Raw genomic sequence first — 57,671 nt, forward strand, 5'->3', positions numbered from 1 at the left:
CGTCGATGCCCGGAGCGGGGCGCGGCTAAACTCGCTACGCTGCGCTTCGCTCAAACAGACGCCGCACCTTTTCCCGCTCCGGGCATCGCCGTCACGGCGCAATCAACGGGGTTAAAGGCAACTGCAACTGCATCCTTATCTCAACCTGCCAACCTTATGCAGTCTACCGACGGCCTGAAAAACAATTCGACATCACCTTGAAAGGGCTGGCTTGTCAGCCAAACCTATGCATTACGGTCCCGCGCAATCACGCAAGACGGCACCACCACGCCTTGCCCTGCCATTTTGCATTTCCATTTCCCATCTTGTACGATGTCGCACCGATCCACCGGCCGCGCCCATCATGCATTCGCAGCTGTCGACCATGCGCATTCCCATGCAGGAAAATCTCACCAGGCGATGCCGTATCCCGCTTCCGGTTTTCCGCATGCGCAGCGCCGCCAATCACCGGTGCACCGTCCCCCTCCCATCCGAAAGAAGCACGCATGCGACCTGACATCCTTGTTCTCGGCGCCCTTACCTCTCCGCACATGCTGCAACAACTCGAGGCCGGCTTCACCTGCCATCATGCGTGGCGCCTGCCGGCGGCCGAACAGGAAGCCTTCATCGCATCGGTTGCCGGCAAGGCGCGCGCGGTCGTCACCAATGGCGGACTGGGCATCAGCCGCGAGCTGATCGCGCAATTGCCGGCCATCGAAATCATCGCGGTCAACGGCATCGGCGTCGATGCGGTCCCGTTCGACGCAACACGCGCACGCGGCATCGCGGTGACCAATACGCCCGGCGTGCTGACCGACGATGTGGCCGACCTTGGCGTGCTGCTGTTGATGGCGGCGGCACGGCGCCTGCCATGGCTGGACTCCTACGTGCGGCGCGGCGACTGGGACGCGAAGAAGCCGATTGCACCGGCGTTGTCGCTGCGCGGCAAAGTCGCCGGCATCTTCGGCTTCGGCCGCATCGGCCAGGCAATCAGCCATCGTCTCGCCGCCTTCGGCATGCGCCTGTGCTACTACCAGCCGAACCCGGTGGCCGGCACCGATGTCGAGCGCGTCGGCTCGCTACACGAACTCGCCGAGCGCTGCGATTACCTGGTGGTGGCAGCCCCCGGCGGTGAACGGACCCGGCACAGCATCGATGGGAGCATCCTCGATGCACTCGGCCCGACCGGCACGCTGGTCAACATCGCGCGCGGCTCGGTGGTCGACGAGGCCGCGCTGATCGCTGCGCTGACCGAAGGCAGACTCGGCGCGGCGGCGCTGGACGTGTTCGAGGACGAGCCGCATGTGCCCGAAGCGCTGCGCGCGCTGCCCAACGTGGTGCTCACGCCGCATGTTGCCAGCCTGACGGTGGAGACGCGTCAGGCGATGGGCCAGCTCGTCGTCGACAACCTGCTCGCGCACTTCGCCGGCAAGCCGCTGCCAACGCCGGTTGCCTGATTTCGTCTCGCCGCCTCTCTCATCGATAAAACATGGCCCAAACCCCTACCATGCCGCGCGCGTTGCGCCGGATACTGCGCCTGGAAGATTTCGAGCCGGCCGCACGCGCGTATCTGCCGCGCCCCATCTTTGGCTACGTTGCCGGCGCCGCCGAGGACAATGCCTCTCTGCGCATGAATCGCGCAAGCTTCGATGACTACAGCTTTGTGCACCGGGTCATGGTCAATGTGTCGCAGCGCTCGCAAGCGGTCGAGCTGTTCGGCCGCAGCTACGCCTCGCCGTTCGGCATCGCGCCCATGGGCATGGCGGCGCTGTATGCGTATCGCGGCGACCTCGTCATGGCTGCCGCCGCGCGCGATGCGAACGTACCGATGATCCTGTCCGGCTCCTCGCTGATCCCGATGGAAGAGGTCGTAAAGGAAGCGCCCGATACCTGGTTCCAGGCCTACCTGCCCGGAGAGACCGCGCCGGCGATGGCCCTGATCGACCGCGCTGGCCGCGCCGGCTTCAGGACGCTGGTCATCACGGTCGATGTGTCCGTGATGGCGAATCGCGAAAACAATATCCGCAGCGGCTTTTCCGCGCCGCTGCGGCCGTCGCTACGTCTTGCCTGGGATGGCGTCACCCATCCTTCATGGCTGCTCGGCACGTTCACGCGCACGCTGCTGCGCCATGGCATGCCGCATTTCGAAAACAACTTCGCCGGGCGCGGCGCGCCCATCCTTTCGTCGAATGTACTGCGCGACTACAACGACCGCGGCCACATCACCTGGAAGCATCTCGAAGCGATACGACGTGTCTGGCCCGGGCCGATGGTATTGAAGGGCATCCTGCGGCCGCAGGATGCGGTGACGGCGCGCGAGATCGGCGCGGATGCAATCGTGGTGTCCAACCACGGCGGCCGCCAACTCGACGGCTGCGCGGCGCCGCTGCGGGTGTTGCCCGGCATCGTCGCCGCGGTGCCCGATCTGCCGGTGCTGCTCGACAGCGGCGTGCGGCGCGGCACCGATGTGCTGAAGGCTATCGGTCTCGGCGCGCGCATGGTGCTGGTGGGCCGGCCTTTCGCCTATGCGGCGACCATCGCGGGGCAGGCCGGCGTGGCGCACGGCATCAAGCTGTTGTCCGACGAAGTCTTCCGCAACATGGGCATGCTCGGCATTGCGAACCTGGCCGACATGACGCCAGACTTCCTGCGGCGGGAATATCCGGGCGCGGCATAGCTTAAAGCTCGATGGTCATCAGGTCATGGCCGACGATGACATTGCCGTTGTAGTGCTTGCGCACGCCTTCGGCCCACATCGCGTCGGTGATCGTGGGGTCGTCGCCGGGCACGAAATGGCTGAGCACCACGTTCTTGACTCCTGAGGCAGCGGCAACGCGGCCCACGTCTTCGGTGACGGTATGACTCGCCAGCAGGTGCTCGCGCAGCGTGGCCGCATTCGGCACGCGCTTGGCCATCGCTTCCACGCCCGGAAGATACATCACTTCATGCACCAGGTAATCGGCGCCCTTGGCGAACTCCGCAAGCTTCGGGTTGTAGCCCGTGTCGCCGGAGAACACCACAGTCTTGCCGCCGAATTCGAACTTGAATCCGTAGCAATCCTTCAGCGGCGGATGAATCGCGCTCATCGCGCTGACACGCACTGCATCGTTGCGGAACACGTCGTTCAGGTCATGGATGTCATGCGCTTCGATCAGCTTGCGCAGGTCGGGCTTGCCTTCATCCTTGATGCGGGTGGTGATATCGATCTCGTTCAATGCGAGGAAATCCCGCGTCATCTTTTCCAGCCCTGGCGGCCCATAGGCATCGACGACATGATTCAGTCCGGTGGCCCAGCCGCTGTAGATCAGGTTGCCGTATTCCAGCTCATGATCCGAATGATGATGGGTGATGAAGATATGGCGCAGGTTCTGCAGTGGAATGCCGGCGCGAACCATTTGCATGGCCACGCCGTAGCCGCAGTCGACAACATAGGGCACGCCGCCGATGACGAGCACATTCGACGGATTCATGCGCGACAGGTTGCCCAGCGTCTTGCCCGAACCGCCGACGCGCGGTCCGCCCTTGGTGCCGAGCAGCACCAGCCTGTCTCGGCCTGGTGTGCCGGCATCCTGTGCCCGCGCGCCGAAAGGCAAGGCGGCCAGCGCGCAGGCCATGCCGGCGCCGAGTTTGATGAAGTCACGCCGGTTCGCGTTGAACGCCTGGCTGTTGTTGCGCATTGGTACAGTCTCCTTGGGCCAAGCGCGCAATTCTACGGCCTATTCGTCGGGATGACTGCGTACCGTGCAGAACGCTATGCGTCGATCAACTCCGGGTTCCACGCATGCACGGTCTGCTGCTGCTCCCCCAGCCCGGCAATGCCGAGCCGCATCACGTCGCCCGGCTTCAGGAACACGGGCGCGGGCTTGATGCCCATGCCGACTCCGGGCGGCGTGCCGGTGGTGATGACGTCGCCGGGCATGAGCGTCATGAAGCGGCTGATGTAGCTGACCAGCTGGGCCACGCCGAAGATCATCGTGCGGGTATTGCCAGTCTGGAAGCGCTTGCCATTCACATCCAGCCACATGTCGAGGTTCTGCGGATCCGGCACCTCGTCAGTCGTCACCAGCCACGGGCCGATCGGACCGAAGGTATCGCAGCACTTGCCCTTGTCCCAGGTGCCGCCACGCTCGAGCTGGAATTCCCGCTCGGACACATCGTTGATCACGCAATAGCCGGCAACGTGGCCCAGCGCATCCGCTTCGGACACATAGCGCGCCTTTGATCCGATGACCACGCCAAGCTCGACTTCCCAGTCGCCCTTCTTCGATCCCTGCGGCAGCACCACTGCATCGTTCGGTCCGACGATGCAGCTCTCTACCTTCATGAACAGCACCGGCTCGGCCGGCACCGGCATGCCCGATTCGGCCGCATGGTCGGCATAGTTCAAGCCGACACAGATGAACTTGCCCACGCCGGACCAGGGCGGCGCAATGCGGCCCGGATTATCCACCAGCGGCAGGCTCTGCGCGTCGATCCCGCGCAGGCGCTCCAGTCCCTGCGGCGAGAGCGCGTCGGCGGTGATGTCACCAAGTACGCCAGACAGATCGCGCACCTTGCCCTGTTGATCCAGCAACGCGGGCTTCTCGCTGCCCTTCGCGCCGTAACGCATCAGCTTCATAACTTTCCTTTCTTGATGAGTGGAGTGTGGTGAGTGCGGCTCAGGTCGACCAGCCGCCGTCAATGATATGGATTGCGCCAGTGGTGAAGCCGGACTCATCCGAGCCCAGATACACCGCGAGCGCCGCGATTTCCTCAACGGTGCCGAGCCGGCCCATCGGCTGGCGCGCGCGGAAGGCGGCGGCGACCTCGTCCACGCTCGCACCGCTGGCATCGGCCTGCGCCGCGACGCGCTGCCGCAGCGACGGCGATTCCACCGTGCCGGGGCAGATCGCATTGCAGCGCACGCCGCGGGTGACGAAATCCGCGGCCACCGACTTGGTCATGCCAATCACCGCGGCCTTGGTCGCGCCATAGACGAAGCGCGCGGGCACGCCCTTGACGCTCGAGGCGACCGAAGACATGTTGATGATCGAGCCGCCGCCTTCCAGCATCGCTGGCAGGAAGGCTCGCATCATGCGATACATCGAGCGCACATTCAAGTTGAACGACGCATCCCAGGCGCGCTCGTCGCACTCGAGGATGCTGCCGCTGTCAACGATGCCGGCGCAGTTGAACAGAATGTCGACCCTGCCGAGCTCGGCGGCCAGCGCGCGGATCGCGTCGGCATCGGTGACATCCAGCCTCCGTGTCTCGCAGCCGGCGAGGTCGACAAGGCTTTCGGCATTGACGTCGGTGGCGATCACGCGCGCGCCTTCTCGCGCAAAGGCCAGCGCCGTGGCGCGTCCTATGCCCTGCCCGGCTGCGGTGATCAGCGCGGTCTTGCCACTCAATCTCTGTGTCATGCGACTTTCCCTTCGTAATAATGACGCGGCTCGACTCCGGCATTGCCGCTACGCGCCAGCGCTTGTTGAATTGGTCTGACCAATTTATGATGCCCTATCCTCAATCGCTTCCAAGGAGATTGCACGCCATGCCCGATATCAACAGTGACAGCGCCAGTGCCGGCGCGAGCGGCATCGATGCCGACGCCGAGCGCCTGCATGCCTTCATCGCCACGATGTGGACCCGGCTCGGTAGCCAGCCGCGCGAAGCGCAGCTGCTGGCCGATCACCTGGTGCTGGCCAACCTTTCCGGACACGATTCGCATGGCGTCGGCATGGCGCCGCGCTATCTGCGCTCGCTGCGCGAAGGCACGCTGCACCTCAACCGCCATGCGCGCATCGTGCGCGACGCCGGCGCCCTGCTGACCGTGGATGGCGACATGGGTTTCGGCCAGGTGAGCGCGCATGAAGCGATGGCGCTTGGCATCGAGCGCGCGAAAACGCTCGGCATTTGCGCTGTCGGCCTGCGCAATGCGCACCACATCGGCCGCATCGGCCACTGGGCCGAGCAATGCGCCGACGCCGGCCTGGTGTCCTTTCACTTCGTCAATGTCGCCGGCGATCCGCTGGTCGCGCCCTTTGGCGGCCGCGATGCGCGCATCGGCACGAACCCGTTCTGCGCCGCCTTTCCGCGCGCCGGCAAGCCGCCGCTGGTTTTGGACTTCGCCACCAGCCGCGTCGCCTACGGCAAGGCGCGCGTGGCCTATAACAAGGGCGTGCGTCTGCCGGCCGACAGCGTGATCGATCCCGACGGCATATCGGGCGACGACCCGGGCGTGATGTTCGCCGAGCCGCGCGGCGCGCTGCTGCCCTTCGGCGAGCACAAGGGCTATGGCCTGGCCGCAATCTGTGAAATCTTCGGCGGCGCACTCGCCGGCGGCCGCACGACGCATGCGGCCAGCCTGGTGAGCGGCGGCGTGATCATCAATGGCATGCTGTCGGTCATCATTGATCGCTCCGGCTTCGATGCGCCGGATGCCGACAGCGAAGCCGAGGCCTTTCTCGATTGGCTCAAAGCCGCGCCGAGCGCGCCCGGCGTCGATGTAGTGCAGACGCCCGGCGAACCGGAACAGCGCCTGCGCGCACAGCGGCGCGAGCATGGTATCCCGATCGACCGTGCCACCTGCCTGCAGCTGATCGATTGCGCGCACCAGGCCGGCATGCCGCAGGCGGAGATCGATGCAGTCTTCGGCGCTTCCGCCTAGGAACGCAAGACCGGGCGTCGGCCTCATGCGCCGACCGCCTGGTGGCCGCCGCCGAGATAGGCGGCGCGCACTTCCTCATTGTTCAGCAGCTCCTGGGGCCGGCCCTCCGTGATGAGACGCCCGGTCTCGAGCACATAACCGCGGTCCGCGACCGACAGCGCCATGTTCGCGTTCTGCTCGACCAGCAGGATCGTCATGCCGCGCGCGCGGATGTCGCGGATCACGCCGAACAATTGCTGCACGATGATGGGCGCCAGCCCGAGCGATGGCTCATCGAGCAGCAGCAGGCGCGGCCGCGCCATCAGGCCGCGCGCCACCGCGAGCATTTGCTGCTGGCCACCGGAGAGACTCCAGCCCAGCGCGCGCGACAGCCGCTTCAGGTCCGGGAAGATGGTGAACATTTCCTCGACATCCCGCGCCAGTTCCGCCTTGGACAAGCGGCCGCGGTTCGATGCCCCGAGCTGTATGTTCTCCGTGACCGTCAGGCCGGGAAAAATGCGACGCCCTTCCGGCACATGGGCAATGCCGCGACGGACAATAGCCTCGGGCGAGAGCCGCTGTATCGGCTCGCCACCCAGCAGTATCGTGCCCTCGGCCGGACTCACCAGCCCCGAAATCGTGCGCAGCGTCGTGCTCTTGCCGGCGCCGTTCGCGCCCAACAGCGTGACGACCTCGCCTTCGTCGACGTGCAGCGACACCTGCCGCAATGCCTGCACATTGCCGTAGAAACTGCTCACCGATTGCAATTCAAGCAGCCGCATGCGCGCTCTCCCCGAGATAAGCCTTCACCACTTCCGGATGGCGCAGCACTTCCTGCGGCGCGCCGTCGGCGATCTTGCGGCCGAAGTTGAGCACCGAGATCCGGTCCGACACCTGCTCGATCAGGGCCATGTCATGCTCGATCAGGAAGATCGTCAGGCCATGGCCGCGCAAGCGCTTCAACAGTTGCACCAGTTCGCCCTTTTCGGTGCTGTTCAAACCGGCGGCCGGCTCATCCAGCAGCAGCAGCTTCGGATGGCCGGCGAGCGCGCGCGCGATCTCTACCATGCGCTGATGGCCATAGGGGAGGCTCTTCACCACCACCTGCGCCCGATCAGCCAGGCCGACGAAAGCCAGCGCTGCCAGGGCACGTTCGCGCAGCGCCGCGTCGCCGCCAGGGATGGGATTGTTTTCGCGCTGCGCGCCGACCATGACGTTTTCCAGCGCCGACATTGCCGGGAACAGCCGGATGTTCTGGAAGGTGCGGCCCAGTCCCTGCGCCGCGCGCGCATGCGGAGAGGCATGGCTGATGTCGCGACCATCGAGCAGGATGCTGCCTGCGGTCGGCCGCAGGATGCCGTTGAGCACGTTCAGCGTTGTGGTCTTGCCCGAGCCGTTCGGCCCGATCAGCGCATGCACCGTGCCGCGCGCCACATCGATGTCGATGCCATCCACCGCCTTGACGCCGCCGAAGTGCTTGGACACATTGGACAGCTTCAGCATGGTCGACTCGCCCTGCGCCGGCACATCGAGCACGAGCGGCGGCACGGATGCATAAATCGGTTGAGCGCGTCCGAAAGCGCGGCGCCATGCGGCCGCGGCGATGCCCCAGATGCCTTCCGGCATGAAGACCATGATCAGGATCACCGCGAGGCCGTAGGCGGCGAGGTAAATCTCCTTGAGGAAGCGCAGCCACTCGGGCAGCAGGATCAGCATCATCGTGCCCAGCGCCGAGCCGAATGGCGATTGCGCGCCGCCAAGGAGTGCCATCGTCAGGAAATCAATCGCGACGCGGAAGTTGAAATTGTCCGGGCTGACATAGGCAAACCCCGCCGCGTACAGTGCGCCGCCGACGCCGCCGAGCGCGGCGCACAGCGTGAAGGCGATCACCTTGACCTTGAGCGTGGGCACGCCGGTCACTTCGGCGGCCATCTCGTTCTCGCGCACTGCGCGCATGGCCCGGCCAAGCCGGGTATGCGGCAGGCGCCAGACCAGGAACAGCATCAGGTACAGCACCACGGCGCAGAAGGCAAGATAGGCGCGGTCGTCGCTGAGTTCGTAGCCGAAAAGCGAGGGCCGCTGTATGCCGGCAACGCCATCCGGGCCGCGGGTGACGTCGGCCCAGTTCACCATCACCAGGTCGAAGATCTGCTGGAAGCTGATGGTGATCATCGCCAGGTAATGGCCGCCGAGCCGCAACGTAGTCAGGCCGAGCACGAAGCCGGCCACGCCGGCGATCACGATGCCCAGCAGCAGCGAGACCCAGAAGCTGAGCCCGTAGGCAACCGTGCCCAGCGCGACCGCATACGCGCCGAAGCCAAAGAACGCGCCCTGGGCCAGGTTGATCTGCCCGGTGTAGCCGAGCACCACCGTCATGCCGAGCACGGCCACGCCATAGGTCGCGGCCTGCATCAGGATGTTCAGCACATAGTGGTCGACCTTGGCGACATAGGGCACGATCGGCAGCAGGATGGCGAGCACGAGCACCACAAGCAGGCCAAAGCGAAAGCGCGGCCGGGCCGGCAGCGCCGGATTGGAAATGGCGGCGGGGGGCTGGCTCATGCTTTCTCCGAGATTTTTTCGCCGAAGATGCCCTGCGGCCGGAACAGCAGGAACACGAACAGCAGCAGGAAGGCAAAGGCGTCCTTGTACGGCACCGAGATATGCGCGGCGGCGAAGCTTTCCACTACCCCTAGCAGAAGTCCGCCGACGATGGCCCCGGTGACATCGCCGAAGCCGCCGATGATGGTCGCGGAGAAGGCCTTCAATGCAATGATGGACCCCATGCCGATCGACACGAACAGGACCGGCCCGATCAGGACGCCGGCCAGTCCGCCTAGCGTGGCGCTGTAGATGAAAGTGATGGCAATCATCCACGCGACCGGTATGCCGAGCAGGCGCGCCATGTCCTTGTCCTGCGAAGTTGCCTGCAGCTTCTTGCCGAGCAGTGTGTGCTCGAAGAAGAAGTATTGGAATGCGACAGCGATCGCGGTCACGAACATGATCACCAGGTATTGCGAATCAAGGAACACGCCGCCGATCTGCACGCCGGGTGTATTGAGCAGCTTTTCCAGCGGCTTTGGTTGCGGGCCGAAGACTGCCAGCACTGAGTTCTGCAGAAACACCGAAGCGCCGAGGGTGCTGATGATCACCGGAAGAAAGGAGCGGTTGCGCAGCGGGTAATACACGCCGTAATTGAAGATCACGCCGAATACCGCCATCACCACGAGCGTCAGCAGCAGACCGAGCCAGTACGGAAGATGCAGCGCGCCGAGCATCGTCATCATCGAAAAGGCGCCGAGCATCGCGAAGTCGCCCTGCGCGAAATTGACCACGTTCGTGGCCCGGATGATCAGCACGAAGCCCAGCGCTACCAGCGCATACACCGCGCCGATGGCCAGGCCGGAAAACAGGATCTGCAGATTGATTGCCATCGAACCCATGCAACGTCTCCTTGGCTTGCCGGCCGCTGTCGCGGCCGGCGATGGAAGCAGCTTCTTGCGCGGTTGAGGACCGCTTATTGGGCGACGTCGAAATCGATGTGCTTCACGAACACGATCTTGCCGTTCTCGTTCTTCACGACGTTGTAGCCGTGCAGACCGTCGCCGTTCTTGTCGAAGGTATAGGTGCCTTCGACGCCCTTGTAGCCCTTGATCTCGTGGATGGCCTTGCGGATGTCATCCGGCTTGGTGCTGTTGGCCTTTTTGATGGCCTGCGCCAGCACCTGCACCGCGTCATAGGACCAGGCCGAATACAGGTCGGGCACCAGCTTGTACTTCTCCTGGTAGCGCTTGGCATAGGCTTGCGCTTCGGGACTGGATTCCACCGCGAAATCGGCAATGGAATAAGTGCCGTAAAGCGCGTCGCCGGCCAGCTTCATCGCGGTGTCGGTGGACAGCGAGGGCGAGCCGACCCAGGCGCTGTTGACGCCGAGCTGGCGCAGCTGCTTGGCGAAGATGCCGACATCGGTGGAATTGGTGATGTAGGACGAGACTACGTCCGCGCCGGACTGCTTGATGGCCAGCACCACCGGCGTGAAGTCCTGCGAGTTGCTGGTGAAGCCCTGGACCGTCACTGGCGTGATGCCATGTTCCTTCAGCGCCGCGGTCAGCATGTTCTTGCCACCGTTGCCGAAGGCGTCGGTCGCATGCATGATCGCCCACTTCTTCAGCTTCAACGTATTGACGCCGAAATCGGCGATCACCTTCGCGGAATAACCGTCGTTGGGGCGGGCGCGGAAGATCCACGGATTGTTGGAATGGGTCAGGCCATAGTCCGTGCCACCGACGACCATCGGCAGCGCGGCCTTTTGCACCGTCGGCATCACGGCCTGTATCTGCGTGCTGCGCACCGAGCCGATCAGCGCGACCAGATCGCCGGCGCTGGTGAGCTTCGAGACTGCGAGTACCGAGCCCGGGTTCGAGCTCTGGTTATCCTCGATGCGCAGCTCGAGCTGCCGCCCGAGCACGCCGCCGGCCTTGTTGATTTCCTCGAGCGCCATCTTCGCGCCATTGATCTGGTAGACCCCGGCTTCGGCATTCGCGCCGGTGCTTTCGGCCATCAGGCCAATCTTGATGGGATCGGCGGCATGTGCGCCGAAGGATGTCGCACCTGCAACGATGGCGGCGCACAGCAATGCAAGCTTCGTGGTCTTCATGGTCTCCTCGCGTCTTCTGGTTGAATTTGCGGGCCGCGCTTCCATGGGCTCATGGGCTCACGGCCGTTGGCTGCGTTTCTGCTACGGGATCACAATGTGGCGCGCGCCGGCGTGAAGGCCGTTCGCTTTGCTGCGAAGTGCTGAGATTGAGTACATGGCCGCGGTCTCCTTGTATGCGGAGCGCCAGCCATGGCGGCATGCGGCGGCGCCTGGCGGGTGCCGTTATGCTGCGTGCCCTGACTTGTCGTCTCCGGTTGTCGCGGGCATTTTCGCCCGTCTCTACATTTTGAATTGGCTATTTGGTCTTACCAATGCGGCGATAATTTCAGGGTTGGCATTGACTGTCAAGCATGCGAAGCGGTGAGTGCCAGGACTTGGACGCGACATGCAAGCACGCTTGTTTCGCATCAAACGCTGTTCAAGGCATGCAAAGGATGCGGGAGCAACGAGTCATTACGCTACAAGCGCATCAACATGACTTGGTTTGCCTTTGCCTTTGCAGTTGCCTTTGCAGTTGCCTTTGCAGTTGCCTTTGCAGTTGCCTTTGCAGTTGCCTTTGCGGTTGCAGTTGCCTTTGCGGTTGCAGTTGCCTTTGCGGTTGCAGTTGCCTTTGCGGTTGCAGTTGCCGTTGCTTTTAATCCCGTTGATCGCGCCGTGGCGCCGGGCCCTGAAGCGGATAAGGTGCGGCGTCTGTCTGAGCGAAGCGCAGCGTAGCGAGTTTAGCCGCGCCCCGCTTTAGGGTCCGGCGACACGGGAACCCCGCGCAGCGGGGCGCGATCTCCGGGTCGCCTTTTCTTGGTTACTTCTTTTGGCGAAGCAAAAGAAGTGACCCGGCTGCCGGGCCGGGACCCGGCTTGGTCGCCAAGTGCGATGTTCTTATTGGGTCATCGGGCCTCAAACCTCGACCGGACGGGCCTTTCAATCCAAGCCTCGACCAACGCGACGACGACCAAGACAAGAGCCTGCCCCCTCAACGACATCACTCCGGTGATGCAATACGTTCAGCGCCCCCTCGACCTAGCCGGGTCCCGGCCCGGCAGCCGGCCTACTTCTTTTGCGAAAAGAAGTAGGCAAGAAAAGGCGCCCCCGGAGATTGCGCCCCGCTACGCGGGGTTCCCGTGCCGTCGATGCCCGGAGCGGGGCGCAGCTAAACTCGCTACGCTGCGCTGCGCTCAAACAGACGCCGCACCTTTTCCCGCTCCGGGCATCGCCGTCACGGCGCAATCAACGGGGGTTAAAGGCAACGGCAACTACAACTACAACTACAACTACAACTACAAAGGCAAAGGCACTGCCACTACAACTGCAACTGCAACTGCAACTGCACGAATCACATCAATACTTGCACTGACCACTCGCATCGTCCATTGCATCTCACGAGCGCAATACACTGCGCCACCGCCATACGCATACCACCACCTATGACAACAGCCCCCGTTGCGCCAGATTACGCATCAGCGCACCAGCACCAAAAGTCCATGGCGCAATGCGATCGCTGCGGTTCACGCGGTTCACCAGCGTTCCCAGTCCCGGCGTGCTGATGCGCACGATATCGCCGACCTCATGGGTAAAACCCTGGCCAGGCGCGAATCTGTCCTCGGTCGGCGAAAACATCGTGCCGAGGAAGAGGAGCATGCCGTCCGGGTATTGATGGTTCGGACCCATCGCATGGGTGACCAGGTCGAGCGGATCCCTGCTGATCTGCGACATCGGGCTGCTGCCGGTGAGCACAAAGCCTTCCGGTCCTTCGATGCGCATGTCCAGATTGCAGCGACGCACATGGTCGATCGTGTAGCCCTCGTCAAAAAGGCGAATGAAGGGACCAATCGCGCAGGAAGCATTGTTGTCCTTGGACTTGCCCAGCAACAGCGCGCTGCGGCCTTCGAAGTCGCGCAGGTTCACGTCATTGCCCAGCGTAGCGCCGACCGTTTCACCCCGGCTGTTTACCGCAAGCACGATTTCGGGCTCGGGATTGTTCCAGTCGGACTTCGGATGCAAGCCAATCTCGCTGCCCAAGCCAACGGCAGACATCGGCTGCGCCTTCGTGAAAATTTCGGCATCCGGCCCGATGCCCACTTCGAGATACTGCGACCAGGCGCCGCGCTCGATCAGCACTTCCTTCAGGCGAGCCGCGTCTTCCGAACCCGGAACGACACGCGACAGATCATCGCCAATGACCGCAGCAATCGCGCGCCGGACCTCTTCCGCGCGCGAAGCGTCGCCGCGCGCCTGCTCTTCGATGACCCGCTCGAGCATGCTCGACACAAAGGTCACGCCGCTGGCCTTGATCGCCTGCAGGTCGCAGGGCGCGAGCAACCAGGGCAGCGCCGTGTCGCGCGCCGCTTCTTCCGAGTTGCGCAGCAGTGCATCGAGCGGTGCGATGCGACGCAGCGCCTTCGCATTGCGCACTGCGGCCGCCGGCTGCGGCAAATCGAGCAACGCGCTGCAGGTGGCCGCGAGCGGCGTCAGGTCATACGCGCCGTCCGGCCGGATCTGGGCCAGTGTCGGGCCGATCCCGGGTTCCCAGACGCGCCCGATCAACAACGCGGATTCGGCGTCCTGCGGCATGCAGGCCTCGCTACGGTATCGCTCGTCCATCCTGTCTCCTCGCTTGTTATCGGTATGACGCCAGCCGTCGTGCCGTGGCACGACGCTTCATGCGCTCTTTCTTGCGGGCGCGATGGTGGCGCGTCGACTGCGCGAACTGGCATCGCTGGTCTTGCGCTTCTTCGGCGCACTCATCAGGCTCGACGTCAATCTCTTGTAGCCGATGTCCATGTGGCGCCGCATTGCAGCTCGGGCCGCTTCAGGGTCTTTGGAACGCAGCGCTTCCAACACCACCCGGTGCTCGGCCACGGCTTGCGCCCACACGCGCGGCGTCTCGAAGTGACTGTGCAATTGATCGAAGAGCGGGCCGGTGCGGGCGTCGAACAGCCTGCGTACGACACCAACGAGCACGCTGTTGCCAGTCGCTTCGGCAATGCGTATGTGGAACAGGCGATCCGCGTCCAGCGGCTTGACGCCCGCGGCGGCGTCGGCCTCCATCGCGTCGATGGCCTTTTCCACCGCATCGAAATGCCGCTTGCGACCGACCTTCGCGGCCAGCGCCGCGATCTCGCCTTCGACCAGCGCGCGCGCACGGATCAGCTCCAGCGGCCCTTCCTCGCCGGACATGTCGAAGCCGGCTTCCTGCGGGGCGGGCGGCTCGCACACATAGATGCCCGAGCCCATGCGCACTTCGATGTAACCCTCCACTTCCAGCGCGATCAATGCTTCTCGCAGCGATGGCCGGCTCACGCCTAGCTGCACCGCGAGGTCGCGCTCGGCCGGCAGGCGCGAACCGATCGGAAATTCGCCGCGCTGTATCAGCGCGCGCAATTGCCCGCTGATCTGGCGATAAAGGCGTTGCGGTTCGATGGCTTGGATCGGCATGACGGTAGTTCCATTTCTGTACTGCGGCTCAAACGGGAGGCGGGATTATACGACCCAGCCTTCCGCGCTTTCCTGCGATGAAACGCCGTGCCGATGGCGCCGCCGCGCTAGCAGAGCGGCAATTGCCAAGGAGCGCCGCTGATGCGCTCCGAGCATGGGTTCATTCCCCCAGCGGCGCCGGCATCGGCAGTCCATGGCGGGTGGCGGCTTCGAGCAGCATCGGCGCGATGCTTGGGTGCAGTTCAAGTCCTTCCGCCTCGGCCCTCGCACGACGCGCAAGCGCACGGTCTCCCGGCAGGCGCACCGCATCGAAGCCAGGACGCGGCGGATTATCGCGGCAGGCTTGCGCCAGCGTGTCCATCTGCCTCAGGTAATCCGGCATGCCGCCAAAGGCGGACGGGTCGTAGAGCGTCATGAAGACCGTTGCGCCCCAGCCTTCGGGCGCGTCGCCCCGCCCGTGGCCCGACAGACCGCCGGTCAGGGCTTCGATCAGCAGCGCCAGGCCGTATCCCTTGTGACCAGCGGCCAAGCCGCCAAGCGGCTGTATCGTGCCTGGTGGACCGGTGAACAGCACGCCCGGATCGGTGCTTGGGTTGCCTTGCGCATCGAGCATCCAGGGCTCATCGAACTGCTGGCCTGCACGGTGCAGGCGATTGCTCATGCCATTCGTGGTGACCGACGCCGAGATGTCGATCAGGATGGGCGTGCCTGACGTCGGAATGCCGGCCGCGATCGGATTCGGCGTGAACACTGCGCGCGTGCCGCCATGCGGCGCGACGCTGGCGACCGCCGGGTCGGAGCTGGCCAGGACCATCATGAAGCCCGCTTCAGTAGCGCGCAGCAGATAGGTCGCCAGGCAGGCGATATGGTGACTGCGCCGTATCGCCAGGCTGGCGCTGCCGTACTGGCGTGCGCGCGGCATCAAGGCCTCCAGACCGCTGGTCACCAGCCACGGGCCGGGAAGTCGACGACCGTCCCAGGCCAGCGCAGCGCCGCGATCGGACAGGACTTCGGGCGCGCCGGAACGTGTCATTGTGCCGGCTTCGATCTCCTTCACGTAGGGCGCAAGTAGCGCCAGGCCGTGCGTGTCATGACCGAGCAGGTCGCCCAGTACCAGCGTGTCGGCCACAGCAGCCGCGGGTTCGGCATCCAGGCCCGCCGCGCGCAACAGCTCCGTGGCGAAACGGCGCAAGGCATCCGGGGAATAGCGTGCGGCGGCCATCAGTAAGTCGCCCTTCCGCCAGAAATGTCGAACACGGCGCCGGTGGAGAACGAACAGTCGGCGGAACTGAGCCAGGCCACCAGCGCAGCGATCTCGGCGGTTTCGCCGAAGCGATTCATCGGGATCTTCGACAGCATGTAATCGATATGCTGCTGCGTCATCTGCGAGAACATCGGCGTGCGCACCGCGGCGGGCGTGATGCAGTTGACGGTGACACCGCTCTGCGCCAGCTCCTTGCCGAGCGACTTGGTCAGCGCGATCACGCCGGCCTTGGAAGCGCTGTAGGCCGAGGCGTTCGGATTGCCTTCCTTGCCGGCGACGGACGCGATGTTGACGATGCGACCGTAGCCGCGCTCGCGCATCTGCGGCACCAGCGCGCGGCAGCACAGGAAGGTGCCGCGCAGGTTGATGCGCATCACCTCGTCCCAAGCTTCTGGCGCATAGTCCCAGACCGTGTTGTTCGGGCCGGTGATGCCGGCGCTGTTGACCAGGATGTCCACCGGGCCGGCGGCAATGGTCTGGTCGCGCGCGGCATCGACCGCCTCCACGCTGGAAATGTCGACCACCACCAGCTGCGGCGCATGCTCGCCGAACGCGGCGCGCGCCCGGTCCAGCGTTGCGGCGTCGCGGTCCCACAAACTCAGCTTCGCGCCGCCGGCGGCGAGTCTTTGCGCGATCTCCAGGCCGATGCCGGAAGCGCCGCCCGTGACGACCGCATGCCTGCCGCTGAAATCATAGTGATTGCCCTGTCCCATTCCCGTCTCCCGTATCGTGGATTTGTCGGCTTCAGGGCATGTACTGCCCGCCGTTGACTTCGATGATCTGTCCGGTCACATAGCCGGACAGGCGCTCGGACGCGAGGTAGAGGAATGCGCCGACGCATTCATCGGCGGTGCCCAGGCGCGCCATGGGTATGGCCAGCCGCATTGCTTCCATCTGCTCCGGCGTCGAATACTTGTCGTGAAAGGGCGTGACGATCACGCCGGGCGCCACCGCATTGACCCGTATGCGCCGACCCACCAGCTCCTTGGCCATGCCGCGGGTGAAGGTGCTGACGAAGCCCTTGCTCGCCGCATACAGGCTCGCGCCCGGCCCGCCACCGGTGCGCGCGGCGATGCTGGTGAGATTGATGACCGAAGCGCCTTCGCGCAGGTGCGGCAGCGCATGACGGGTGCACATCACGGTGGAGCGGACATTGACGTCGATGACCTCGTCGAAGATGTCATCATCGATTTCGGCAAGCGGCGCGCGGCGCACGAGCGCGCCGGCATTATTGATCAGCACATCGATGCCGCCGAAGCGTAGCGCGACTTCCTCGACCACGCGCCGGCATTCGTCCGAGTCGCGCAGATCGCCGCGCACGACGATCGCCTCAGCGCCGGCCGCCTGCACCTCGCTGGCGACCTCCGCTGCGGCTTCCAGCGATTGATGGCAATGCAACGCGACGCGGCAGCCCAGTTGGCCGAAAGCGCGCGCGCATGCGGCGCCAATGCCCGTGGACGCGCCGGTGATCAGCACCGCTTTGCCCTTCAGATCTTCCATGAAGCCTCCGCTCGTTGGTCTCTTCAAGGCCATGCGATTGCTGCTCCGCTCGGCGGATTCATCGCGCCTCGAAATTGGTCTTACCAGTTCGGCGGATGGTTTCAGAAGCTCTACGGCTTGTCAAGCATGGGGTTTGGCGATATTGGCATCCGACAAGAGATGGTCAACCCGCGCAAAATTATTGGTATTACCACTTTACCCGGCGACGTTTTCTGAAATAGACTCCACCTGCGGTAAAAACCGTGACTTGCACCACCCGCTTGTATAACTAAAGTTGAATGATCAACGCAAGGAGACAAGGTGGCACATGAAGTCCCGCATGAAGTGCTGGTTCCGCTGAGCACGCTGCGCAGCAGCAAGGAAGCCCCGCTCGTCCTGCGCCTGGGCGCCGACGATGACGTGCTCATTGCCGGGCGCGAGATCCGCCCTGGCGCCGTGCTGCCCGATACCGGCATCAGCGCAGCGTCCGCCATACCGGCCGGACACAAGATAGCCGCTCACGCAATTCCCGCTGGCGCACCAGTGCGCCGCTACAACCAGATCATAGGCTTTGCCACCCGGGACATCGCCGCCGGTGAGCATGTGCATCTGCACAATATGGCGATGCGCGACTTTGAGCGCGACTATGCCTTCTGCGCCGATCTGAAACCGCAATCTGCCTCTACCGATGCGCGCACCTTTCTCGGCATCGCCCGCCCCGACGGCCGCGTGGCCACGCGCAATTACATCGGCGTGATCAGCAGCGTGAACTGTTCCGCCACTGTCTGCCGCCATATCGCCGACGCCTTCCGCGGCGACGCGCTGCGGGACTATCCGAACGTCGATGGCGTGGTGGCGATCACGCACCGGTCCGGCTGCGGCATGGCATCCGATGGCGAGGCGATCGACCTGCTGCGGCGCGTCACCGCCGGCTATCTGCGCCATGTGAATTTCGCGTCGGTGCTGTTCATCGGCCTGGGCTGCGAATCGAATCAGGTCGGCGCGGTGCTCGGCGCGCAAGGACTGGCAGAGTCCGACCGGCTGCGCATGATGACCATCCAGGACAGCGGCGGTACGCGCAGCACGATCGAGCGCGGCATTGAGATGGTGCGCGAGATGCTGCCCGCGGCCAACGCGGTGTCGCGCCAGCCGGCGCCGCTTTCCCATCTCACCGTCGGCCTGCAATGCGGCGGCTCGGATGGCTACTCGGGCATCACCGCGAACCCGGCGCTGGGCGCGGCCATGGACATGCTGGTGGCCCATGGCGGCACGGCGATCCTGTCCGAAACGCCGGAAATCTATGGCGCCGAACATCTGCTGACACGGCGCGCGGTGTCGCGCGAAGTCGGCGAAAAACTGATCGCGCGCATCCGCTGGTGGGAAGGCTATACGCAGCGCACCGGCGGCGAGATGAACAACAATCCGTCGCCCGGCAACAAGGCCGGCGGGCTCACGACCATCCTCGAGAAATCGCTCGGCGCGGTGGCCAAGGCCGGCGGCAGCAATCTTGCGGATGTCTATGAATATGCGCAGGCGGTGACGACTCATGGCTTGGTGTTCATGGATACGCCCGGCTTCGATCCGGTCTCGGCCACCGGCCAGGTCGCCGGCGGCGCGAATCTGATCTGCTTCACCACCGGCCGCGGCTCGGTGTATGGCTGCAAGCCGGCGCCGTCGATCAAGCTGGCCACCAATAGCGCGATGTACCGGCGCATGAGCGAAGACATGGACGTCGATTGCGGCGGCATCCTCGAAGGCGAGGAAACGGTGCAGCAGGCCGGAGCGCGCATCTTCGAGCGCATCATCGAGGTCGCTTCGGGCGCGCGCAGCAAGAGCGAATTGCATGGCATGGGCGACGAGGAATTCGCGCCCTGGATACTTGGCCCGACGATGTAAGCCCGTAGGGTGGGCGCAGCCCACGCGTCTCGTCGATCAGTCGATCAGCCATAGCGCTCGTCGACCGACCAAACCGCGTGGGTTTTACCCACCCTACGCAAAGCATAAAAAGCACAGGAGACCGCATGAGCGACACCAAGAAGCCGCTGCGCCGCAGCCAGGCGTGGTTCGGCCGACAGGACCGGGATGGCTTCATCTACCGTTCCTGGATGAAGAACCGCGGCATCCCGCATGACCAGTTCGACGGCCGGCCCGTGATCGGCATCTGCAATACCTATTCCGAGCTCACGCCCTGCAACTCGCATTTCCGCCAGCTTGCTGAGCAGGTGAAGATCGGCGTCTGGGAAGCGGGCGGCTTTCCGCTCGAGTTTCCTGTGATGTCGCTGGGCGAGACGATGCTGCGTCCGACTGCGATGCTCTTCCGCAATCTGGCCAGCATGGATGTCGAGGAATCGATACGCGGCAATCCCATCGACGGCGTCGTTCTGCTGATGGGCTGCGACAAGACCACGCCGTCGCTGATGATGGGCGCGGCCTCGTGCGATCTGCCGACCATCGGCATTTCCGGCGGCCCGATGCTCAACGGTAAATACCGTGGCGGCGAACTCGGATCGGGCACGGGTGTGTGGCAGATGTCCGAGGAAGTGCGCGCCGGCCGCATGGCGCAGGAAGAATTCTTTGAAGCCGAGAGCTGCATGCATCGCTCGCATGGCCATTGCATGACCATGGGCACCGCTTCGACGATGGCCAGCATGGTCGAGGCGCTGGGCATGAGCCTGCCCGGCAATGCAGCGATTCCGGCAGTGGACGCGCGGCGCAATGTGCTGGCGCGCGAGTCGGGCCGACGCATCGTGAAGATGGTGGAAGAAGACCTGGTGATGTCGAAGATCCTGACGCGCAAGGCCTTCGAGAATGCGATACGGGTCAATGCCGCCATCGGCGGCTCGACCAATGCGGTGATCCATCTGCTGGCCATCGCCGGACGCATCGACGTTCCGCTCGCGCTGGAAGACTGGGACCGCCTCGGCCATGAACTGCCCTGCCTGCTGGACCTGCAGCCGTCAGGCAAGCACCTGATGGAAGACTTCTACTATGCGGGCGGGCTGCCAGCGCTGATCCGCGAACTCGAAGGGCTGATCCACCAGGATGCCCTTACCGTCAACGGCAAGACGCTGTGGGACAACTGCCGCAATGCGCCGAAGTGGAACAGCGAAGTGATCCGTACGGTCGAAGAACCATTCAAGGCGCACGCCGGAATCGCGGTATTGCGCGGCAATCTATGCCCGGATGGCGCGGTGATCAAGCCGTCGGCAGCCACGCCGGCGCTGCTGAAGCACACCGGCCGCGCGGTGGTCTTCGAGAACAGCGAACACATGCATCAGCGGCTCGATGACGAAAGCCTGGATGTCGACGAGAACTGCGTGCTGGTGCTGAAGAACTGCGGGCCGAAAGGCTATCCGGGCATGGCCGAGGCCGGCAACATGCCGCTGCCGCCCAAGGTACTGAGAAAGGGCATTACCGACATGGTGCGCATTTCGGATGCGCGCATGAGCGGCACCGCCTACGGCACCGTGGTGCTGCATGTCGCGCCCGAAGCGGCGGCGGGCGGCACGCTGGCGCTGGTGCGGGACGGCGATATCGTCGAACTCGATGTCGAAGCGCGCCGGCTGCATCTGCATGTGTCGGATGAGGAACTCGCGCAGCGGCGCGCGGCATGGCAGCCGCCGAAGCCGCCGATGGAAGGCGGATGGCAGCGGCTGTATTTCGAACGGGTGCAGCAGGCCAACCTGGGCGCGGATCTCGACTTCCTGGTCGGCAAGCGCGGCGCCGGCATCCCGAAGGACAACCATTGAGGCGCGATTGATGAAGATCCTGATTACCGATTACGACTTTCCCGACATCGAACTCGAGCGCGCGCTGTACCGCGAAGCCGGGGTGGAGCTGGTCACCGCGCAATGCAGGACCGAAGAGGAAGTGATTGCCGCGTCGGCCGGTTGCCAGGGCCTGCTGGTGCAGTATGCACCGGTGAATGCGAAGGTCTTCGCGGCGCGACCCGAGATCCGCATTGTCAGCCGCTATGGCGCCGGCTTCGATACGGTGAACGTCGCCGACGCGAAAGCGCATGGCGTGTGGGTGGCGAATTCGCCGGACTACGGCGTCGGCGAAGTCGCCACGCATGCGCTGGCGATGACGCTGGCGCTGCTGCGCCATGTGGCCTTCTACGACCGCGACGTGAAAGCCGGGCGCTGGCACTACAGCAGCGCCGGCACGATGCGCCGCGTCGGTGACATGACGCTCGGCATCCTCGGCCTGGGCCGCATCGGCAAGCGCTTCGCACATATCGGGCGCAACAGCTTTGCGCGGGTGATTGCCTGCGATCCGTACATCATCGATGGCGACTTCCCGGCGTATGTGCAGCGGGTCAGCAAGGAAGAATTGTTCGAGCAGGCCGATGCCATCTCGCTGCATGTGCCGCTGAGTGATGAAACGCGCGGCATGGTGAATGCTTCGCTGCTGTCGCGCATGCGCTCGGGCAGCGTGCTGGTCAATACCGCGCGCGGCGCGGTGGTGAATATCGACGACCTGCTGGCGACGCTCGACGCAGGCAAGATCGACGGCGCCGCGCTGGATGTATTGCCGACCGAACCGCCGGAGACGAACGCGCGCATCGTGCAGCATCCGCGCGTGCTGCTCACGCCGCATGCGGCTTTCTATTCGACGGTGGCCGAGAAGGAACTGCGGCGCAAGGCGGCACAGAACCTGGTCGATTGGGATCGGCAAGGGCGGCCGACGTATGTGGTGGTGGAAGGAAGCGCATCGTAAATTGCCGTAGGGTGGGCGCAGCCCACGCGTTTCTTCGATCAAGCGCTGGCCGCGTGGGCTGCGCCCACCCTACGAATACATAAAAAAGATATCGGAGACAGACAATGGCAGCAGTACAGATACGCGCGGTACAAAAGCGCTTCGGCAGCACCCAGATCATTCGCGGCGTCGACATCGATATCGAGGATGGCCAGTTCACCGTGCTCGTTGGTCCATCCGGCTGCGGCAAGTCGACGCTGTTGCGTATGCTCGCCGGCCTGGAGGAAATCACCGAGGGCGACATCACCATCGGCGGCCGCGTGGTCAACAACATGCTGCCCAAGGAGCGCAACATCGCGATGGTGTTCCAGAACTATGCGCTGTATCCGCATATGACGGTGTACGACAACATGGCTTTCTCGCTGCTGCTGGCCAAGACCGACAAGGCCACGATCAGCACGCGTGTGGAACGGGCCGCCGAGATCCTCGGACTGCGCGAACTGCTCGATCGTTATCCGCGCCAGCTTTCCGGCGGCCAGCGCCAGCGCGTCGCCATGGGCCGCGCCATCGTGCGCGATCCGCAGGTCTTCCTGTTCGACGAGCCGCTGTCCAACCTCGACGCGAAGCTGCGGGTGCAGATGCGTACTGAAATCAAGGAAATGCACCAGCGCCTCAGAACCACATCGGTCTACGTGACCCACGACCAGATCGAGGCGATGACGATGGCCGATCAGATCGTGGTGATGCGCGATGGCGTGGTCGAGCAGCGCGGCAAGCCGCTGGAGCTTTACGACCATCCGGCGAATCTGTTCGTTGCCGGCTTCATCGGCTCGCCGGCGATGAACTTCATCCCGGCCACGCTGCGCAATCGCGGCGGCGCATCCACGGTGGAATTTGCCGATGGCAGCATGATGCCGGCGCCGCACGGGGTGACGGGTGCGGACGGACTAAAGGTGGTGTATGGCGTGCGTCCCGAGCATCTGTCGCTGGGTCGTCCGGGCTCCGGCCTGCAGAGCACGGTGGCGGTGGTCGAGCCCACCGGCGCCCATACCCAGGTCTATGCTCGCTTCAACGGCATCGAGCTGACATCGGTGTTCCGCGAGCGCCACGACTTTGCCCCCGATGAAATCATTCACCTGTGCCCGGACCACGCGCACACGCATCTGTTCGACGCGGAAACGGGCATGAGCCTGGCTGCGTGAAAAAGGGATAAAGAGGGAGAAAAGCTGTATCTAGAGTGCTGACCTGCAGGGACGCAAGTCCCGCCTAACGGAGGAGTTGGAGACATGAAGACGACAAGAAGAGAATTCATCGTATCGACCGCCGCGCTCGCCGCCGCATCCGCATTCGGCTTCAGCCCGAACGCGAGTGCCGCCGAGCCCCTGCGCTTTACCCCGGAAAAGGGCGCGAAACTCAGGGTGTTGCGCTGGAAGCGCTTCGTGCAGGGCGACGAAGACCTGTGGACCGCGAACACCAAGAAGTTCACCGAGCTTACCGGCGTTGAAGTGCGCGTAGACAACGAGGGCTGGGAAGACGTGCGACCGAAGGCGGCGGTAGCCGCGAACATCGGCAGCGGACCGGACATCATCGTCGGCTGGTTCGACGATCCGCACCAGTACCCGGACAAGCTGGTGGACTTGACCGATCTCGCCACCTATCTCGGCAACAAGTACGGCGGCTGGTACGACGTCTGCAAGACCTACGGCACGAAGGATGGCAAATGGATCGGCCTGCCGCTGGGTGTGGTCGGCAATGCCATCGTGTACCGCGAAAGTCATGTGAAGGCGGCCGGCTTCGACGGCATACCGAAAGACACGGCGGGCTTCCTGAAGCTGTGCCAGGCGATGAAGGCCAAGGGCACGCCGCCGGGCTTTGCGCTGGGCAAGGCGGTTGGCGACGGCAACAACTGGGCGCACTGGCTGCTGTGGTCGCACGGCGGCAAGCTGGTGGATGACAAGGGCAATGTGGTCGTGAATTCGCCCGAGACGGTCGCCGCGCTTGAATATGCGAGGCAGCTGTATCCGACCTTCGTGCCCGGCACGCTGTCCTGGCAGGATCCGTCGAACAACAAGGCTTTCATCGACGGCCAGATCAGCCTGACCGCGAACGGCATCTCGGTGTATTACTCGGCCAAGACCTCGCAGGATCCCAAGCTGCAGGAAATGGCGAAGGACATCAACCATGCGCGCTTCCCGATCGGCCCGGTGGGCAAGCCGACCGAGCTGATGCAGATCACGCAATCGATGCTGTTCAAGTACTCCAAGTATCCAAACGCAGCCAAGGCCTATCTGCAATTCATGATGGACGCGGATCAGTACAACCCTTGGATGAAGGCCGCGATCGGCTATGTATCGCAGCCGCTGAAGGCCTACGAGGCGAATCCGGTCTGGACCGAGGATCCGAAGCACACGGTGTACCGCGACGGCGCGGCCATCATGCTGCCCAACGGCTATTCCGGCCCGCTCGGTGTGGCCTCCGCGGCGGCGATGGCGGATTACATCGTGCTCGACATGGTTGCTGAGGCCGCGAGCGGATCGAAGACGCCGAAGGAAGCGGCAGAGCGCGCGGCAAGCCGCGCGGCGCGCTACTACAAGGCATAAAGCGGCACACGGCCGCACTGCGCGGGACGGCGTCTGAACACGCCGTCCCGCGCAGCCTGCTTCACTTTATTTGGATGAACCGATGAACCCGGATACCACGCTATCGCCGCCAGCGGCCAATGCCGCGGGCGCGCCGCCTTCGGCCCTGGCAAGACTGGCCAACAGCCGCAATGCGCTCGGCCTGCTGTTCATGCTGCCGACCGCGGCAATTCTGCTTGTCTTTCTGACCTACCCGCTTGGTTTGGGCGTCTGGCTCGGCTTTACCGATACCAAGATCGGCCGCGCCGGCGAATGGATCGGGATGGGCAACTACAGTTACCTTGCCGGCGACTCGGTGGTGCAGCTGGCGCTGTTCAACACGCTGTTCTATACCATCGTCGCCAGCATCCTGAAGTTCGCGCTGGGCCTGTGGCTGGCGCTGCTGCTGAACAAGAACCTGCCGTTCAAGACCTTCTTCCGCGCGATCGTGCTGTTGCCATGGATCGTGCCGACGGCGCTGTCGGCGCTGGCTTTCTGGTGGATCTACGATGCGCAATTCTCGATCGTCAGCTGGGTATTGATGAAGATGGGCATCATCCACGAGTACATCGATTTCCTCGGCGACCCCTGGCTGGCGCGCATGTCGACCATCATCGCCAACGTCTGGCGCGGCGTGCCTTTCGTCGCAATTTCGCTGCTGGCGGGTTTGCAGACGATCTCGCCTTCGCTGTATGAAGCCGCAGCGATCGATGGCGCCACGCCCTGGCAGCAGTTCCGCTATGTGACGCTGCCGCTGCTGACCCCAATCATTGCGGTGGTCATGACTTTCTCGGTGCTGTTCACCTTCACCGACTTCCAGCTGATCTATGTGCTGACCCGCGGCGGTCCGCTGAATTCGACGCACCTGATGGCCACGCTGTCGTTCCAGCGCGCGATACCGGGCGGCTCGCTCGGCGAGGGCGCGGCGCTGGCGACGATGATGCTGCCCTTCCTGTTGGCGGCGATCATGTTTTCCTATTTCGGGCTACAGCGTCGCGGCTGGCAGCAGGGAGGTGACAAATGAGTGGCGTAGTGGCACAGAAAGCGGCGCGCAAGGCGTCCAAGAACGACGGAAGCGGCGAAGCCTCGGGCATGGATTACCTGCAGTCGATGCCGCGGCGCTGGGTGACCGTCTACATACCGATGGCGATCTTCCTGTTCGTGTTGCTTTTCCCGTTCTACTGGATGGCGATCACCGCTTTCAAGCCGGATGCGGAACTGCTGTCGAGCTCGGGCAACCCGTTCTGGGTGATGGCGCCGACGCTGGCGCACTTCAAGAAGCTGATCTTCGATACGCCCTATCCATCGTGGATGTGGAACACGGTGGTCGTGTCGACGGTGTCGACCTTCGTGTCGCTGGCGGCGAGCGTGTTCGCCGCGTATGCGATCGAGCGCTTGCGCTTTTCCGGCGCCAAGCCGGTCGGGCTCGGGATCTTCCTCGCTTACCTGGTGCCGCCGTCGATCCTGTTCATCCCGCTGGCTTCGATCGTGTTCAAGCTCGGCCTGTTCGACACCCGCTGGGCGCTGATCCTGACCTATCCGACCTTCCTGATCCCGTTCTGCACCTGGCTGCTGATGGGTTACTTCCGTTCGATTCCATTCGAGCTGGAAGAATGCGCGCTGATTGATGGCGCGAGCCGCTGGCAGATCCTGGTGAAGATCATCCTGCCGCTGGCGGTGCCCGGACTGATCTCGGCCGGCATCTTCGCGTTCACGCTGTCATGGAACGAGTTCATCTATGCGCTGACCTTCGTCTCGTCCAGTGAAGTGAAGACAGTGCCGGTGGGCGTGGTGACGGAATTGATCGAGGGCGACGTCTATCACTGGGGCGCGCTGATGGCCGGCGCGCTGCTGGGTTCGCTGCCGGTGGCGGTGGTGTATTCGTTCTTCGTCGAATACTACGTGTCGGGCATGACGGGCGCGGTGAAGGAGTAGCACCACGTAAAGCCCCGCGGACCTTACGGCGCGTGGGGCAAGTTTGCGCCCGGGACTGGAGATTATCGCATCGGGCTATTCGATTGCTGGTCCGCCATCCGACAGCGTGCTGCCGTTGCATGGGTGGCTCATGGCGAATGCCATGGATCCGTTCACGGCACGATTTGCGCCGCGCCTGCGGCTTACGGCAGGCTGTGCCGTCGCGCCTCGCTCCATCCGTAACAGACCGCGGCGCGGAAATGTTCCCAATTGCTGCCGCGATGGCGCTTCTGCCAGCCGATGCGCGCCACTTCCTCGACCGCCTGCCATTCCTGCGTTGTATCCGACGCTTCCCAGATCAGTGACGCGCCATATCGGTAGGCCGGCTCGTAGATGCTGTAGCTGGCGCCTGTCGCTGCATAGCGTTGCTCGTAATGACGCTTGAATGCCGCGGTGAGCCCACGCCCGCCGGCCACGCGCGGCATGAAGCCACTGCCCTCGCTGCGCACTTCCGCGGCGCCAATTTGCGTCAGCGCCTGACGCACGACGCCGGGGTCAAGCATGTCGTCGAGCACCACCTTGATGGCGGCGCCGTCGTCGTGAGCGGAGTCCGCTGCTTCGGCTTCCGTGCTGAACAGGCGGAACAGGCGGGCCAGGCCCTGCGGTTCGGCGCGAGGCAGCGGATCGTCGATTTCGATGTCATCCGCGGCGACGCCTTCGGCCAGCAACAATGCGCGCGCCAGCTGCGCATCGGCAATATCACGAAAGCGTGCAACGACGGTCTGACTCATGGCGGTTCTCCTGCTTGTTGGCGTTTTTTGAAGATGAATACAGCCTAAACGTCTGGCCGATTGACCGGTATAGGAAAAGCGCGACACCGAATGTAGGAAATTGGCGGTGGGCCGCGTCGGCCAGCCGGAACGCTGAGGTTTGCGATAAAGCAAGCCAAATCGTTGTAAAAATCATATTATTGTGCTCAGGCATTCCTAACCTGAAGGTAAGAAAAAATGGACGACCAGACGACTTCCAGCGCTATGCATCGCTACAACCCGGACAACCTGCTGGACGGGGTCATTTCCCGTCTGAAGCTGAAGAACGACGCCGCGCTGGCGCGTGCGCTCGAAGTGGCGCCGCCGCTGATCAGCAAGATCCGGCATCGCCGGCTGCCGGTGGGCGCCTCGCTGCTGATCCGTATCCATGAAGTCACCGATCTGCCGGTGCATGAACTGCGCGCGCTGATGGGCGACCGCCGCCAGAAGTACCGCATCAGCGATATGCAGGGCAAGCCGAAGGAATAGTAAGCGAGCGCTTCTGCGCGACTGCGGCGAAACTGCGTGGCGGCCGCGTTCATGTTTCCGACGCTGTTCCCGACTCCTTTTCACAGGCGAGTGCCATAGCTCGCGTGAGCGCATGCAAGCCGGCTGGGCAGCATGGTAGGCTGCCTCGTCCGTTCACGGCATGCGTGTGCATGGACAGGCCCGCGCCGGTCCAATGCATCGGCGCGGTGATGCGGTCCACCGTGGGAGCGAGATCCATGAACAAGAAAGTGACGCGCCGTACCGTCGATCTGTCGGCGTATCCGGATCTGGTCGTCATACACCTGGGCATGCGCGTCCATGCGCTTGCCGGCCTAAAAACCCTGTTCGGCCTCGGACCGCGCATTGCCAAATCGGTGCAAGAGCAACCCGACGGCCTGCTGCTGCACGAGAACATGCTGTTCTCGCTGTTTCCTCCCCACGTCGGCATGCGCCAGTACTGGCGCGACTTCGATGCGCTCGAAGCCTGGGCGCGCTCCGAGCCGCACCGCGCATGGTGGCGGCAGTTCCTGCGCGATTCCGGTGGCACCGGTTTCTGGCATGAAGCCTATTTCCTGCGCGGCGGCATGGAAGCCGTCTACGACGACATGGCCATCGCTACCGGTTTCCTGCGCTTCGCGCCCTCGCTGGATGCGCGCGGCGCCATGTTCTCGGCGCGCGGTCGCGCACAGCGCGCCGGTCAGGCAGGCACGCCCGAACCGCTCGGGGAAGACGAGCTGTATTCCTGAGCGCCGTGCGGCCTGATCAGGTCTGCCGCTGCAGCATGATCGTGGACTGCCGCGGCTGTGCAGCGCGGGCGCGAAGCTGACCGCAGCCGCCGTCGACTTCCTGTCCGGCGGAATCGCGCAGCTTGGTCAGCACGCCACGTCGATGCAACTGCCGCGCGATCTCGCGACAACGCTCCCACGCCGGCCGCCGGAACGCCAGGTCCGGAATGCTGTTGTACGGAATCATGTTCAGCACCGCATACCTGTCCTTGAGCAGTGCAACGATGCCGTCGAGTTCATCGTCGCCATCGTTGACGCCTTCGAGCAGCGTCCATTGATATTGCACCGGATAGTGCGTGGCACGCGCATAGGCCTCCCCACGTTCGACGAGTTCGACCGGCGACATGCGCGGCGCGCGCGGCAGCAATTGCGCGCGCAGCTCCGGCTTGGTCGTATGCAGCGACAGCGCCAGCGCCGGCTTGACCACGCCTTGCGGCAGGCGCTCGAACACGCGCGCATCGCCGACGGTGGAAAACACCAGATTCTTGTGCCCGATGTTGCCTTCGCTGCCGAGCAGATCGATGGCGTCCATTACGTTGTCGAGGTTGTGCGCCGGCTCGCCCATGCCCATGAACACCACCTTCTTCACCGCGCGCAGCGAACGCGCCAGCGCTACCTGCGCGACGATTTCACCGCCGGTCAGCTGCCGGATCAGTCCGCTTCTGCCGGTCATGCAGAACTGGCAGCCAACCGCGCAGCCGACCTGGGTCGACACGCACAGGCCGCCGCGCGGCAGCAGCACGCTTTCCACGGCCTGCCCGTCCGCCAGCCCGACCAGAAGCCGCGCCGAACCATCGTCGGTCGGATGGGAAGAGAGCAGCCGCACCAGACCTCCCAGCTCGGCATCGATTTGCGGCAGGGCCGCGCGCAAGGCTTTCGGCAGAAAATCCTCGGGCCGGCGCCGGCCGCCGTCATAAGGACGTCGCTGCAACCAATCGCGCAGCACACGCTGTTCATGGACGGGCAGCGCGCCCAGTGCCTGCAGACGCTGGCGGATCGATTCGATTTGCATGAAATGGGTCGGACTTCGCAGGCGCAAAGGCATACGGGAATTGCGGGGCCGCCATTATCCCGTGCATGGCTTCGGATGACCACGGCTTTTCGCGTGAGGATTTCGTCGCCTTTTGGGCGTTCAGCGCACTATTGAACAACACTTCGGCGAAAGCGCATGCGTTTTGTTAACACTCGCATAAGCTCCGGTGCTACAATTTCTGTACAGAAATACATTAGGAGGGCGTGTGTCTGCTCGATCCATAACTGCTTCCTGTGCGTCTCCACAACGCATGCTGTGCAGCGATTCACACGCGCCATACCGGCATACGCAATTCCTTCCAGCCTGACACCATGGACACCCTCCCGGACTCCGAGCAACAATCCAGCATGACCCTGCCTGCAGCGCCGCCCATGACGGACGCCGTGAAGACGCTGGTCTGGATGACCGACACCGTAGGCAACGTCACCTATCTGAGCCGGGACGTGCGGCATCTGTTCACCTCGGGCACCACGCTTTCCTTCGCTGCTTACATGCAGTCGGTGCATCCTGACGACCGGCAGCGGGTCATGGAAACCTTCGGCCGCGCGACCGTGATGCGCGAGGAATTCCAGATCGATTACCGTGTCATCGGCGCCGATGGGTCGCTGCACTGGGTAACCGGTTCCGGCGCGCCGCGCTTCGATGCGCACGGCGAATTCAGCGGCTACACGGGCGCGCTGCTCGACGTGACGACCCGCTATGAAGCCATAGGTCGCCTGGAGAAGAGCGAAGCGACGCACCGGCTGCTGACCGAAAACAGTTCCGATTTGATCAGCCACCATGCCGCCGACAGCGGCATCTTCCTGTTCGCCTCACCCTCCTTCGAACGCATACTCGGTTTCGATGCCGAGGAGCTGGTGGGCAAACGCTCCGCCTACGAATTCGTGCACCCCGAGGATCGGCTGCGCGTAGACGCGGAAATCGCCCGGCAGATGCGCGAAAGCAGTTCGGGCAGCGTCGTCGAGTTCCGTGCGCGCCACAAGAATGGGCAATACCTGTGGATGTCGACTAACCTGAAGCTGCTGACCGACCAGCTCACCGGTGAAAACACCGGCGCCGTGGCCGTCACCCGCGACATCAGCGCCGAGCGCCAGACGCGCGAAGCGCTGCAGCAATCGCGCAACGAAATGTATTCGATGCTGGAAAGCATAGGCGAAGCCTTCTACGCGATCGACCGCGACTGGCGCATTACCTATGCCAACCGCAAGGCGGCCGACTTCGTCGGCATCGCGCCGAACAGGGCCATCGGCAAGCGCCTGCTTGATGTCGCCCCGGAACTGCTCGGCACGCCGATGCACCAGTATTTCCAGCAGACGCTGGACACCCGCGAAAAAGCCTTTTTCGAAGCCTACTGGGAGCCGCGCGATGCCTGGGCCGAAGTGCGCGTCTATCCGAACGATGACGGCCTGTCGATCTATTTCCATGACATCAGCGCCAGGCGCAAGGCGGAAAACGCGATGCGCACCAGCGAGCAGCGCCTGCGCGAAGTGATCGAAATGACGCCGGCCGGCTATCTGCTGGCCGACGGCGATGGGCAAATTCAGGAAGTCAATCCGGCGCTGTGCCGTATTTCCGGCTACGAGCGGGAAGAGCTCGTCGGCCGCAAACTGGACTCCCTGTTTGCCACCTCGCCATGGGACCGTAGCGCCTACACCGCGCACGGACCCGCATCGGCACAGGGACAGGAGGCGATCATCCGCCACAAGTTCGGCAATGAGGTGCATGTGCTGTTCAACGGCAGCATCAAGCGCGACGAACTGGGCCAGGCGCTGTCGCTGACGGCCTTCCTTACCGACATCACGGCGCGCAAGCACATTGAATATCGGCTCGAACACCTGGCAACGCATGACACGCTGACCGGCCTGCCGAACCGCGCCCTGCTGACCGAGCGGCTGCAGCAAATGCTGGCGTTTTCGGCGCGGGACACGACGATTGGCGTATTGTTCGTCGACCTTGACCGCTTCAAGGAGGTCAACGATTCCTTCGGCCATCAGCCCGGCGACGTGCTGCTGTGCGAGGTGGCGCAGCGCTTCCGTCATGCGCTGCGTCCCGGCGACGTGATCGCGCGCCTGGGTGGCGATGAATTCATGGTGGTTGCCCATTGTTCGGAAGGACGGAGCTCCGCAGCCGCCATCGCGGAAAAGCTGCTTGGCAAGCTTGCCGCGCCTATCGATATCGGCGCGCAGCATGTGTTCATCAGCGCCTCGATTGGCATCAGCATGTTCCCCGAACACGGCGGCACGCGCGAGACGCTGTTTCAGAGCGCGGATACGGCGATGTACCAGGCAAAAGGCGCTGGCCGCAACATCTATCGCTTCTTCGAGCCGGAAATGGGCGTGGCCGCGCGCACCCGCATGACACTCGAACTCTCGCTGCGCCGCGCGCTTGGCGGAGAAGAATTCGAGGTGTACTACCAGCCGCGCGTCGATTTGAAAACCATGACCGTGATCGGCATGGAAGCGCTGCTGCGCTGGAATCATCCGGAGCTGGGCCAGGTGCCGCCGATGCAATTCATCCCCTTGGCCGAGGAAAGAAATCTGATCAGTCCGATCGGCCACTGGGTGCTGCGCCAGGCGTGCCGCGACACGGTAGACCTGATGCGCAAGCTCGGCCGGCCGTTGCGGGTCTCGGTGAACCTTTCGGCGCGTCAGCTGCGCAACAGCGCGCTTCCCGCGGAAGTGCAGGCCGTGCTGGACGAAACCGGCTTTCCAGCGCCGCTTCTCGAACTGGAGCTGACCGAAAGCGCGCTGGTGGAAGACATCGAGCATTCGGCGCATCTGCTGCGACAGCTGAAGGACCTGGGCGTAAAGATTGCAGTCGACGATTTCGGCACGGGTTATTCCGGCCTGGCTTACCTGCGCCGCTTCTCGCTCGACGTGCTCAAGCTGGACCGGTCGTTCGTGATGCAAAAAGAAAGCCATACCAGCCACTTCGACTTCATCAAGGCCTTCGTCGACCTGGCGCATGCGCTGAAGCTGTCGGTGGTGGCCGAAGGCGTTGAAACCGATGACACCCTGCAGTTCCTGTGCAGCACCGCGTGTGATGAAGCGCAGGGCTATTTCATCGCACGGCCGATGCCGCTGGCGGCGCTGATCCAATATTTGCGCAGTCCGTCGCTGCTGTCGAAGCAGGACACGCTTTCCTTCAACTGAGCGGGGTGCGTGGAGGCTGGCTTAGCGGCCAGAGGCGAGTTGAGATCGCTTCCTTGTCCCATACGGGCAAGCGCGCATCGTGCTCGACTCGCCCTACGGCATTCAGCGAAGGACTGGCTCGTCAGCTGTCCGGCGCCTTCGCACGCCGCCCCTGTTCCGCGCTGGGGCGGCTTCCGTCAAGCGTCACCGCGCCAATGGATCCGGCCGCATCTGCACCTTGTACACCTTCGGAGAATTTTCCACCCCGCCTTCGTTATGGAAGCTGGCCCGGGTGCCGGAAGTCGTCCATAGCCCGCGTCCCTTCCATCCCGCGAGCGGATCGTCGATCCTGCCGTCGACGTTCTTGGTGAAGAAACCAAGCGGATAAGGCATGCGCAGATTGATCAGCTTGTCATCCACCACGGCGATCAATGCCTCGCCGCCGTTTGCGGAAGCGATCGCCACATTCGCTCCCAGGCCAAAGGCGTTGTAGCGATCGACCCAGACGTAGTAGGCATGATTGGCGCTGCCCTGCGCATCGAGGTTCCTGAATTGCGGCCCGGGCATCTGGTACAGCTTCCAGCCTTCCGGACACTGCTTGCCTTCGGCCGCGCCCGGACCATTGAGCGGGCCCTTGCAGAGCCTGCGGTCAAAGCTCGCGATATGCCCGCTCGACAATGCCGTCCACACGACGCCGTTCAGATCGATGTCGATGCCGCGCGCACCGAAGGTGCCTTCCGGCGGTTGATAGATTTCCGCAAGCGCTGTGCGGGCCGGGTCCGGGCCCGGATCCAGGCGCACGATGTAGCCGGGCTGGTCCATGCGCGAGAAGCCGCGGTCCATCGATTGGCCCCAGATGCTGTTGTCCACCGGGCTCGGCATGATGCCGTAGAAAGCGGCCATCACGCGCTTGTCCTTGCTTGGGTCGAGCGGCTGGTTCGCTTCGACATAGTCGTCGCGCTTGCCGTTGCCGTTGGTATCGATGATCAGCGGCGTCCAGCCCTGCGACTTCTGCTCGTCGTGCGTCTGCAGGTACATCTTCGTGTTGAGCCATCCCACCACGCCGCCCGCCGGCGAGCCGCTGCTGGTCCAGAGCGTGTTGTTCTCGTCATGCCCGAAGTACAGATGGTGCGTGGTGAAGCAGGTGTCGATCAGGTTCCAGGTCTTCGTCGCCGGGTCATACACCGAGAGCTGGCGCACCGACCCATCCAGCGGCACCACCATCGCCGATGGATGGGTCGAGCCCTTGCGGCAGAAGGCCGGATTCTGCTCCGGGCGTATGCGCGCGGTGAACCAGATGCGTTTGGCCTCATCCATCATCACGTTGTGTATGCTGGTATGACCGTCCCAGATCGGCTCCATGCCCCAGTAGGCCGAGTTCCCATGCGGCAGATCCAGCGAAGACGGCGTCTTCGGATCGCGATACGGATGGCGCACTTCGGCCGCGATGTTGCGTACCGGGTCCAGCGTGGGCACGAGGTCGGTGCTCTCTTCCGACGAGCCCCAGATCAGACCGTTGGCATTGATGCGCGGATTGCGCTTGTCGGTGGAGATCGCATCATGCTGGTAATGCTTGGGCGATGCCCAGTCCCAGACGGTGTACACCACGTTGCGCTCGATGCCTTCGGGACGGGACGGCTTGGCGAACGGCAGCTCGCCCTGCCTGATGCGGTCGGTCCAGTTGGCATACATCGCCAGCGCCTTCTCCGGGCCCATGCTGCCAAGGACGATGGCCATGTAAGGCATGGCCTGGCCCGCCTGGGTGCGATGCGCCCAGGCCGTGAACGAGTCGCCGAGGCGGGCAAAGGTTTCAGGCACCTCGCGTATGCCCTTCGATCCGAGCGCATGGCAGGACTGGCACATGTTCTTCATCGTGTCCACCCAGGCCGCCTGCGATTTCATCGTCGGCGCCATGCCGGCGTTGCCCGGCGCGCCGGCGACGAAGTCTTCGGGCTTGGGCACATCGATCAGGGAATACCAGTACATGCCGGGGTAATACGCGGCGGCCGCACGCTCGTCAGGCGCGGTCACTGCCTTGAGGTTAACGAGCTTGCCCGGACGGGCGCTGACCTTCGGTGAATCGACGAGCCCATAACCCCGCACCCAGACGCGGTAAGAAGCTTTCGGCAAGGACGGAATGACAAAGCGGCCCTGGTCATCGGTCACGACGATCTTGGCGTACTTCGTCGGCAGATCGGTGGTCTCGGCGATGACCCATACCCCGGTCTCCGGACCATGATCGCCCTGAACAGTGCCGCCGATGTCGACGCGTGAAATCGATGGCCCGGCCGCGGGGAACGCCAGCGCCGGAACAGCGCCAGCCAAGAGCAACAGCATGCCGATACAGGTGCGTGTCTTCACTACCGTCTCCTGATTGTTCGAATTTTTATTACAGTTGCCTTTGGCATCGAACATAGCAGAGTCGGTGTCGGAGCGGCAAGCAGGACTTCGCACCCATGCCGCTTTCGCTGATGCTTGCATTGCCTATGGTGAGGCCCGCGTCAGAGCGCGCCTACAAGGTTCAGACAGCGGCTTCATCCGGTCGTACGGCGCACCAGTTGCCGCCGGCGTAACGCAGCAGGCGCTCGCCTTCATAACGCCACAAATGCAGCCAGTCGTTTTCAATCAGGTCGCTCACGAGCTTCTGCTCCCGCAGCACGCGCTCTATCCTGTCGCTGGGCGCATCGATCACCACCGTCAGCCGCAGCGGCGCATGCATGCAGCGCTCGCCGTCGTGCAGCGACTGGCGCGACAGGCCAATGCGCAGATCACCGCCGTTGCCCTCGAATACGCCAATGCGGCCGCCAACCACGTTGTGCAACAGCTTGTTGCCGCTGCCGAACTGCTGCGGCGCGCATACCGATGCATGGTATTGCCAGTTGATCCAGTGCGCGACCAGCATCGGCGCGGTCATCAGCGATTGCAGCAGGCTGCCGTCAGGGTCCTGCTCGGCCTGGTAGTCGTGCAAGAAGCTGCGGCCATCGAGCACTACGCTTCGCGTGCGCCGGCGCGGCGCAATGATGAGGCTGGCATTGCCGGCGAGCCCCCACTCGGGCCGGGTTTCGGCGCCGTCGTTGGCGCGACGGCGCAAGGCGGCCAGCAGGTCGCGATGGCCTGTCGCGGGATCGAGCCCCAGGCGCGGGGCACGCTCGCGCCGGACGGCATCGCAGGCATGGTCGAACACCTGCCGCAGCCGCTCCCATCGCGCGCGCGCCACGGATGGCACACGGTCCAGGTCGAAGGCTTCGATTTCATCGGTCGTGGTGTTGTGCAGGGCGGCGACGAATACCGTGTCGCCCGGAATGCGGATGTCGTGGCGCGGCAGGCCTTCACGGACCTCTGGCGCATTGAGCAATTGCGCAAGCGCGCGCGCATTGACTTCGCCGGTCTGGCCGCAGCAGGCGCCGCAATCGAGCGCGGCGGCGTGGGCATTGTTGCTGCTCTGGCTGCCATGGCCGACCAGCAGCACCAGCGGCGCCATCCAGCCGGCCAGTCCCATCGCCTTCAACACGCGCGCAGCCAGATCGACTTTTGCATCGGGGTCCAGGCCCGACAGCGCGGGGCGACAGACGCTGTGATAGCGCGCGGGCAGGCCATGCATATCCTCGTTCACGCGCGCACTCTCTGATTGCCTCAGCCATCGCGCCAGCTTGCCGGCATAAGCCACGCCGGTGGCTTCGACGAAGGAAAAGGCAGCATTGGGCCACCGGCTTGCCGCAAGTCCCGGCGCCGACCAGGCGAAGCGCCGGCGCCTTGCACGCAGCGCCGCGCGACTCGCCTGCCCTGCTTCATCGATCCGATCCTTGCGCGCATCCTCGAAGCAATCCTCCGCTTCGATCGCCGGCGCCAGCAGTCCGGGCAGCTGCGGCCGACGCGCCTGTGTGCCCAGCGGCGTATAGGCGATCGGTAAACCGAAGAAGCCGGCGAAGCCAACCGTCCGGATCGCGGGCCACAGGTTTTCCAGCGCGCGGCGCAAGGGCTCGCTGCGCACATCGATGCAGAACGCTGCCTGCACTTCGATGTCCGGATCTCCTTCGGTCGCGCGCCCATGGCCGACAGGCGTAGCGGTGAGCCGGCCGGCGAGTCCGCGCTGGTAATGTGCTTCAAGCGCAAGCTGCCACACTTCATCGACCAGGAGCAGATCTTCTGCCTGCGCCATGCGCTCGGCAAAGCCGGACCATGCGCGCTGCAGGATGTCGGTCGCACGGCGCGCGGCAGCATCGCCCTTGCATTCGAGCAGAATCGCGCCCCAGGCCAGGCGTATTGCCAGCAGATCGCGCAGATGCGCATCCGTGCGCCCTTCCTGCCGCGCCTGCCAGCCGAGATAGGCGCACCATGACGCCCATCCATTCACTGTCAGCAGCAGCGCTTCCAGGTAATCGGCCCATGTGTCTTCGGGCAGACCGAGCCGCTGTAATACCCATCGCTCGGCGTCGGCGCGCGTTGGCGGCAAGGCATCCAGCCATCGATGCATGCCGGGCACGCCCATCAGCATGCCGATGCCGTGGTCGTGCGTGAGCGTGTCGCGCCAGAACGCGTACAGGCCGGATGCGCGTTCGGGTTGCCAGTCGGCCTGGCATTCGTCGAAGTAGGCGGCGCACACCTGGCTGACCTGGTGCGTGATTGCCTGCCGCCAGTCCAGGCGCGCCTGCCGCGCCGGATCGTCGTCGAGCAGATCGATCAGCAGGGGCAGGCGTCGCAGGCACGGCGCCGCGTTCAAGGCATCAATGCAATCCGAACCCTTCATGCCGGCAGCGCGTGCCGCGGGCAGCGTAGCCAAAGCGCAGTCGAGATCGGCAGGACCGATGCGCTTTTCTTCCCAGGCTTCGCGCAAATGGCTGCGCGGCGGGAATACAGGAATATCCGCAAGCAGAGCCATGCGCGCCGCCACACGGCGCAGCGGCATGCCTATGCGTTGCCAGTGCGGATTGACGGCAATCGCGCCATCCAGCGGCCAGGCCGGCGCGATTCTTTCGCATGCCTGCGCGCAAGCGGCTTCGATGCGGAGATCGTGCGCCTTGCGCTCTTGTCCCGTCGATGTCGGGGCGACGTCGCAGTCCTGCCGGTTGAAGTCGTGATGCTGTAGCTGGCTGAAAGGCATTCTGTCCATGATGTCGGTTCCAATTGAATCAGCGTGAAGAGGAGGTGGCCGGCGAGGCGCTGTCGAGCGCGCGGGCAATGACACTCGCGGCGGGCATCCATCGCCCGGGCCACAAGCGCAGCGCCAGCCGGGTATAGGTCTCATCGACGTGGAAACCCGCATAACTCCAGCGGCGCCAGGCTTCCATGCCCTGCGGATGCAGGCGCAGGGCAACCACGCTGAGATACATCACGCCCATTCCGAGCAGGGCGACGAGGCCGGCACCGTCCCTGGGCGCGTCGTGCAGCCCCAGCGGCAGCTTGTGCGCGCATGCCATCAGCAGGCTCAGGCCGGCCACCATCGCCACACCGGCCAGCGCCTGCCACGCTGCTTCGCCGCGGGGCTGCGTGCCGGGCAGCCACAGCAAGGGCGCCCAGGCAAAGGCCAGCACGCCGCTCCACCACCACGGCAAGTTCGCCAGCATCAGCAGCGGCGTAATGATGGCCGCTGCCACGAACGGCGCCGCCACGGCACTGCCCGCGCTGACACCCGAAGCGCCGCGCATCCTGTCGCGCCGTGTCTGCTGCACGACGCTCGAGGAAGCGAGAAACGCATGCGCCTTGTACAGGGAATGTCCGATGAGATGCAGCGCCGCCAGGGTGTACAGACCGAGGCCGCATTCCAGCACCATGAAGCCCATCTGCGCGCAGGTCGACCAGGCCAGCCGCACCTTGATGCTGATGCGCGTGAGCATCGCTAGGCCGGCCAGCAAGGCGGTCAGGAGGCCGGCGCCCGCCAGGATCCAGCGTGCCGCCGGCGCGGCATCAAGCAGCGGCGCAAAGCGGATCAGCACAAAGCCGCCAAGGTTGATCACGCCGGCATGCAGCAGCGCCGAGACCGGCGTCGGCGCTTCCATCACCTGCATCAGCCAGCCATGCACCGGCAGCAGCGCGGTGCGCAGAATCACCGCCAGCACCAGACCTGCCGCGGCAAGCTGCAGCGGCACGGACGCGTTGCCGCCCTCGAGATGGCGCCACAGCGCATCGAAGGAACCGCTGCCGACGTCGTACCAGGCAAGGGCGGCGGCGGCGAGCAGCATGCCGTCGGCCAGGCGGTCGGCAATGCGCTTCTTGTGCGCGGCCAGCAGTGCGAACGGGCGTTCCGGATAAAAGCCGAGCAGACGTTGCAACGCCTCGCCCACCATTGCCCACGCCAGAATCAGCACCAGCCAATGGTTCGCCAGCAGCAGCACATGAACGGCGGCCAATACCGTGGCAAGCGCCGTGATATAGCGCGCCTGTCCGGGCTCGCCGTACAGATAGCGCGCCGAGAACGCGCCAATGACCGTTCCGAGAAATTGCACGAGGACGGCAAACCAGGCGCCGAATGGCGTAACGATAACGCCAGGCAGGTATTGCGGCTGGACTGCGTTGCCGGCTGTTCCCTGTAGCGAACTGAGCAGATGCAGCAAAGGCGCGGCCAGCGCGGCTAGCAGCGCGGCAAGGGCAAGACGGGAAAACAGCTTCCAGGCCGCGCCTGTATTAGAGCCTCTAATAATGAATGGTGATGGCGCCAGAAGTGCCGCTATCAGCATCATCGAGCCAGGGAGTACAGCGAAGAGCGAGAGAAAAAGATGGAGGATTTGCATGTCGGTTCCGGAAAAACGCACCGACAAGATGGTGATTGCAAATAATCATTCTGTAAAATACATAGATCGGAACGTTTTCATACATAAAAAAGAATGATTGAACTCGGACAGCTCAATTTCCACCACCTTTTCTATTTCTGGCGGGTCGCAAAACTTGAGCATCTGACACGCGCTGCCGAGGAGTTGCATACCTCGCAGTCGGCCTTGTCCGCACAGATCAGGCAGTTGGAAGAACGCCTCGGTGAAGCGCTGTTTCAGCGCTCGGGAAGGCGACTGGTGCTGACCGACGTTGGGCAACTGGTGCTTTCCTACGCCGAAAACATCTTTGGTTTAAGTCAGGAAATGCTGGGCCGGCTGCAGGGCCAAAGCACAGGCATGCTGCGCTTGCGCGTCGGCAGTGTGGCCACGATGTCGCGCAATTACCAGGAGAACTGGATCCGCCCGCTCCTGGCCGATCCGACGGTCACGCTCACGCTCGAATCCGGCGTGCTGGACGGACTGCTCGAGCGCCTGCTGCGGCATCAGCTTGACGTGGTGCTGGCCAATGAAACGGTGCCGGCCGATTCGGAACGTCCGCTGCTGTGCCGCTTTCTCGGCAGCCAGGAAATCTCGCTTGTCGGTCCCGCGGACAAATGGGCGCAACGCGCGCTGCGCCTGCCGCAAGACCTCGACGGACTGGAGCTTGCCCTGCCGGGCCCAAGGCATGCGCTGCGGGCGCAATTCGACGCCTTGTGCATATCGGCCGAAGTCAAGCCCCGCCTGCGCGCCGAAGTCGATGACATGGCGATGCTGCGCCTGATCGCACGCGACAGCGGCTGGCTCACCGTGCTGCCGGATGTCGTGGTTCAGGATGAATTGCGCGCAGGCGTGCTGGTACAGCTGGGCCGCCTGCCGCAGCTGCGGGAAAACTTCTATGCGATTACCACGCTGCATCGGCATCGCATCGAGCGCTTGGAACACCTGCTGTCCGGCTCGGGCGAAGTCAGCGATCCGGCTGCCTTGCAATAAGGCACCAGCAGCCTGCGCCATGGCGCGGTGATGCAGTAGTGCGGTGGCGGTGCCCCTGGTATTGACGGATCCGGCTGAACAAATGTTCGATCATGACTTTTGTAGCCATTACCCTGTCATTCCGCTAACATGACGCATCCTTAAACCCTTGCATTATTGTCAAGGCTCCCTGCACCCTGTCCAACCCGGAAGAACGACGACCATGCCGTCACCACGAAAAGGCCGCGCTGAAGTTCTGCTGAATGCCTTCAGGGACAAATGGCAGTTCTCCCGCCGCAAACCGAAGATTTTTGCTGCCTGGTCGCTGCTGTGCATGGCGCTGCTCGTCATTGCCTGGGGCGTGGTGCTGTCGGGCCTGAAGGAAGACCGGGCCGCGGTCGACGAGCGTGCCAAGTTCGAAGCCGAGGCCCTGGCGCATACCTATGCCGACCGTCTGTCACGCAGCATCAACAGCATCGATCTGGTCAGCCAGCATGTGCGCTTCGAGTGGGAGTCGCTGCACGGCAGGATCCGCCTGGAACGAATGCGGCGCAATGGCCTGTTCCCGAGCCCGAGCCTGTACTACGTCACCATCGTCGACAAGAACGGCATACCGCTGACCAGCACGCTACCGAATTTCCGGTCCACCGCGCTGGCCGATCGCCCGTATTTCCTGGAGCAGAAGAACAGCAAGACCGACCGCCTGGTACTGGCTCCGCCGATCATGGGCCGGATGTCGATGGCCAACGTGGTGCACTTCTCGCGCCGGCTCACCGACGGCAACGGCAACTTCGACGGCATCGTGCTGGTCTCCGTCTCCCTTGAATTCTTTACCGCCAATTACGACACCGCGATCTTCGGCGAACACGGCCTGCTGGCGGTGGCCAATAGTGATCGCAGCCTGGAGTTGGGACGCATCGGCCAGAACGTGTATCCGCCCGAACAATCGCCCTTCAGCCAGGTACCGGAAATGACGGGGTCTTCCGGCAGGGCACAGCTTGCGGGAAGCGACTACTTTTCCGACAAGCGTTCGCGCTATGTCGGCTGGCAGCAGCTGCAGGACTATCCGCTGCTGGCCATTGCCGGGCTTGATGAAGCGGAAACCCTGATCCCCTATGAAAGAATGCGGCGCGACACGCTGTGGCGGGCGGCATGGGCAAGCTTCGGCCTGGTACTGCTGACCCTGATCGCCATAGCGCTCACCATTGAAATGGCATGGCGCAAGCATCAGCTCGACATCACGCAGACCACCTATCGGCTCGCCACCGAGGAAGGCAGCGAAGGTTTCTACATCGTGCAGCCGGTGCGGGAAGCGGATGGCACGGTATCGGATTTCGTCGTCATCGACTGCAACCAGCCCGGCGCGGAGTTTTTCAAACTGCGGCGGCACCAGTTCATCGGCAGGAAGATTTCCTTCGTCGAACGGCATTTCAATCTGCGCCGGCTTCGCACGGGCCTGATCGAAGCCCTGGACAAGGGCGCTTATGACAGCGAAATGGACTTGCCGATTTCCAGCCCGCTGTCGATGCGCTGGGTGCATCTGAAGGTGGTGCGCTCGCAGGACAATCTCGCGGTGCGTCTGCGCGACATCAGCGAAGCCAAGGCCCACGTCGAGGAACTGCGGCGCCGCGGCGAGGAAGATGCGTTGACCGGGCTGCCAAATCGGCATTGGGTGCAGATGCATTTGCCCGTGGCCCTGGAGCAGGCGCGCCGCAATGAAGAATCGGTCGCGGTGCTGTTCGTCGACCTCGACGGCTTCAAGAAGGTCAACGACACTGCCGGGCATGCGGCTGGCGATGAACTGCTGCAGCATGTGGCGCTGCGGTTGAAGGAAGCGACCCGCCCCTACGACAAGGTGGTGCGCTTCGGCGGCGATGAATTCGTGATCATCCTCGAGAATGTCGAGCACCGCATCGACGCGGCGCAGGTGGCGCAACGCGTAGTGGCGGCATTCAAGACGCCGTTCCGGCTGCGTCAGGCCAATCACACCGTCGGCACCTCGATCGGCATCGCCATCTTTCCCTCCGACGGCCAGGATGCCGCGACGCTGCTGGAGAAGGCCGACATCGCGATGTATTCGGTGAAGACGCGCGGCAAGGGCGCCTACCAGTTCTATGAAGCGAAGTTCTACAACGCGCTGCGCGAGCGGCTGAAGAAGGAAACCGATATCCGCAATGCCATCGAGCGCGATGAATTCGTGGTCTATTACCAGCCGCGCGTGGATGTCGCCACCGGCGTGACCGTCAGCATGGAAGCGCTGGTGCGCTGGAAGCATCCCACCAAGGGCCTGCTCGAGCCCTATGACTTCATCGTGCTGGCCGAGGAGACCGGCCTGATCATCGGCATCAGCGAACTCGTCATCGACAAGGTCTGCGCGCAGCTGGCGAGCTGGGCCAAGCGGGACGCGACACTGGTGCCGGTGTCGGTGAACGTATCGCCGCAGCATTTCCAGCATGCGGACGTGGCCAAGATCGTAACCTCGGCGCTGGCGCGCCACCGCGTCGCGCCGGATCTGATCGAACTCGAGATCACCGAATCCTCGGTCATGGAAGGCAATGAAATCTCGGGAGCGCTGTCCATCCTGCAGCGCAAGGGCATCAAAATCCTTGTGGACGATTTCGGCACCGGCTATTCCTCGCTGTCGCAACTGCACCGGCTCGACTTCGATGTGCTGAAGGTGGACCGCACCTTCACCGCCGAAGTCGACCGCAGCGAACAGGGCCGTGTGTTCTTCACCGCGATCGTGACGATGGCGCATGCGCTGGGCATGCGCGTGGTGGCGGAAGGCGCCGAGCGCGCATCGCAGATGGCGATCCTGAAGGAGTTGCATTGCGACGAAGTTCAGGGCTTTTACATCTCGCGTCCGATTCCGCCGGAGTCCGAACAGCCGGTGCTGGCGCGGCATTTCCTTCCAGTGCCGGAATAAGGCATCGCCCGGCGCATCCATGGCACGCACCTTGCTGAGGAGGAAGCGGTAACGCTTCAGTCTCCTCCAGTAGTTTTCGCCCGCCCCGTCGGCGGGCGTTTTTTTGGTGCGACGGCGTTGCGCCATCCTCAGCTGCGCCAAGGCGGCGCACCAACCCCGCGAGGGATTGGTTCAAGCACGCAAGCAAACGCCACATGGGACTCGCATCCTTAATGATCAAGGGCGTGCGTGCAAGTTCTGAGTCCCGCATCGAGCCTGCATTGCAGTCTGCGCCGTTGCAGCTGCTACCAAACCTGCCACAGTGGTCAAGACAAGGGGCACCGACGCCGAGTGTTGCGGTCTGATTGGTATCACTACCGATGCGGGGAAGCCATGGAACGGGAAGTCACCAGCTATTTCGATGAGAACTCCGACCTCTATCAAAAGGCTCGACCACACTATCCGCCAGCATTCATCAGGTGGCTGGCGCAGCAGTGCCGCCACCATGACCGGGTATGGGATGCGGCTTGTGGCAATGGACAAGCGGCAATCGATCTGCGCGAGCACTTCGCCGCGGTCGAGGCCAGCGACGTCAGCAGCGCGCAGATCGACACGGCGCCACCGCTAGACCGTGTGAGGTTTTCGGTGCAATCGTCCGAGCGCACCGAGTTCGACGATGCCGCTTTCGATGCCGTCTGCGTCGCGCAGGCGCTGCACTGGTTCGATCTGGACAAATTTTGGCCGGAGGCGCTGCGCTTGCTGAAGCCCGATGGCGTGTTCGCCGCGTGGGGCTACGGCTGGCCGCAATTGCCGCTGCGACTGGCGGCGTTGCTGCAGGAAACGCTGTTGAACGTCATCGCGCCATACTGGGCGCCGCAGAACCGGCTGCTGTGGGCCGGCTATCAGGGCATCGCCCTGCCCTCGCCCTTCATGCGCATCGATGCGCCGCCCTTTGACATGGCGGTGGAATGGGACGTGGAGCAACTGTTCATGTATCTGCACAGCTGGTCGGCCACGCGCAAATGCATGGAGGAACAGGGTGACGCCTTTTTCCGGCGCAGCCATGAGCGCCTGCGCGAGCAGTGGGGCGAGCCGCGCAAGCTGCGGCTGGCCCTGGACCTGCATGTCATTGCCGCGCGCAAGCCGGCTTGATCCCTACGGTGGCGGTGCTCAACGGATGCGCCCGAGGTCGTGACGCCGCTCCAGTTTTTCCTCATACAGCGGCTGGCCGTGCAGCCGCGCCAGCGTCGTGGTGAGCGTGCGGCCGAGGTCTTCGATCATCTGACGCTGCTTGTCGTTGGCGATGGTGCCGTCCACGGCAAAGACTTCCTGCGCCTTTCCGACCGCAAGCTGATCCGGCAGCACGATGACGCCGATATTGGCCAGGATGGTGCGCACATGCGCCAGACCGCGCAGGCCGCCGAAGCCGCCCGGCGAGGTGCTCATCAGCACTGCAACCTTGTTGCGATAAGGCGCGAGGCCGTCTTCGCCATCGACCGGACGCGATGTCCAGTCGATCGCATTTTTCAGCAGCGCCGGCAGCGAGCCGTTGTATTCCGGGCTGGCAATCAGAAAGCCCTGGTGCTCCATCAAAAGGCGGCGCAATGCACGCGCGCCTTCCGGCATGCCCTGTTGCGCTTCGAGATCACCGTCGTAGATCGGCATCGTGAAGTCGCGCAGATCGATGACATTCACTTCTGCGCCAGCTGCGCGCGCGCCTTCAGCGGCCACGCGCACCAGTTTCTTGTTGAAGGATTCGCTGCGGGTGCTGGCGGCGAAGGCCAAAATTTTCGGCTTGGTTCCTGACATGCTGTGCTCCTTGCGCATCTGTTGATGCCGCTTGGACCCGGCTCGGCGATCTTCGTTGTCGCCCTGCGCGCCGAATCGGTCAAGGCTTGTCGATGGGCGCCGGGGCGGGTTCCTGGCTGGATTCGGCACCCGAGGCCGCGCCCGGTTTCGGCGTGGGCGGGTTCTGCGCTTCACTGGCCGGCCCGCTGTCGTCAGGCAAGGGACGGTATTGCGCATCCGCACCGCGTTCCTTGCTGCCGCTGATCTTGCTCGCACGGCGCTGCAGATAGGCATCGCGCACGAACGCATAGCGGTCCAGCGCGGCTTCCTCGAGCAGGTTTGATGCGCTCAGCAAGCTGGCGCGGGTATCGATGATGCGTACTACCGTGCCGGTGTTGCGCACATCGACACGCTGCACGTATTGCCACGGATAGCCTTCAAAGTCGACCGGCAAAGCAGCCGCGTCGCGTATCGTCGAGGAACCGAAGAAAGGCAGCACCAGGTAAGGACCGGAACCCACGCCCCAGACGCCAAGCGTGACGCCGAAATCCTGCTTGTGCTTCTGCAGGCCCGCTTCGCTGGCGATGTCGAGGAATCCGAAAAGACCGAGCGTGGAGTTGACGGCGAATCGCATGATGTCGGACACGCCATCGGCGCCGCGGCCTTGCAGCAGGTTGTTCACTGCGGTCCATACGTCGCCGAGGTTGCCGAAGAAATTGTTGATGCCGGTCTGCACCGAGCCGGGCAACACCTTCTGGTATGCGGTGGCCGCAGGCTTCAACGCATAGCGGTCGATTTTGTCGTTGACATTGAACATTGCGCGGTTGTAGCCCTCCAGAGGATCGGCCGGGTTTTTGGTATCGGTTGTAGCGCAGCCGGAGAGCGCAGCCGCGAGTCCAGCCGCGAGCACTGCTTGAATGGCGTTCTTCAAGGCGTATTTTCCTGTTGGGATATCGATGCGAAACGGGACAGTTGCAATTGACCGCAAAAGCCGCAGGCAGTAAGGACGTGCTTCCTCCTGCGCATCATGCATGCGGCGCGCCGGCATGTCAGTGTGCTTGCCAACATTGAACGCCATGTTGAGCTGTCCGGGGTTGCGCGTGATTGACGCTGCCGGCGTCATCCCTGGAGGAAGGACGTTGCAACCTTTGAACGGGCTACTGGCGCGTGGCAGACAGTTGCTGCGCGCGCTCGAGATGTCGCATCGTGATTGGCAACCATGCCTGCGCATACGACCGTAGCGCTGGATTTGCCGCGGTGCGCGCAGTCTGGTCCAGCAGCCCGAGCAGGCTCTTGTGGTCGGCAATGCCGAACAGATACAGATAGCGGCGATCGAATTCCGGCCCCGAAAGCTCGCTGATCTCCGCCGCTACCGCCCGGTGCACCAGGTCTGCGCCCTCGGGCAGCAAGAGTCCGGCGGATGTGGCCAGGGCCTGCAGCTGCTGCAAGGCCTTGCCATGCTCGTCGACAATGGCTTGCGCGAAGGCTTTTACCTGCGCATCCTGCGTGCGCGTCAGCGCAAGCTGGCCGGTCTGGATCTCGGCGATGTTGGTTTGCGCCAGATCGGCAAGAAGACGCAGGTCGGACTGACTCATCGCCTTCGATGCCACGGCGACTGCGCGCTGGTGCTCGGTCTGACCGCCGCCTTGCGTGGCGCAGCCGCTGAGGCCGAGCAGAAGTACGGACAACAACAGGGCTGATGCGCGATGGCGCTTGTTCATCGGGGTTCCTCGCAGTGATGGCGCGCAGCGACGGTGAGATGGACTGCGCTTGACGGCGCTCATTATAGGCATGGCCATGCAGGGGCAAAGGCTGGAACTCCGCGCCAGCGATTGCTCAAAGTCATGAAGCGCGGACGGCGCTGCCGCACTCAATGTCGCCGCCGCAATCCAACGATTCCCAACAGAGGTCACCATGAAACGACAGCTTCTTGCAGTATTGCTCGCCACGGCGCTTGGCGCCTCGACCGGCGCCCAGGCACAGACGATGAACGGCGGCGCCGACGGCGGCGGCACGCCGGGCCCGGGGGCAGGCATCGATCCGGGCGGCTCGAACAACGCCGGCGCGGCGACAACGAAACCGGGCAAATCGAAGTCGCACGCATCAACGAAACCGCATGGCGGCGGCAATGGCAAATCGAAGACCCTGGGCGGTGGCCCGCTGGGCGCGGGTGCGGGAATGAGCGGTTCGGATTCCTCAACCGGCGCCACGCCCAGTGCGGCGCGCGCGCCCACCACGCGTTGACAAGCATGCGCAGGCAGCGCCTAGGGGCGTGCTTTCCAGCCTTGCGCCGCAGTGCGCTCGCGCGGCGCCATCCTGTCTTTCAAGCGCCGGCGAGATCGTTCGTGATCTCCTGCAACGCGCCGCGCAGCCAGCGGTGCGCAAGGTCGCGCACTTCACGCTCGTGCCACAGCATATCGATGCGCAAGGGCGGCAGCGCGAAGGGCAGCCGCGTCCAGGTCAGCAGGTCGTCCATGCGCGTGGTGGCGATAAGCTGGATCGGGATGATGGTCAGCAGATCCGACGCGGCGGCAATCTGCGCGCCGACCGTGAACTGGTTGACGGTGAGCACGATGCGGCGCTCGCGGCCCATGGCGGCCAGCAGCTTGTCGGCCTGACCCTGCATGCGGCCGGAGAAGTTCACCAGCACATGGTCCGCTTCGCAATAGCGGTCCAGCGTCAGCTCCTGCCGCGCCAGCGGATGGTCCTTGCGCATCACGCAGACATATTCGCCGCTGTACAGCGGATCATGGCAAATGCCGCTGTCGACTTCCTGCTCGGCATCGATCTGGGCGACGATGCCGGGAAACGAGCCGACGGCCAGATCGATTTCGCCGCGGATCAGCGATTCGCGCGGATCGCGGCTCAACAGCGGCAGAATCTGCAGGGTCAGTCGTGGCGCGGCCCGCTTCAGCAGGGGAATCAGCGGCGGCAATACCCGCGCGGCGGTCGAATCGGCCATGCACAGGCGCAGGGTCTTGCTGACATCGACCAGATCGGACTTTTCCGGCCCAATCGCGGCTTCCAGGGTTTCCAGCGCTGAACGCACCGCCGGCCGCAGCGCCAGCGCGCGGGCAGTCGGCTTGACGCCATGCGCGGTACGGATGAACAGCTCGTCATCGAGCACATAGCGCAGACGCTTCAGGGCATTCGAGACCGCCGGCTGCGTGGTAGCCAGCCGGTCAGCGGCGCGGGTCAGGTTCAGCTCCGTCATCACGGCGTCGAATACGCGCAGCAGGTTGAGATCAAGATTGGTAAAGCTCATGGAATGGCTCGTGAGGGTAAGAACCGGAAAAAATCGGTATCAGGGCGCGGCAAACCGCCAGGCGATCGGTTTAGTGTGCGGCGCAGCATAACATGAACATCGGTGCATTATGGAAACGCCATGCAGGCAAGTTGCGCTGCATCGCAGCATGCGCCATGCATGCGCTTCTCCGCACAAAAAGCAGGAGCGCTCATGACGATGGTGCAGAGATCCTGCTCATGCGCGGCGGCAATTCACAGCGTTGGGGCATGCGTCCGCGCTTTGCCATGGCACGTGGATTGCCTAAAGGCTTGCGACCATGCATTCCGGCCGCGCTTGCATGGAACCTGTTCATGGAGTCAGCCGATGTTTCACCAGATACCCGTCATCGACCTTGGCGCAGACAGCAGCGCCGCCGGACGGCGCCGCATCGTCGAGGCGCTGGACAATGCCTGCCGCACGGCCGGCTTTTTCCATCTCGCCGGGCACGGCGTGCCCGCAGCGCTGATCGAGCGCCAGTTCGAGTGGAGCGCGCGCTTTTTCGCGCTGCCGCCGGAGATAAAGATGAGCCTGCATCTGTCGCGCAGCCGCAGCCACCGCGGCTACGAGGCCATCGGCGACCAGCGGCTCGATGCATCGATGCGGGCGGATCTGAAGGAAAGTTATTACTGCGGCATCGACTATCCCGACACGCATCCGTTTGTCGTGCGCGGCTATACCGGCTATGGCGGCAACCAGTGGCCCGATGCCGCCCTGCCCGGCTTTCGCGCAGCGATGGGGGAATACATCGCCGTCATGACAGCGCTGGGAAACCGGGTGATGGCGCTGCTGGCCGAGGCGATGCGCTTGCCGTCGCAATATTTCGCGCCCTTGTATGCCGATCCGATGGTGGCACTGCGACTGCTGCGCTATCCGCCGCATCCCGCCGGCGCCGACGCGCGCGACATCGGCGCAGGCGCTCATACCGATTACGGCGCGCTGACGCTGCTGGCGCAGGACGAGCATGGCGGACTGGAAGTGCAGAATCCGGATGGCCACTGGATTCCGGTGCCGCCACGTGCCGGCGCCTTCGTGGTCAACATCGGCGACATGGTGCCGCGCTGGACCAATAACGCCTATCGCTCGAATCCGCACCGGGTCATCAACCGCAATCCGGGTGGCAGGCCGCGCTACTCGCTGCCCTTCTTTCACGGACCGCGCTACGACGCGCGCATACGCTGCGTGCCGAGCTTTCTGCCGCTGTCGGGACCGCCGGCATGGCCGGACTGCACCGCTGGCGAGCATTTGCTTGCGCAGTACCGAAAGACTTACGGGAAGACGCTGGAGGGGAGTCTGGATGGAAGGAAGGGTTCGGGGGAGGCAGCCGGGGCGCTGTCATAGCACATCGGCATGCTTTTCATGCCATGCGCCGTGATGGCGCGCGCACCGGCTGCACATGCCGGCGGCTCGCCATACGCCGCCGGCATGTGTCTGTCATTTGTTCTGTCGCTTGGTGTCTTCGCTACCCGAGTTGCGATACCAGCCCTGGGTCGATGCCTGCGCGCCGCTGCCGGGGGCAAGCGATTCATTCTGCATGGCGTCCTCTTCCCGGTCGCGCGCATCGTCGCTGTAGCGCCTCTGGTCCCGGGTTGCCGTGGATGAAGAAATCTTGTAGCCCTTCTGTCCTGCGCTATGAGTCATGGGAGTCTCCTTCAGGGATGGTTTGCAACGGGGGGGAAAACGCGACCAGTATAGGCCCGCGCTTCTCGACTGCCGCAACAGCAAGTCGGGAATTGGCTGAGAGGACGCCGCACGAAAAAAGTTTCAAATGGAAATTGCCCGGTAACGCGCTCCGAAGCCGCCGCTATTGCGCCAATCTTTGATGACATTCGATGGTCGAGTGTGCGCGGCAAGGCTATCCTGTCGATTTGCGCCGACGGCTTCGCTCGGCCGGATCACACAGGCGGCTGCGTAGCCCAGCTCGATCGCCGCTCAAGGCATTGGGACAGAAAATGACATTCATCTGGCCGGAGTTGCTGTGGTTGCTGCTCGCTGTTCCGCTGTCTGCAGGCCTGTACTGGTACTGGCTGCGGCGACGGGCCCGCGCGGCGCTGCATTTCGCCAGCCTGGGCGTGGTGAAGGAAGCGCTGTCCGGCCGACGCCAGACGCGCCGCCATATCCCCCCGACGCTGATGCTGCTGGCGCTCGGCTGCCTGATCGTCGCCATGGCGCGACCAGTAGCCAGGACCGCCCTGCCCTTCACCGCTTCAACGGTGGTGCTCGCCATCGATACATCGCTCAGCATGGTGGCGCAGGATTTCGAGCCGAACCGCCTGGCCGCCGCGCAAATGGCCGCCAAGCAATTCATCCAGCAGCGACCCGCGCATACCCGGCTCGGCATCGTTTCCTTCGCCGGCACGGCAGCACTGGTGCAGGCGCCGACCGCCGACGCCGAGCGCGCGATCGAGGCCGTCGATGCGCTGCGCCTGGAATCGATGACCGCTGTCGGCAGCGGCATCCTGGTGTCCCTGAAGACGCTGTTTCCGGATGAGGAAATGGATCTTATGGCGGTCGATCCGCGCGTGCGCGCCAAGGACGACCGCAACGGCGCCCGTTCGCTCGATGAAGGCGGCCGCAAGGAAGCGCCGAAGGCGAAAGTGAACCGGCCGGGGTCCTACTCGTCGGCGGCGATCATCCTTCTCTCCGACGGCCAGACCACGATGGGTCCGGACCCGATCGAAGCCGCGCGCATGGCAGCCGAACGCGGCGTGCCCATCTATACCGTGGGTGTGGGCACTACCGAAGGACGGATCATCTCGCTGGGCAACTACCGTTTCAATGCGACGCTGGATGAAGACACGCTCAAGGAAATCGCTGCCATTACCCATGGCGAGTACTACAACGCCACCGACGCGGCGGCGCTGGTCAACATCTATCGCAACCTGAATGCGAAGGTGCTGATCGACAGGCAGGCCAAGGAAATCTCGGCCTTGTTCTGCGCGGCAGCGGCGCTGTGCGCGATCGTGGCGGCGATGCTGTCGATGCTCTGGTTTTCACGCGTGGCGTGAAGCACGGGTTTGCAGGAAGCGTTGCCGCTGCATCCACAGGGTGGACACCTGGAGGGTGCAACAGCGACAGCGCATTGCCGACGGCAGCCGCCGTGCATTCCCGGTGCGCAAACAGCTTGCTATCGCTCCACCCGCGGCGGCCACTTGCTGCGGCGCTTGTCATTTCCCTGGCGCTTGTCATGCCGCACTGCACCCGTAGCCGACATTGTCGCCGGATTGTCCAGCCAGGCATTGAGCTGCTCGCGCACCTGCCCGGCGCCTCCGTGCAGACGCACATAGCGGTAATTCAGCGCGCGCCGCAGCAAGTCGTCGGTGGCCTGCGGCATTTCATTGCGCAGGCCGATGATGCGCTGGCAATTGCGGAATACCTCCGGGCTGCGCACTGCGTCGGCCGGCACGATCGACAGACGCAGCTGCGGATACAGCGCCTGCAGATCGGCATAATCGCCGGCGCGGCTGGCCACCAGGCCAATGACAGGCTTGAAGTCGCTGTTGGCCGAAGGCGGCAGCTTGGGATCAAACAGCGGCTGCATGTCGCCTAGCGGACCCGTCTCGGCTTCATCGGCATCCGGCTGCGACGCCACGGTGAATGCTTGCGACGCACCGGGCAGTTCCGCCGCTGGCTCAATCCGAGTCTGAGCCTGGGCCGACACGGCCTGCGTCAGCGGGGCGAGCAAGGGCGCAAAGCGCGCCGCGCCGCCCGGCCGGGACCATGCGTCGACCAGCACCCTTGCCAGCTCATCGCAGATCAGCGCCACGATCGGACGCGCGCGCTCGATCAGGCCGTCGAGCGTCTCGCGCTCGGCCGCTTGCGCATCGGGCCGGGCTTCGCGAGTGGCCTGCTGCGCAACCGGGTCCGCAACGGCAGCACGCATCTGCTCCGGCTGCTCCGGCTGCTCTGCCGGCTCGGGCTTTCCAGCCAACGTCTGATCCAGCCGCATTTGCCTGAAAATGATGCGCAGGCGCGCGCGTATGCCTTGAAAGCCCTGAGCGATCGAGATCTGCTTGCGATGCCTTTCAGCGGGCAGCACTTCCTGGGCCAGGAAAACATCCTTAGCTTTAATTTCTTCCAATGTATCGGACGCAAGCAGCGCATTGCCTTTCTGCTCCAGCAGCCAGGCAGCGATTCGACTCCATTCGCCATCGGTCCATTTGATCGCGGCGTTGGCCGCGGATATCGTAGTTTCGTTTGCCATGGCAAAAACCAAGCGTTAAAGAAGCCCGCCATGCCTGCTGGCATAGCGTAAAAAGGCGCGACCAGCAGACGCGACCGCCGACGCAGCCGTGTCCCGGACCGCAACGGCATTGCATGAAGAATGGCGTGCATCGTGCCGCTGCGGCGTCGAAGAGGCCAGCAAGGGCATGCCCGCGGTGTTCGTCTGATCCTTTGCAAGCTTGCTCTTCGCTCGGCCGCCTGCGACAGAACTCGCATAGGCGACATCAGTACCGGAGCCGAGGCACAGGGCCTGCCACATACCGGTAGAGAACTGGAGAACAAGAGTCGCTATCGCTTGCGTCGATGCCATGGACATAGCCATTACTCACGCAGGCAAGACCGCTTCACACGGGGACACAAAGCGCGGCGAATTATACAGGCGCAGCGAGCGCCTTCGCGCCATGCCATCCCAGCGACAGCATGCATGATTGATAAAGCTCATACCGGCTCATTGTCGCAACAAGACTTTCCTTATCGCTGATTGGCCAGGCACGATCATCCTCAGCCTCGCGTCGACCATGTTGCTATCGAAAGAGAACTCGACCGACTTGCCGCGCACCGTGGCTGCGGTCAGCATCGACGAATCAGAACGCTTTTCCTGGCGTCGCGGAAATGGCGTCGTTGACCTGTCCCTACACTCGTTGAACGATCCGTCCAGATTGCAGGTCATCTTCAGAGCGGCATGCGCTGCAGGATGCGCGTACATGGGCATTGGTTTCTTGCGCGTATGATTTGCAGCTTCCGATCGAAGTCCCTTGCGCTTCTCCTAGCCATGAAACGCGACGACCTCCGTTTTCCGAAAAACCCGGCGCGCCCCGATTCGGGTCGCAATGCCGGTAAAGCTCCCGACAACAAGGGCATGCCGCCGGGCCGGGCCTGGCTGCTGTTCGTCTTCATCCTGCTGGCCAATTATTGGCTGATGAAGACCTTCGCACCCGGTCCCGAAGCGCCAGTGACCATTCCCTACACCGTCTTCAAGGCGGAAGTGGACAAGGGCAATGTCACATCGATCTACAGCCAGGGCGCGAATATCGAAGGCCGCTTTGCACAGCCGGTCACCTGGCCGCCGCCGGACCGCGACAAGGGCGCGCGGCTGTCGAAGGAAACGCCGGTCGAGCCGAGCCGTACCTCGCCGACCTTCACCACCACGCTGCCGGCCTTCGTCGGCCCGGGCCTGGAAGGCTTTCTGGTCGACCACAAGGTCGAGATCAGCGCGGTGCCGATACAGGCGGGCAACACCTGGGGCGCGCTGCTGTTCGGCTTTGGTCCCGCAATACTCATCATCGGCTTCTACGTGTGGATGTACCGGCGCGCCTCCTCGGGCGGCGGCATGGGCGGCTCGATCTTCGGCATCGGCAAGAGCAAGGCGCGGCGCTACGACCAAGAGCAGGACTCGCGCGTGACCTTCGACGACGTGGCCGGCATTGATGAAGCGAAGAACGAATTGGTGGAAGTCGTCGATTTCCTGAAGGACCCCGGCAAGTACACCCGCCTGGGCGGCGCCGCGCCCAAGGGCGTGCTGCTGGTCGGCGCGCCGGGTACCGGCAAGACGCTGCTGGCGCGAGCGGTGGCGGGCGAAGCCGGCGTGCCCTTCTTTTCGATGAGCGCGGCCGAGTTCGTCGAGATGATCGTCGGTGTCGGCGCGGCGCGGGTGCGCGACCTGTTCCGCCAGGCGCGCGAGCAGGCGCCGGCGATCATCTTCATCGATGAGCTCGATTCCATCGGCCGCGCGCGCGGCTCGATCGCCATCGGCGGCTCCAGCGAGCAGGAGCAGACGCTGAACCAGATCCTGACCGAGATGGATGGTTTCTCCAGCCGCGAAGGCATCATCGTGCTGGCTGCGACGAACCAGCCCGATGTGCTGGACAAGGCGCTGCTGCGACCGGGCCGCTTCGACCGCCGCGTCGTGGTCAATCTGCCGGACAAGACTGGCCGCGAAGCGATCCTGCGGGTGCATACACGCAAGGTACCGCTCGGCGCCGATGTCAGCCTGGCCGAACTGGCGTCGGCTACGCCAGGCCTGTCGGGCGCGGATCTGAAGAACCTGGTCAACGAGGCGGCGCTGTTGGCGGCGCGACGCGAGGAAAACAATGTCACGCAGAAGGACTTCATGGATGCGCTGGAGAAGATCATGCTCGGTCCCGAGCGCCCCATCCTGCTGTCGGAGACGGACCGCGAGCGCATCGCTTATCACGAAAGCGGCCATGCGATTCTCGGCCTGGTGATGCCGGGCGCCGACCCGGTGCACCGGGTCACGATCGTGCCGCGCGGCCAGGCGCTGGGCGTGACCTACCAGCGCCCGCCATCGGACCGCTACAACTATCCCGAACCGTACCTGCGCGCGCGCATCATCGGCATGCTGGGCGGACGCGTGGCCGAAGAGCTGGTCTACGGCACCCGCACCACGGGAGCGGAAAACGACATTGAGCAGGCCACCAACATCGCGCGCAGCATGGTCACCCGCTGGGGCATGAGCGATGCGCTTGGCATGGTGCAGCTGGCGCCGCGGCAGAATCCCTATCTCGGCACGAGTCTGGGCATGGCGGGCGACAAGCCCTGCAGCGATGAAACGGCGCGGCTGATCGATGTCGAAGTGCAGCGCATCATCGGCGACAGCCATGAGGAGGCGATGAAGTTGCTGTCGCTGCATCGGCGCGAGCTCGATGCGCTGGTCGCAGCGCTGCTCGAGCATGACACGCTGGATGAGCAGGAGATATTGCGTGTGACCGGCCTGCCGCCGGCGCCGCAACTGGAAGGCCGGCCGCTGGGGAGATGAAAGGCGCCGCGCCGGTCAGGCGTGGCGTACGCCCGCATGCAGCCGCAGTCCGAGCGCATGCAGCACTTTGAAGATCGTCGCGAAGCTGGGATTACCCTCTCCGGAAAGCGCCTTGTAGAGACTTTCGCGCCCGAGTCCGGTATCCCTGGCGAGCTGGGTCATGCCCCTGGCGCGGGCAATATCGCCTAACGCCTTCACGATGAGCGTCGCATCGTCGCCGGCTTCTTCCAGGCAGGCTTCAAGGTAGAGCGCCATTTCCTCTTCAGTCTGCAGATGCTCGGCGACATCCCATTTCTTCAACTTGATTGTCATGTCGTTCTTCCTCACGCCAATTGGCGCGCAAGTGACAGCGCCATGCGGATATCCTTTGCCTGCGTCGACTTGTCGCCGCCCGCAAGCAGAATGACGACCTCCTTGCCCCGCTCGATGAAATACACCCGATAGCCTTGTCCGTAATGAATCCGCATTTCCGAAATACCTTCGCCTATCCGTTGGCAATCACCAAAGTTGCCCAGTTCGGCGCGACTGATTCGTACCTTGATGCGGGCCGCGGCGCTCCGGTCGCGCAGCGCCGCAAGCCATTTGTCAAACACATCCGTCGATAAGAAAGTTCTCATCGGGTTTGCGATTGTATATTTTGGGATACAAGCTGGCAAGGCTCAAGGATCGCTGCCGCTACAGGTGATGCAAAACGGGATAGAAGGTTTCGGGGAATACCAGTGAAGCGCATCGCTTATATCGCCGATGCGAAAGAGGCTGGAGGATGTGGCCGCGCTTGCTGGGGACGCCGGTTGCGCTTGCGCGGGCGCCGGTCGCGCGAGCTTCAAGCCGAGCTTCCTTCGTCAGTCCGACCCATGTATCCCAGGCATGGCAGCACTGCGCATCACCCAGCCAGAACACGCGGGCATGGATGCGCAGGGCCTGCTCCGCCCACGCGGTTCAGGGGCTAGCAGCCGCGTGGGCGGAGCAGGCCCTACACCGCCACCGCTTCCTCCCGCGGCATCAGCGTCGCAATCGCCTCATCCACCGTTTCCAGGAAGATGAATTCCAGCTGCGCGCGCGCATCGGGCGGCACGTCGTCGACATCCCTGCGGTTGCGCGCCGGCAGCAGCACGGTGTGGATGCCGGCGCGCAGCGCGGCCAGCACCTTTTCCTTGATGCCGCCCACCGGGAGCACCAGGCCGCGCAGGCTGATCTCGCCCGTCATCGCGCAATCGTGGCGCAGCGCGCGGTTGGCCATCAGCGATGCCAGCGCCGAGAACATCGCCACGCCTGCGCTCGGCCCATCCTTCGGTGTAGCGCCGGCCGGCACATGGATGTGGATGTCGCTGCGCTCGAACAGCGCCGGATCAATGCCCATGCCTTCCGCGCGTGTCTTGAGCAGCGACAAGGCTGCCTGTGCGCTTTCCTTCATCACATCGCCGAGCTGCCCGGTCAGGACCAGCCGTCCGCCGCCCGGCGTGCGCGTGGCTTCGATGAACAGGATGTCGCCACCCACCGGCGTCCACGCCAGCCCGGTGGCTACGCCCGGCACGGCCACGCGCATGGCGACTTCATTCTCGAAACGCGGCGCGCCGAGGATGGCCGCCAGGTCTGCCTCGTCGATCGTCACCCGCTGCGCCGTGCCTTCGGCGATGCGCATGGCCGCATGGCGCAGCGTGTTGCCGATCTCGCGCTCCAGCCCGCGCACGCCGGCTTCGCGGGTATAGCGTTGGACCAGCGCATGCAATGCGGCATCGGTGATCTCGCACTGCTCCGGCTTCAGCCCGTTGGCTTCCATCTGTCGCGCCACCAGGTAGCGCCGCGCGATCTGCACCTTTTCCATCTCGGTGTAGCCGGGCAGCTGGATGATTTCCATGCGATCGCGCAGCGGCCCGGAAATCGTCTCCAGCATGTTGGCGGTGCAGATGAACATCACCTTCGAGAGATCGAAGGGCACGGCGAGATAGTTGTCGCGGAAGCTGGCGTTCTGCTCCGGGTCCAGCACTTCGAGCAGCGCCGCGGCCGGATCGCCGTGCACGCCGGCACCCATCTTGTCGACCTCGTCGAGCATCATCACCGGGTTGT

At 63.9% G+C, this 57,671-nt stretch carries 48 protein-coding genes (1 of these 48 running past the window's edge); 22 read left to right on the top strand and 26 right to left on the bottom strand.

The features are described 5' to 3' along the window. The 3 genes from JJB74_RS33200 to JJB74_RS11005 all read left to right on the top strand — a co-directional run. Positions 1–201, top strand: a 201-nt coding sequence (locus JJB74_RS33200) for a hypothetical protein (protein WP_234484106.1), incomplete at its 5' end; no start/stop codon positions are given. Positions 202–485: 284 nt separating this feature from the next. After that, positions 486–1,436, top strand: a complete 951-nt coding sequence (locus JJB74_RS11000; RefSeq protein WP_200591925.1) for a 2-hydroxyacid dehydrogenase — start codon at positions 486–488, stop codon at positions 1,434–1,436. A gap of 32 nt (positions 1,437–1,468) precedes the next feature. Then, positions 1,469–2,656, top strand: a complete 1,188-nt coding sequence (locus JJB74_RS11005) for an alpha-hydroxy acid oxidase (protein ID WP_200591926.1) — start codon at positions 1,469–1,471, stop codon at positions 2,654–2,656. Between the two features lies 1 nt (position 2,657). Here JJB74_RS11005 and JJB74_RS11010 read toward each other — a convergent pair whose 3' ends face one another. The 3 genes from JJB74_RS11010 to JJB74_RS11020 form a co-directional block, all read right to left on the bottom strand. Next, a complete protein-coding gene (locus JJB74_RS11010) occupies positions 2,658–3,656 on the bottom strand; it encodes an MBL fold metallo-hydrolase (protein ID WP_200591927.1) in 999 nt (332 codons plus the stop codon). Between the two features lie 74 nt (positions 3,657–3,730). Beyond that, a complete protein-coding gene (locus JJB74_RS11015; RefSeq protein WP_200591928.1) occupies positions 3,731–4,597 on the bottom strand; it encodes a fumarylacetoacetate hydrolase family protein in 867 nt (288 codons plus the stop codon). A gap of 40 nt (positions 4,598–4,637) precedes the next feature. Next, positions 4,638–5,381 (bottom strand): SDR family oxidoreductase, encoded by a 744-nt coding sequence (locus tag JJB74_RS11020; protein WP_200591929.1) that lies wholly within the window; start codon positions 5,379–5,381, stop codon positions 4,638–4,640. A gap of 128 nt (positions 5,382–5,509) precedes the next feature. Here JJB74_RS11020 and JJB74_RS11025 point away from each other — a divergent pair, with 128 nt between their 5' ends. Continuing rightward, positions 5,510–6,625: a malate/lactate/ureidoglycolate dehydrogenase gene (locus JJB74_RS11025; RefSeq protein WP_200591930.1), complete on the top strand. Its 1,116-nt coding sequence runs from the start codon at positions 5,510–5,512 to the stop codon at positions 6,623–6,625. Between the two features lie 23 nt (positions 6,626–6,648). On the opposite strand, the gene JJB74_RS11030 is transcribed toward JJB74_RS11025, so the two are convergent. The 4 genes from JJB74_RS11030 to JJB74_RS11045 form a co-directional block, all read right to left on the bottom strand. Continuing rightward, positions 6,649–7,386: an ABC transporter ATP-binding protein gene (locus JJB74_RS11030; RefSeq protein ID WP_200591931.1), complete on the bottom strand. Its 738-nt coding sequence runs from the start codon at positions 7,384–7,386 to the stop codon at positions 6,649–6,651. Further along, positions 7,373–9,166 carry a branched-chain amino acid ABC transporter ATP-binding protein/permease gene (locus JJB74_RS11035; protein ID WP_200591932.1) on the bottom strand — a complete coding sequence of 598 codons (1,794 nt, stop codon included), beginning with the start codon at positions 9,164–9,166 and terminating at the stop codon, positions 7,373–7,375. Before JJB74_RS11035 ends, JJB74_RS11030 begins: the two co-directional genes overlap by 14 nt. Next, positions 9,163–10,047 (bottom strand): branched-chain amino acid ABC transporter permease, encoded by an 885-nt coding sequence (locus JJB74_RS11040; protein WP_234484107.1) that lies wholly within the window; start codon positions 10,045–10,047, stop codon positions 9,163–9,165. Before JJB74_RS11040 ends, JJB74_RS11035 begins: the two co-directional genes overlap by 4 nt. A gap of 74 nt (positions 10,048–10,121) precedes the next feature. After that, on the bottom strand, positions 10,122–11,261 hold the full coding sequence (locus JJB74_RS11045) for an ABC transporter substrate-binding protein (protein ID WP_200591933.1): 1,140 nt from the start codon (positions 11,259–11,261) through the stop codon (positions 10,122–10,124). Positions 11,262–11,735: 474 nt separating this feature from the next. Between JJB74_RS11045 and JJB74_RS11050 the strand changes: the two genes are divergently transcribed. Beyond that, on the top strand, positions 11,736–11,975 hold the full coding sequence (locus JJB74_RS11050) for a hypothetical protein (RefSeq protein ID WP_200591934.1): 240 nt from the start codon (positions 11,736–11,738) through the stop codon (positions 11,973–11,975). Between the two features lie 705 nt (positions 11,976–12,680). Here JJB74_RS11050 and JJB74_RS11055 read toward each other — a convergent pair. The 5 genes from JJB74_RS11055 to JJB74_RS11075 all read right to left on the bottom strand — a co-directional run bounded on the left by JJB74_RS11055 (position 12,681) and on the right by JJB74_RS11075 (position 17,457). Next, positions 12,681–13,859, bottom strand: coding sequence for a fumarylacetoacetate hydrolase family protein (locus JJB74_RS11055; RefSeq protein WP_200591935.1), 1,179 nt, complete (start codon positions 13,857–13,859; stop codon positions 12,681–12,683). A 57-nt stretch (positions 13,860–13,916) separates the two neighbouring features. Further along, on the bottom strand, positions 13,917–14,693 hold the full coding sequence (locus tag JJB74_RS11060) for a FadR/GntR family transcriptional regulator (protein ID WP_200591936.1): 777 nt from the start codon (positions 14,691–14,693) through the stop codon (positions 13,917–13,919). A gap of 160 nt (positions 14,694–14,853) precedes the next feature. After that, entirely contained in the window at positions 14,854–15,915 is a 1,062-nt protein-coding gene (locus tag JJB74_RS11065) for an Ldh family oxidoreductase (protein WP_200591937.1), read from the bottom strand. After that, entirely contained in the window at positions 15,915–16,670 is a 756-nt protein-coding gene (locus JJB74_RS11070; RefSeq protein ID WP_200591938.1) for an SDR family NAD(P)-dependent oxidoreductase, read from the bottom strand. Before JJB74_RS11070 ends, JJB74_RS11065 begins: the two co-directional genes overlap by 1 nt. Before the next feature lie 31 nt (positions 16,671–16,701). Continuing rightward, positions 16,702–17,457 carry an SDR family NAD(P)-dependent oxidoreductase gene (locus JJB74_RS11075; protein ID WP_200591939.1) on the bottom strand — a complete coding sequence of 252 codons (756 nt, stop codon included), beginning with the start codon at positions 17,455–17,457 and terminating at the stop codon, positions 16,702–16,704. 327 nt (positions 17,458–17,784) lie between these two features. Here JJB74_RS11075 and JJB74_RS11080 point away from each other — a divergent pair, with 327 nt between their 5' ends. The 7 genes from JJB74_RS11080 to JJB74_RS11110 all read left to right on the top strand — a co-directional run bounded on the left by JJB74_RS11080 (position 17,785) and on the right by JJB74_RS11110 (position 26,687). Beyond that, complete coding sequence (locus JJB74_RS11080) at positions 17,785–19,332, top strand: UxaA family hydrolase (protein ID WP_407672336.1); 1,548 nt, start codon at positions 17,785–17,787, stop codon at positions 19,330–19,332. A 125-nt stretch (positions 19,333–19,457) separates the two neighbouring features. Then, positions 19,458–21,185, top strand: a complete 1,728-nt coding sequence (locus JJB74_RS11085) for an IlvD/Edd family dehydratase (RefSeq protein WP_200591940.1) — start codon at positions 19,458–19,460, stop codon at positions 21,183–21,185. Between the two features lie 10 nt (positions 21,186–21,195). After that, complete coding sequence (locus JJB74_RS11090; RefSeq protein WP_200591941.1) at positions 21,196–22,155, top strand: C-terminal binding protein; 960 nt, start codon at positions 21,196–21,198, stop codon at positions 22,153–22,155. Between the two features lie 104 nt (positions 22,156–22,259). Next, positions 22,260–23,336 carry an ABC transporter ATP-binding protein gene (locus JJB74_RS11095; RefSeq protein WP_200591942.1) on the top strand — a complete coding sequence of 359 codons (1,077 nt, stop codon included), beginning with the start codon at positions 22,260–22,262 and terminating at the stop codon, positions 23,334–23,336. 84 nt (positions 23,337–23,420) lie between these two features. Continuing rightward, positions 23,421–24,734 carry an ABC transporter substrate-binding protein gene (locus tag JJB74_RS11100; RefSeq protein WP_200591943.1) on the top strand — a complete coding sequence of 438 codons (1,314 nt, stop codon included), beginning with the start codon at positions 23,421–23,423 and terminating at the stop codon, positions 24,732–24,734. Positions 24,735–24,924: 190 nt separating this feature from the next. Further along, complete coding sequence (locus tag JJB74_RS11105; RefSeq protein WP_234484144.1) at positions 24,925–25,776, top strand: carbohydrate ABC transporter permease; 852 nt, start codon at positions 24,925–24,927, stop codon at positions 25,774–25,776. A gap of 68 nt (positions 25,777–25,844) precedes the next feature. Next, complete coding sequence (locus tag JJB74_RS11110) at positions 25,845–26,687, top strand: carbohydrate ABC transporter permease (protein ID WP_200592306.1); 843 nt, start codon at positions 25,845–25,847, stop codon at positions 26,685–26,687. Positions 26,688–26,869: 182 nt separating this feature from the next. On the opposite strand, the gene JJB74_RS11115 is transcribed toward JJB74_RS11110, so the two are convergent. Then, complete coding sequence (locus JJB74_RS11115; protein ID WP_200591945.1) at positions 26,870–27,457, bottom strand: hypothetical protein; 588 nt, start codon at positions 27,455–27,457, stop codon at positions 26,870–26,872. Positions 27,458–27,673: 216 nt separating this feature from the next. Here JJB74_RS11115 and JJB74_RS11120 point away from each other — a divergent pair, with 216 nt between their 5' ends. Beyond that, positions 27,674–27,964, top strand: coding sequence for a hypothetical protein (locus JJB74_RS11120; RefSeq protein ID WP_200591946.1), 291 nt, complete (start codon positions 27,674–27,676; stop codon positions 27,962–27,964). 236 nt (positions 27,965–28,200) lie between these two features. After that, on the top strand, positions 28,201–28,710 hold the full coding sequence (locus JJB74_RS11125) for a monooxygenase family protein (protein WP_200591947.1): 510 nt from the start codon (positions 28,201–28,203) through the stop codon (positions 28,708–28,710). Between the two features lie 16 nt (positions 28,711–28,726). Here the strand turns inward: JJB74_RS11125 and JJB74_RS11130 are convergent, their stop codons facing one another. Further along, on the bottom strand, positions 28,727–29,761 hold the full coding sequence (locus tag JJB74_RS11130) for an RNA methyltransferase (protein ID WP_200591948.1): 1,035 nt from the start codon (positions 29,759–29,761) through the stop codon (positions 28,727–28,729). A 368-nt stretch (positions 29,762–30,129) separates the two neighbouring features. Between JJB74_RS11130 and JJB74_RS11135 the strand changes: the two genes are divergently transcribed. After that, positions 30,130–32,934, top strand: coding sequence for an EAL domain-containing protein (locus tag JJB74_RS11135; RefSeq protein WP_200591949.1), 2,805 nt, complete (start codon positions 30,130–30,132; stop codon positions 32,932–32,934). 183 nt (positions 32,935–33,117) lie between these two features. On the opposite strand, the gene JJB74_RS11140 is transcribed toward JJB74_RS11135, so the two are convergent. The 3 genes from JJB74_RS11140 to JJB74_RS11150 form a co-directional block, all read right to left on the bottom strand. Next, positions 33,118–35,274: a carboxypeptidase-like regulatory domain-containing protein gene (locus tag JJB74_RS11140; RefSeq protein WP_200591950.1), complete on the bottom strand. Its 2,157-nt coding sequence runs from the start codon at positions 35,272–35,274 to the stop codon at positions 33,118–33,120. Between the two features lie 160 nt (positions 35,275–35,434). Then, positions 35,435–38,014, bottom strand: coding sequence for a YbcC family protein (locus JJB74_RS11145; RefSeq protein ID WP_407672337.1), 2,580 nt, complete (start codon positions 38,012–38,014; stop codon positions 35,435–35,437). A gap of 28 nt (positions 38,015–38,042) precedes the next feature. Next, positions 38,043–39,641 carry an NADH-quinone oxidoreductase subunit L gene (locus JJB74_RS11150; RefSeq protein ID WP_200591952.1) on the bottom strand — a complete coding sequence of 533 codons (1,599 nt, stop codon included), beginning with the start codon at positions 39,639–39,641 and terminating at the stop codon, positions 38,043–38,045. Between the two features lie 96 nt (positions 39,642–39,737). Here JJB74_RS11150 and JJB74_RS11155 point away from each other — a divergent pair, with 96 nt between their 5' ends. The 3 genes from JJB74_RS11155 to JJB74_RS11165 all read left to right on the top strand — a co-directional run bounded on the left by JJB74_RS11155 (position 39,738) and on the right by JJB74_RS11165 (position 44,685). Continuing rightward, positions 39,738–40,649, top strand: coding sequence for a LysR family transcriptional regulator (locus tag JJB74_RS11155; RefSeq protein ID WP_200592307.1), 912 nt, complete (start codon positions 39,738–39,740; stop codon positions 40,647–40,649). 202 nt (positions 40,650–40,851) lie between these two features. Then, positions 40,852–43,554 (top strand): bifunctional diguanylate cyclase/phosphodiesterase, encoded by a 2,703-nt coding sequence (locus tag JJB74_RS11160; protein WP_200591953.1) that lies wholly within the window; start codon positions 40,852–40,854, stop codon positions 43,552–43,554. Between the two features lie 372 nt (positions 43,555–43,926). Next, positions 43,927–44,685 carry a class I SAM-dependent methyltransferase gene (locus JJB74_RS11165; RefSeq protein ID WP_200591954.1) on the top strand — a complete coding sequence of 253 codons (759 nt, stop codon included), beginning with the start codon at positions 43,927–43,929 and terminating at the stop codon, positions 44,683–44,685. Positions 44,686–44,703: 18 nt separating this feature from the next. Here the strand turns inward: JJB74_RS11165 and JJB74_RS11170 are convergent, their stop codons facing one another. From JJB74_RS11170 to JJB74_RS11180, 3 genes are all read right to left on the bottom strand, one after another. Further along, on the bottom strand, positions 44,704–45,342 hold the full coding sequence (locus tag JJB74_RS11170) for an NADPH-dependent FMN reductase (protein ID WP_200591955.1): 639 nt from the start codon (positions 45,340–45,342) through the stop codon (positions 44,704–44,706). 79 nt (positions 45,343–45,421) lie between these two features. Continuing rightward, positions 45,422–46,252 (bottom strand): MlaA family lipoprotein, encoded by an 831-nt coding sequence (locus JJB74_RS11175; protein ID WP_234484109.1) that lies wholly within the window; start codon positions 46,250–46,252, stop codon positions 45,422–45,424. A 226-nt stretch (positions 46,253–46,478) separates the two neighbouring features. After that, entirely contained in the window at positions 46,479–47,042 is a 564-nt protein-coding gene (locus JJB74_RS11180; RefSeq protein WP_200591956.1) for a DUF4142 domain-containing protein, read from the bottom strand. Positions 47,043–47,235: 193 nt separating this feature from the next. Between JJB74_RS11180 and JJB74_RS11185 the strand changes: the two genes are divergently transcribed. Beyond that, positions 47,236–47,565, top strand: a complete 330-nt coding sequence (locus tag JJB74_RS11185) for a hypothetical protein (RefSeq protein ID WP_200591957.1) — start codon at positions 47,236–47,238, stop codon at positions 47,563–47,565. 79 nt (positions 47,566–47,644) lie between these two features. Here JJB74_RS11185 and JJB74_RS11190 read toward each other — a convergent pair whose 3' ends face one another. After that, positions 47,645–48,586, bottom strand: coding sequence for a LysR family transcriptional regulator (locus JJB74_RS11190; RefSeq protein ID WP_200591958.1), 942 nt, complete (start codon positions 48,584–48,586; stop codon positions 47,645–47,647). 345 nt (positions 48,587–48,931) lie between these two features. Here JJB74_RS11190 and JJB74_RS11195 point away from each other — a divergent pair, with 345 nt between their 5' ends. After that, positions 48,932–49,945 carry an isopenicillin N synthase family dioxygenase gene (locus JJB74_RS11195; protein ID WP_200591959.1) on the top strand — a complete coding sequence of 338 codons (1,014 nt, stop codon included), beginning with the start codon at positions 48,932–48,934 and terminating at the stop codon, positions 49,943–49,945. A gap of 93 nt (positions 49,946–50,038) precedes the next feature. On the opposite strand, the gene JJB74_RS11200 is transcribed toward JJB74_RS11195, so the two are convergent. Then, positions 50,039–50,245: a hypothetical protein gene (locus JJB74_RS11200; RefSeq protein ID WP_200591960.1), complete on the bottom strand. Its 207-nt coding sequence runs from the start codon at positions 50,243–50,245 to the stop codon at positions 50,039–50,041. Positions 50,246–50,556: 311 nt separating this feature from the next. Between JJB74_RS11200 and JJB74_RS11205 the strand changes: the two genes are divergently transcribed. Continuing rightward, positions 50,557–51,612: a VWA domain-containing protein gene (locus JJB74_RS11205; RefSeq protein ID WP_200591961.1), complete on the top strand. Its 1,056-nt coding sequence runs from the start codon at positions 50,557–50,559 to the stop codon at positions 51,610–51,612. A gap of 119 nt (positions 51,613–51,731) precedes the next feature. Here the strand turns inward: JJB74_RS11205 and JJB74_RS11210 are convergent, their stop codons facing one another. Then, positions 51,732–52,808 (bottom strand): hypothetical protein, encoded by a 1,077-nt coding sequence (locus tag JJB74_RS11210; RefSeq protein WP_200591962.1) that lies wholly within the window; start codon positions 52,806–52,808, stop codon positions 51,732–51,734. A gap of 792 nt (positions 52,809–53,600) precedes the next feature. Here JJB74_RS11210 and ftsH point away from each other — a divergent pair. Continuing rightward, positions 53,601–55,604 (top strand): ATP-dependent zinc metalloprotease FtsH, encoded by a 2,004-nt coding sequence (ftsH, locus tag JJB74_RS11215; protein WP_234484110.1) that lies wholly within the window; start codon positions 53,601–53,603, stop codon positions 55,602–55,604. A 15-nt stretch (positions 55,605–55,619) separates the two neighbouring features. Here ftsH and JJB74_RS11220 read toward each other — a convergent pair whose 3' ends face one another. The 3 genes from JJB74_RS11220 to lon all read right to left on the bottom strand — a co-directional run. Next, positions 55,620–55,916 (bottom strand): addiction module antidote protein, encoded by a 297-nt coding sequence (locus tag JJB74_RS11220; RefSeq protein WP_200591963.1) that lies wholly within the window; start codon positions 55,914–55,916, stop codon positions 55,620–55,622. Positions 55,917–55,927: 11 nt separating this feature from the next. Beyond that, positions 55,928–56,221 carry a type II toxin-antitoxin system RelE/ParE family toxin gene (locus JJB74_RS11225; protein WP_200591964.1) on the bottom strand — a complete coding sequence of 98 codons (294 nt, stop codon included), beginning with the start codon at positions 56,219–56,221 and terminating at the stop codon, positions 55,928–55,930. A gap of 356 nt (positions 56,222–56,577) precedes the next feature. Continuing rightward, positions 56,578–57,671, bottom strand: partial view of an endopeptidase La gene (lon, locus tag JJB74_RS11230; protein WP_200591965.1) — the 3' portion only. 1,300 nt of this gene lie beyond the right edge of the window; only the last 1,094 of its 2,394 coding nucleotides appear in the window; the start codon falls outside the window, past its right edge — the gene reads right to left on this strand; it ends in the stop codon at positions 56,578–56,580.

This window comes from Noviherbaspirillum pedocola, from assembly GCF_016632335.1.
GTDB lineage: Bacteria > Pseudomonadota > Gammaproteobacteria > Burkholderiales > Burkholderiaceae_D > Noviherbaspirillum_A > Noviherbaspirillum_A pedocola.

Excerpts from the sequence above, each read along its gene's own strand:
- JJB74_RS11000 (WP_200591925.1), top strand. The coding sequence starts at position 486 with ATGCGACCTGACATCCTTGTTCTCGGCGCCCTTACCTCTCCGCACATG.
- JJB74_RS11005 (WP_200591926.1), top strand. The coding sequence starts at position 1,469 with ATGGCCCAAACCCCTACCATGCCGCGCGCGTTGCGCCGGATACTGCGC.
- JJB74_RS11010 (WP_200591927.1), bottom strand. The coding sequence starts at position 3,656 with ATGCGCAACAACAGCCAGGCGTTCAACGCGAACCGGCGTGACTTCATC.
- JJB74_RS11015 (WP_200591928.1), bottom strand. The coding sequence starts at position 4,597 with ATGAAGCTGATGCGTTACGGCGCGAAGGGCAGCGAGAAGCCCGCGTTG.
- JJB74_RS11020 (WP_200591929.1), bottom strand. The coding sequence starts at position 5,381 with ATGACACAGAGATTGAGTGGCAAGACCGCGCTGATCACCGCAGCCGGG.
- JJB74_RS11025 (WP_200591930.1), top strand. The coding sequence starts at position 5,510 with ATGCCCGATATCAACAGTGACAGCGCCAGTGCCGGCGCGAGCGGCATC.
- JJB74_RS11030 (WP_200591931.1), bottom strand. The coding sequence starts at position 7,386 with ATGCGGCTGCTTGAATTGCAATCGGTGAGCAGTTTCTACGGCAATGTG.
- JJB74_RS11035 (WP_200591932.1), bottom strand. The coding sequence starts at position 9,166 with ATGAGCCAGCCCCCCGCCGCCATTTCCAATCCGGCGCTGCCGGCCCGG.
- JJB74_RS11040 (WP_234484107.1), bottom strand. The coding sequence starts at position 10,047 with ATGGGTTCGATGGCAATCAATCTGCAGATCCTGTTTTCCGGCCTGGCC.
- JJB74_RS11045 (WP_200591933.1), bottom strand. The coding sequence starts at position 11,261 with ATGAAGACCACGAAGCTTGCATTGCTGTGCGCCGCCATCGTTGCAGGT.
- JJB74_RS11050 (WP_200591934.1), top strand. The coding sequence starts at position 11,736 with ATGACTTGGTTTGCCTTTGCCTTTGCAGTTGCCTTTGCAGTTGCCTTT.
- JJB74_RS11055 (WP_200591935.1), bottom strand. The coding sequence starts at position 13,859 with ATGGACGAGCGATACCGTAGCGAGGCCTGCATGCCGCAGGACGCCGAA.
- JJB74_RS11060 (WP_200591936.1), bottom strand. The coding sequence starts at position 14,693 with ATGCCGATCCAAGCCATCGAACCGCAACGCCTTTATCGCCAGATCAGC.
- JJB74_RS11065 (WP_200591937.1), bottom strand. The coding sequence starts at position 15,915 with ATGGCCGCCGCACGCTATTCCCCGGATGCCTTGCGCCGTTTCGCCACG.
- JJB74_RS11070 (WP_200591938.1), bottom strand. The coding sequence starts at position 16,670 with ATGGGACAGGGCAATCACTATGATTTCAGCGGCAGGCATGCGGTCGTC.
- JJB74_RS11075 (WP_200591939.1), bottom strand. The coding sequence starts at position 17,457 with ATGGAAGATCTGAAGGGCAAAGCGGTGCTGATCACCGGCGCGTCCACG.
- JJB74_RS11085 (WP_200591940.1), top strand. The coding sequence starts at position 19,458 with ATGAGCGACACCAAGAAGCCGCTGCGCCGCAGCCAGGCGTGGTTCGGC.
- JJB74_RS11090 (WP_200591941.1), top strand. The coding sequence starts at position 21,196 with ATGAAGATCCTGATTACCGATTACGACTTTCCCGACATCGAACTCGAG.
- JJB74_RS11095 (WP_200591942.1), top strand. The coding sequence starts at position 22,260 with ATGGCAGCAGTACAGATACGCGCGGTACAAAAGCGCTTCGGCAGCACC.
- JJB74_RS11100 (WP_200591943.1), top strand. The coding sequence starts at position 23,421 with ATGAAGACGACAAGAAGAGAATTCATCGTATCGACCGCCGCGCTCGCC.
- JJB74_RS11105 (WP_234484144.1), top strand. The coding sequence starts at position 24,925 with ATGCTGCCGACCGCGGCAATTCTGCTTGTCTTTCTGACCTACCCGCTT.
- JJB74_RS11110 (WP_200592306.1), top strand. The coding sequence starts at position 25,845 with ATGGATTACCTGCAGTCGATGCCGCGGCGCTGGGTGACCGTCTACATA.
- JJB74_RS11115 (WP_200591945.1), bottom strand. The coding sequence starts at position 27,457 with ATGAGTCAGACCGTCGTTGCACGCTTTCGTGATATTGCCGATGCGCAG.
- JJB74_RS11120 (WP_200591946.1), top strand. The coding sequence starts at position 27,674 with ATGGACGACCAGACGACTTCCAGCGCTATGCATCGCTACAACCCGGAC.
- JJB74_RS11125 (WP_200591947.1), top strand. The coding sequence starts at position 28,201 with ATGAACAAGAAAGTGACGCGCCGTACCGTCGATCTGTCGGCGTATCCG.
- JJB74_RS11130 (WP_200591948.1), bottom strand. The coding sequence starts at position 29,761 with ATGCAAATCGAATCGATCCGCCAGCGTCTGCAGGCACTGGGCGCGCTG.
- JJB74_RS11135 (WP_200591949.1), top strand. The coding sequence starts at position 30,130 with ATGACCCTGCCTGCAGCGCCGCCCATGACGGACGCCGTGAAGACGCTG.
- JJB74_RS11145 (WP_407672337.1), bottom strand. The coding sequence starts at position 38,014 with ATGCCTTTCAGCCAGCTACAGCATCACGACTTCAACCGGCAGGACTGC.
- JJB74_RS11150 (WP_200591952.1), bottom strand. The coding sequence starts at position 39,641 with ATGCAAATCCTCCATCTTTTTCTCTCGCTCTTCGCTGTACTCCCTGGC.
- JJB74_RS11160 (WP_200591953.1), top strand. The coding sequence starts at position 40,852 with ATGCCGTCACCACGAAAAGGCCGCGCTGAAGTTCTGCTGAATGCCTTC.
- JJB74_RS11165 (WP_200591954.1), top strand. The coding sequence starts at position 43,927 with ATGGAACGGGAAGTCACCAGCTATTTCGATGAGAACTCCGACCTCTAT.
- JJB74_RS11170 (WP_200591955.1), bottom strand. The coding sequence starts at position 45,342 with ATGTCAGGAACCAAGCCGAAAATTTTGGCCTTCGCCGCCAGCACCCGC.
- JJB74_RS11180 (WP_200591956.1), bottom strand. The coding sequence starts at position 47,042 with ATGAACAAGCGCCATCGCGCATCAGCCCTGTTGTTGTCCGTACTTCTG.
- JJB74_RS11185 (WP_200591957.1), top strand. The coding sequence starts at position 47,236 with ATGAAACGACAGCTTCTTGCAGTATTGCTCGCCACGGCGCTTGGCGCC.
- JJB74_RS11190 (WP_200591958.1), bottom strand. The coding sequence starts at position 48,586 with ATGAGCTTTACCAATCTTGATCTCAACCTGCTGCGCGTATTCGACGCC.
- JJB74_RS11195 (WP_200591959.1), top strand. The coding sequence starts at position 48,932 with ATGTTTCACCAGATACCCGTCATCGACCTTGGCGCAGACAGCAGCGCC.
- JJB74_RS11200 (WP_200591960.1), bottom strand. The coding sequence starts at position 50,245 with ATGACTCATAGCGCAGGACAGAAGGGCTACAAGATTTCTTCATCCACG.
- JJB74_RS11205 (WP_200591961.1), top strand. The coding sequence starts at position 50,557 with ATGACATTCATCTGGCCGGAGTTGCTGTGGTTGCTGCTCGCTGTTCCG.
- JJB74_RS11210 (WP_200591962.1), bottom strand. The coding sequence starts at position 52,808 with ATGGCAAACGAAACTACGATATCCGCGGCCAACGCCGCGATCAAATGG.
- ftsH (WP_234484110.1), top strand. The coding sequence starts at position 53,601 with ATGAAACGCGACGACCTCCGTTTTCCGAAAAACCCGGCGCGCCCCGAT.
- JJB74_RS11220 (WP_200591963.1), bottom strand. The coding sequence starts at position 55,916 with ATGACAATCAAGTTGAAGAAATGGGATGTCGCCGAGCATCTGCAGACT.
- JJB74_RS11225 (WP_200591964.1), bottom strand. The coding sequence starts at position 56,221 with ATGAGAACTTTCTTATCGACGGATGTGTTTGACAAATGGCTTGCGGCG.